Source organism: Kribbella kalugense (genome assembly GCF_004365875.1).
Lineage (GTDB): Bacteria > Actinomycetota > Actinomycetes > Propionibacteriales > Kribbellaceae > Kribbella > Kribbella kalugense.
Map to the genome: position 1 here is coordinate 1081438 of NZ_SODF01000001.1, position 55985 is coordinate 1137422.

Sequence of the window (55985 nt, forward strand, 5' to 3'; positions counted from 1 at the left end):
GGTCGAGCACAACCCGTTGGAGATCTGGGAGCGCACCAGCTCGGTGATCCGGACCGCGCTGAACGCGAACAACCTGCAGGCCAGCGACCTGGCGGCGCTCGGCATCACCAACCAGCGCGAGACCGCGGTGGTGTGGAACCGGAAGACCGGGCGCCCGTACTACAACGCGATCGTCTGGCAGGACACCCGGACCGACCGGATCGCTTCCGCGCTGGAGCGCGAGGGCAAGGGCGACGTGATCCGGCAGAAGGCCGGCCTGCCGCCGGCGACGTACTTCTCGGCCGGCAAGGTGCAGTGGATCCTGGAGAACGTCGACGGGGTCCGGGCGGCCGCGGAGGCCGGTGACGCCGTCTTCGGCAACACCGACACCTGGCTGCTGTGGAACCTGACCGGCGGTACGGAGGGCGGCGTACACATCACCGATGTCACGAACGCCAGCCGGACGATGCTGATGAACCTCGAGACGCTCGACTGGGACGACGAGCTGATCAGCTTCTTCAACATCCCGCGGCAGATGCTGCCGGAGATCCGTCCGTCGTCGGACCCGAACACGTACGGCGAGACGCTCGCGAACGGTCCGGTGGGTGGCGTGGTTCCGCTGACCGGTGACCTCGGTGACCAGCAGGCGGCGACCGTCGGCCAGGTCTGCTTCAAGCCGGGCGAGGCGAAGAACACTTACGGCACCGGTAACTTCATGCTGCTGAACACGGGCACCGAGCTGGTCCGGTCGAAGGCCGGTCTGCTCAGCACGATGTGCTACAAGTTCGGCGACGAGGCGCCGGTCTACGCGCTGGAGGGCTCGATCGCGGTGACCGGGTCCGCGGTCCAGTGGCTGCGCGACCAGCTCGGCATCATCTCCGGTGCGAGCGAGATCGAGACGCTGGCCCGGACGGTCGAGGACAACGGCGGTGTGTACTTCGTGCCGGCGTTCTCCGGACTGTTCGCGCCGTACTGGCGGTCCGACGCACGCGGGGCGATCGTCGGGCTGTCGCGGTTCAACACCAACGCTCACCTGGCCCGCGCAACACTGGAAGCGATCTGCTACCAGAGCAAGGACGTCGCCGACGCGATGGAGAAGGACTCCGGCGTGACGCTCGACGTACTGAAGGTGGACGGCGGTGTGACGGCGAACGAGTTGGCCATGCAGATGCAGGCGGACATCCTCGGCGTACCGGTGAGCAAGCCGGTCGTCGCGGAGACCACCGCACTCGGCGCGGCCTACGCGGCCGGTCTGGCCGTCGGGTTCTGGAAGACCAAGGAAGATCTGGTGCAGAACTGGAACGAGGACAAGCGGTGGTCGCCGCAGTGGACCGACGAACAGCGCGCCGAGGGGTACGCCGGCTGGCAGAAGGCCGTCCAGCGCACCCTTGACTGGGTCGACGTCGGCTGACCGGTAACAACGAATTCGGAAGGAACAGCACAGTGGGCGTAGTGGCTCTGTCACCGCAAGCGAGGGCTGACGCGATCGACGCGATGGCCGACGGACGGGAACTGGACGTCCTGGTGATCGGTGGCGGGGTGGTCGGCACCGGGTCGGCGCTCGACGCCGCGACCCGGGGCCTGACCACCGGACTGCTGGAGGCGCGCGACTTCGCGAGCGGCACCTCCAGCCGGTCCAGCAAACTGATCCACGGTGGCCTGCGCTACCTGGAGATGCTCGACTTCCGGCTCGTGCACGAGGCGTTGCAAGAGCGCGGTCTGCTCCTGCAACGCCTGGCACCGCATCTGGTGAAGCCGGTGCCGTTTCTGTACCCGCTCCAGCACCGCTGGTGGGAGCGGTTCTACGCCGGCGCCGGTGTCGCGCTGTACGACGGCATGGCGGTCAGCTCGGGCTACGGGGCCGGACTGCCGCTGCACCGGCACCTGACTCGGACCGGCGCCATGCGGCTGGTCCCGTCGCTCAAGAAGTCCGCTCTGATCGGCGCACTGCAGTACTACGACGCCCAGGTCGACGACGCCCGCCACACGATGGAGCTCGCCCGTACGGCGGCGTCGTACGGCGCGCATGTGGCCAACCGGGTCAAGGTCACCGGTTTCCTGCGTCAGGGTGAGCGAGTGACCGGCGTCCAGGCGAAGGACCTGGAGAGCGGTCGTGAGTTCGAGGTGCGAGCCAAGCAGGTCGTGAACGCGACCGGCGTCTGGACCGACGACACGCAGGCGATGGTGGGGGAGCGCGGGCAGTACCACGTCCGCGCGTCGAAGGGGATCCACCTCGTCGTACCGAAGGACCGGATCCAGTCCAGCACCGGGATGATCCTGCGGACCGAGAAGTCCGTGCTGTTCATCATCCCGTGGGGCCGGCACTGGCTGATCGGCACCACGGACACCGACTGGCACCTGGACAAGGCGCACCCGGCCGCGACCAGCAAGGACATCGAGTACCTGCTCGAGCACGTGAACGCCGTACTCACCACGCCACTCACCCGTGAGGACGTCGAGGGCGTGTACGCCGGTCTCCGGCCGCTGCTCGCCGGTGAGTCGGAGAGTACGTCGAAGCTGTCCCGCGAACACGTCGTCGCGCACGCCGCGCCCGGCCTGGTGGTCGTTGCCGGCGGCAAGTACACGACGTATCGGGTGATGGCCAAGGACGCGATCGACGCGGCCGCGGACGCGCTCGACGGCCGGGTGCCGAAGAGTGTCACGAAGAACATCCCGCTGGTCGGCGCGGACGGGTACCACGCGCTCTGGAACCAGCGGCAGCTGATCGCGCAACGCTCCGGCCTGCACGTCGCCCGGATCGAGCACCTGCTGAACCGGTACGGCGCTCTGGTCGACGAAGTACTCGCGCTGGTCGAGGAGGACCCGACACTCGGCGAGCAGCTGCCCGGCACGCAGGACTACCTGAAGGCCGAGATCGTGTACGGCGCCAAGGCCGAGGGCGCTCGTCACCTCGACGACATCCTCGCCCGCCGGACCCGGATCTCGATCGAGGCCTGGGACCGCGGCGTCGGCGCCGCCGAGGCAGCCGCCCGGTTGATCGCCCCGATCCTCGGCTGGAACGAGGCCACGATCGAACGCGAGGTCTCGTTCTACCTGCAACGCGTCCAGTCCGAACGCGACTCCCAGGACCAACCCGACGACGAGTCCGCCGACAAGGTCCGCCTAGAAGCACCGGACATCGTCTCGCCGGCGTGACGGACCGCCCCGAGGACTAGAGCTCCTGGTCTTCGGGGCGGATCCAGTTGAAGGTGCGTTGGACGGCGGACTGCCAGTTGGCGTACTCGGTTGTGCGGCGGGCCGGGTCCATGTGAGGCATCCATTGGCCGGCTCGGTGCCAGTTGCTGCGGAGGCCTTCCAGGTCGGGCCAGTAGCCGACGGCCAGGCCGGCGGCGTACGCGGCACCTAGGGACACGGTCTCGGTCACCATCGGGCGTACGACGGGGACGTCGAGCAGGTCGGCCAGGAACTGCATCAGCAGGTTGTTGGCAGTCATCCCGCCGTCGACCTTCAACGCGGTCAGCGCGATCCCGGAGTCCGCGTTCATCGCGTCGACCACCTCGAGGGTCTGGAACCCGGTCGCCTCGAGCACCGCACGGGCCAGGTGCCCCTTGGTGATGTACCCGGTCAGCCCTGCGATCACCCCGCGCGCCTCGCTGCGCCAATGGGGTGCGAACAGCCCGGAGAACGCCGGCACGATGTATGCGCCGCCGTTATCCTCGACCGTCCGCGCCAGTGTCTCGATCTCGGCCGCGGTGTGGATCATCCCGAGCCCGTCCCGGAACCACTGCACCAATGACCCGGTGACCGCCATCGACCCTTCCAGCGCGTACGACGCCGGGTGGTCGCCGATCTGGTACGCGACCGTCGTCAGCATCCCGTGCTTCGACCGGACGATCTCATGCCCGGTGTGCAGCAGCAGGAACGAACCCGTGCCGTACGTGCACTTCGCCTCGCCGGGGCTGAAACACGTCTGCCCGAACAGCGCGGCCTGCTGGTCACCGAGCGCCGCCCCGATCCGGACCCCGGGCAGCACCTCGGTCGCGGTCGCGAACACCCCCGACGACGGGCGGATCTCCGGCAGGATCGCCCGCGGTACGTCGAAGGCCTCGAGCAGTACGTCGTCCCACTCGAGCGTCTCGATGTTCATCAGCATCGTCCGGCTCGCGTTGGTCACGTCGGTGGCATGCAGACCGCCGCGCGCGCCGCCGGTGAAGTTCCAGATCAGCCAGCTCTCCATCGTGCCGAACAGGATCTCGCCGCGCTCGGCCCGCTGCCGCAGACCGGGCGTGTGGTCGAGCATCCACTTGATCCGAGGCGCCGAGAAGTACGTCGTCAACGGGAGACCGCACAGGTCCGCGAAGCGATCCGGACCTTCGGAGCCGGCCAGTTCAGTGACGAGCCGGTCCGTTCGGGTGTCCTGCCAGGTCACCGCATGGCCGATCGGCTGACCGGTCAGGCGGTCCCAGAGCAGGCTGGTCTCGCGCTGGTTCGCGATGCCGATGGCAACGATCTGGGACGGTACGGCGCCGATCTGCTTGATCGCGGCCGGTACCACCCGGGTGACGTTGTTCCAGATCTCGCCGGCGTCGTGCTCGACCCAGCCCGGTCGCGGGAACAGCTGGTGATGCTCGCGCTGCGCCACCGACACCAACCGCCCACGCCGGTCGAACAGAATGCACCGAGTCGAGTTCGTCCCCTGGTCAACCGCAGCCACATACTGCTCAGCCATCTCCCCACCCCCCATCCACTGGCTTGACTCTCACGCGTCCTCCCGGAGGTCGCGGGCGATGGCTTCGGCGGTGGCTCGGACCATCGTGACCAGGTCGGTGCGGTGGCGGAGGCGGCTGTCGCAGATGCGTTCGATCCGGCCGGCCAGGCCGACCGCTCCGACGACCAGGCCGCCGAGTCCGCGGATCGGCGCCGCGATACCGGCCAGCTCCACCGTGTGCTCCTCGAACTCGCCGGCCCAGCCGCGGGCGCGGACCGCCGCGAGTTCATCGGCCAGCCCGGCCGGGTCGATGATCGTCCGGGTCGTGTACGCCTCCAGCTTCCGCGGCCGGGAGGCCCCGCTGGTGTCGTACGCCAGCACGGCTTTGCCGAGCGCGGTCGCATGCGGCGGAAGCGTCGTACCGACGTCGAGGTCCTGGTCGCTGTCGTCGGGCCGGAATACGTGGTGCACGACCACGACCTTGCCCTCGACCAGGCGGCCGACGCGCACCACCTCGCCGCTGCGGGAGGCGAGCGAGTCGGCCCAGTTGATCGCGCGGCTGCGGAGCTCGTTCGGATCGAGGTAGCTCTCGCCGAGCCGGCCGAACGCGTCGCTCAGGTGGTAGTGAGCGCCGCTGTGGTCCTGCTCGACGAAGCCGACCTGATGCAACGTGCGGAGGATCCCGTGCACAGTCGTCTTGGCCAGCCCGAGCGCGTTGCCGAGATCGGCCACGCCGAGACCGTTGGGCGCGGCGGCGAGCAGTCGCAGCACAGCCGCGGCCCGCTCGATCGACTGCACAGTGCCCGGCACATCCGCAGGCTACCCGCGAAATCTGGGGCCGTCTGCTACTCGGACGCGATGGCGCGAAGGACATCCAGGCGGGCTGCACGGCGTGATGGCCAGACCGCAGCGAGTACGGCGAACAGGGCCGCGGCAGCGACCGCGATGACCAGTTGCAGCACCGGGATATCCCGTACGGCGAGCCCGTCGTCGACCATCGACGACTGGACCGAAGCCGCGAACACGACCCCGATCACGACGCCGAGCAGTGCACCCAGCAAGGTGATCGCGATCGACTCGACCCGGAGCATCCGGTTCAGCTGCGGCCGGTCCATCCCGATCGCCCGCAGCAGGCCGATCTCGCGGGTCCGCTCGACGACACCGAGCGCGAGCGTGTTCACGATGCCGAGCAGCGCGATCAGGATCGCCAGCGCGAGCAGGAACCCGAGTGCGGCCAGTACGCCGTTCACCGGTTCGCGGGCGGTCGCGGCGTACGCCTGCTGGTCGCGGACCTCGATCGACGGGTAGTCCTTCTTCAGCTGGTCGAGGATCCCGGTCCGGACCTCGGCAACCTGATTGCCCTGGGCAACCTCGACGTACAGCAGGTTGTCGGTGACCGGGCCGCCGATCTTCTGGTACGCCGGGAGGGAGAGGAGGACCGCGTTCAGCTGGCGGTTCGGGGCCAGGATGCCACCGACGGTGAGCCGGTGTTTGCCGGTCGTGGTTGCCAGGTCGAAGGTCTTGCCGACGGTCAGGCCGAGCGTGGTCGCCAGGTTCCGGGGGAGGACGGCCTGGCCGGAGCCGAGGACGGCCGCGGAGCCGGCGTCGAACGTCGTGGTGACCGGACCGTCCAGGGTGCCGTCGCTGACACCGCTGACCCGGACGCTGACCTTGCCGACCTGACCGGACTCCTGCCGGACCCGGTGCACGGACTGCACACCGGGGACCTGCGCTGTCCGGTCGCCGATCTGGGTGCTGAAGGTCGGCGTGCCGCCGGAGGTGATCAGGATCGAGGAGGTGCCGAGCGCGTCGGCGATGCTCTGGTTGATCGAGGCCTTGGCCGAGGCGGCGATCACCATCAGGCCGCAGATCAGCGAGACAGAGATCATCAGCGCCGACGCGGTGGCAGAGGTACGGCGCGGGTTGCGCTCGGCGTTCCGGCGGCCGAGGGTGACCGGGGCCTTGCGGCCGAACGGGTACATCAGCGCGCGGACGACGTACCGGCTGAGCAGCGGGCTGAGCATCACGATGGCGATCACGCCGGTCCCGGCGCCGAGCGTGATCAGGACCACGCCCGGGGTGCCACCGGCGTTGAGGCCGACGGCGTACAGGAGCACTGCCATCAGCAGCACGAAGCCGCCGATCGAGATCCGGGCGAGCAGCGAGCGTTCCGGGACGGTCACGTCGTCGCGCATCGCGGCGATCGGCGGGAGTTTGCCGGCCCGGCGGGCGGCGGGCGCCGCGGCGGCCACCGTGACACCGATCCCGATGACGTAGCAGACGATGATCGTGGCCGGGCTGACCTGCAGCGACGCGGTCGGGATGCGCAGGTCGAGGAGCTGGTAGGTGAACCGGATTCCGACCGCGACGCCGATGCCGATCAGCAGGCCGAGGGTGGAGCCGAGGATGCCGATGACGACGCTCTCGGCGACGACCGTGCCGGTGACCTGACCGCGGGACGCGCCGATCGCCCGGAGCATCGCGAGCTCGCGGGACCGTTGCGCGACCACCATCGCGAACGTGTTCACGATCAGGAACGTGCCGACGAAGAGGGCGAGACAGGCGAACACGACCAGGACAGTGCTGAAACCGCCGAACGTGCTGTCGAGAGAGTGCTCGCCGTCGGCCGTGACCTGCTGCGCAGTCCGGACCTTGACGCTGTCGCCGATGGTCGTGGCGATCGCCTTGCTGACCGCGTCCGCGTCGGAGCCCGGCTGGACCGCGACGCTGACCGACGTCCAGCCTGCTTGGCCGAGCAGCAGGTACTGCGCGGTGGCGCCGTCGAAACTGACCAGCGGCGCACCGGCGGCGGCGCCGGCCGCAACCGGGGTAGTGGTCGCGGTCAGCGTCGCGGTGACGGCCTGAGTCGGCGTGACGATCCTGACCTGGTCACCGATGGCGTAGCCCGCGCGACTGGCGGTCGAATCGTCGAGGGCGAGCTCGTTGCGCCCCGACGGCGGCGTGCCATCGACCAGCTTGAACGGCGCCACCCGGGCGTCGCGCGGCCACGAGGCCCCGAAGCTGGTGAGTCCGTAGTTCTCCAGCGGTTTGCCGTCCGGGGTGAGGATCTCGACGTCGCTGACCAGGAGCTGCGAGGCGGCGCTCGCGACCCCGGGGATGGCGGCGATGCGGTCGGCGAGGCCGGCCTGGAACGTCGGTGGACGGTCGGTGCCGGTCTCGATCGGGGACGACGGGGTGACAGTGATGTCCGCCGTACTCACGGCGTAGTTCTTCTTCAGGGCGTGGGAGAGGGTGTCGGTGAAGACCATCGCGCCACCGGCGAACGCGACGCCCAGCGTCACCGCAACCGTGCACAGTACGAACCGGAGCCGGTGCGCGAGGACCGACCGGAGGCCGAGCTTGAACATCAGTGTTGCTCAGCCGGCGCGGAGTCGAGCTTCTTCATCGTGTCGAGCACCGATTCGGCGGTCGGGTCGATCAGCTCGGACTGCAGCGTGCCGTCGGCGAGGAACAGGACTCGGTCGGAGTACGACGCGGCGCTCGGGTCGTGCGTGACCATCACGACGGTCTGGCCGAAGTCGCGGACGGAGCGGTGCAAGAAGTCGAGGACGTCCGCGGACGAGCGGGAGTCGAGGTTGCCGGTCGGCTCGTCGGCGAACACCACGTCCGGGCGGGACACCAGCGCACGTGCACAGGCGACACGCTGCTGCTGACCGCCGGACAGCTCGGACGGCTTGTGGCTCAGCCGGTCGGTCAGACCGATCGTGTCGATCACCGTGGTCAGCCAGTCCTGGTCGGGTTTGCGGCCGGCCAGGTCGAGCGGGAGCGTGATGTTCTCCAGCGCGGTCAGGGTCGGGACCAGGTTGAACGCCTGGAACACGAACCCGATCCGGTCCCGGCGCAGGTGGGTGAGCTGCTTCTCCGGCACCTTGGTCAGGTCGACGTCACCGAGGAAGACGCTCCCGTCCGACGGCTTGTCCAGCCCCGCGAGGCAATGCAGCAGGGTCGACTTCCCGGACCCGGACGGCCCCATGATCGCGGTGAACCGGCCCTTGCCGAAGTCCGCGCTCACGTCGGCCAGCGCATTCACCTGCGTCTGCCCGCCGCCGTACCGCTTCCACACTCCGACCGCCCGTACCGCCGCATCAGCCACGCCCATGCGACGAACCGTATCGACCGAGGGTTCCTCGGCAGGGTGGAGGTGGGGGATCAGCCGTCGACTGTGATCAGGTCTATGCCTGCCGACTCGGCGGCTACCTCTTCGACCGAGCGGGTCGGAAGGGGTGGCGGCGTGCCGCCCCAGGCGGGGCAGATGGCCTTGTGGTCGCACCAGTCGCAGAGCGGTCCGGGGCTGGGTCGCCAGTCGCCGGAGTCGAGGGCGCGGGTGATGGCGATCCAGAGTGCGGACACCTTGCGTTCGCAGGCGCGGAGGTCGGCCTCGTCGGGGATGTAGCGGACGATCTCGCCGTTGCCCAGATAGACCAGCTGCAGCATGGCCGGGACGACTCCGCGCAGCTTCCACAGCACGAGTGCGTAGAACTTCGTCTGGAAGAGTGCCTTGGCTTCGAAGAACTCCGACGGCGATCGACCGGTCTTGTAGTCGACCACCCGGATCTCCCCGGTCGGTGCGACATCGAGCCGGTCGACGTACCCCCGCAGTACCAGACCTGAGTCCAGGGCGGTCTCGACGTACAGCTCCCGCTCGGCGGGATCCAGCGCGTTCGGGTCCTCGAGGGTGAAGTACTTGCCGAGCAGGCCGTGCGCCTCGGCCAGCCACTTCGCCAGCTCCTCGCCGCTCGCGTCCTCCGCGAACAGCTCGGCGACCTCGGGCTCCTCCTCGAGCACGCGCTGCCACTGCGGCTCGAGCATCTCGGCGGCCTGCTCCAGCGTGCGTTGCCCGCGCGGCAGGTCGAACAGCCGCTCGAGCACTGCGTGCACCACGGTCCCGCGCACCGCCGCGGCCGACGGCTTCTCCGGCAGCCGGTCCACCACCCGGAACCGGTACTTCAGCGGGCAGCTCATGAAGTCCGCGGCCCGGGACGGCGACAACGCTCCCCGCGGATGTTCATGCCGATCGACTTCAGCTGCTGCGACGCTCATACCTTGAACCCTAGGCACAACCACCGACAGTTCGCGCGCACCCCACCCCGGCCTGTGGAAAACCGGCGCCAGGAATCTTGCGGTGGGTGTGTAGCACGGAGTTACCTCGGGCCAAGTAGGTTTGGGTTGATGCCAGACTCGCGTGATCCCCAGAACCCCGCCCAGCCGGCCGGCCAACCGCCGCCCGGGACCTGGGTGCTCGGTCGCATCCGCGGGATCCGGCTGACCATGCGGTTCACCTGGCTGCCGGTGGCGATGCTGCTGGCGTTCGGGTTCGCCGCGATCATCGGGCAGCAGTTCCCGGAGCTGGGCGGCTGGCGCTACGTCGCCGCGTTCGCTTTCGTGGTCGCGTTCACGCTGTCGATCCTGGTTCACGAGCTGGCCCATGCCTTGATGGCGATGCGGTTCGGCATCGGCGTCTCGGAGATCAACCTCGGCTTCTTCGCCGCAGGCACGCACATCGAGGGCGAGCGGAAGTCACCGCTCGAGGAGTTCGCGGTCTCGGTGGTCGGCCCGGTCGCCTCGCTGATCGTCGGCGCGGTCGCGTACCTCGGGTCCCGCGCGATCGACGACGGCGTCGGGTACGTCGCTCTGTGGGAGCTGGGCGTTGCAAACCTGATCGTCGGCGTCACCAACCTGCTGCCCGGCCTGCCGCTGGACGGCGGGTGGGTGCTGCGGGCAATCGTCTGGAAGTTCACCGGCAACATGCACACCGGCACGGTCGTCGCGGCGTGGGCCGGCCGGGTGCTCGCGATCTCGGTGCTGGCCTTGCCGATGCTGCTCGAACAGTTCTGGAACCGGCAGCCCTCGGTCATCGACTTCATCATCGCCCTGCTGGTCGGCTTCTTCCTCTGGTCCGGCTCGACCGCATCGCTGATGCAGGCCCGGCTCCGGCGCAAGCTGCCGGCACTCCAGGTCCGTACGCTGGCCCGCCGCGCCGTCGCCGTACATTCCGGTACGCCGATCTCCGAAGCGGTCCGGCTGGCCGGACAGTCGCAGGCCGGCGCGGTCGTGGTGATCGACGGCGAGGGCAAGCCGCACGCCCTGGTGTCGGAGACCGCGGTGGCCGCCGTCGCCCCGAACCAGCGCCCGTGGACCACGGTGAGCGAGGTCTCCACCGCCATCGGCGCGGGCCACATCATCGGCGTCAACGACACCGGCGAGGAGATCCTCGCCACACTCCGTGAGCACCCCGCCTCGGAGTACCTGGTCCTCGACGCGAACGGCGCGGTGTACGGCGTCCTCGCGACCGCCGACGTGGAACGCGCGTTCCGTTCCCGCTGATTACTCGGTTGTGATGACCGAAAGTTAAGGTGAGCGCCTTATGGCTGACTTGCGCGACTTTCCCGACCAGGCGTACTCCGGGGTGCACCACGGCCCGTTGCAGGAGGGCGAGTGGATCACCCTGCAGGACTCGAAGGGCCGCCGGCACTCGGTCAACCTGGAGCGCGGGAAGATCTTCCACACCACCAAGGGCGGGATCGAGCACGACCAGCTGATCGACGGCCCGGATGCGGTGGTGATCCGGTCCAAGGGCGGCGTCGAGTACCTGGCGCTGCGGCCGCTGATGGCCGACTACTCGGTGTCGATGCCGCGTGGTGCTGCGGTGATCTATCCGAAGGACACCGCGCAGATCGTCACGATGGCGGATATTTTTCCGGGCGCCAAAGTGGTCGAGGCGGGTGCCGGTTCCGGCGCGCTGACCACGGCCCTGTTGCGGGCGGTCGGGATCAACGGACAGGTCATCTCGTTCGAGCGCCGCGAGGACTTCGCGGAGGTCGCGCGGAAGAACGTGACCGGCTTCTTCGGCGCCGAACATCCGGCCTGGCGACTCGAGGTCGGCGACCTGGTGGAGAAGCTGAACGAGCAGGACGTGGACCGCGTCGTACTCGACATGCTGGCGCCGTGGGAGTGCGTTGACGTGGCCGCTGAGGCCCTTTCACCCGGCGGCGTGCTCTGTGCCTACGTGGCCACCACGACGCAGCTGAGCCGCTTTGTGGAGACGCTGAGGGCACACGGCGAGTTCACTGAGCCGCGCGCGTGGGAGTCGCTCGTGCGAGACTGGCATGTAGAGGGTCTGGCAGTTCGGCCGGGCCACCGGATGCAAGGACACACGGCGTTCCTGGTCACCGCGCGGCGCATGGCGCATGGTGTGCAGGCGCCCCGGAAGAAGCGCCGCCCGGCACCGGGCGCGTACGGCGACGACTACGCCGGCCCGCGTCGGGCCGAGCCATCTACCGAACGTTCGGTCGAACCATCTGCTGAACCATCCGTGCAATCATCCGGCGACATGCCGACGGCAACGGGGCCATCCGCAACCGACACGTGATGGGATTCAGCTTGCCCGTCGAGGTTTTCTGGGTAAGGTCCATAGGGTCGAGCCCCACATGGTGAGGTGATGATCGTGGCTGGAGACGAGAGTCCTACCGCGGCAGAACTGCGTAACCAGGTCCGGTACCTGGAGGCCGAAGTCGCGGCGTTGCGACGTCGGCTGCTCGAGCACCCGGCAGACAGCCGGTCGCTCGAGAGCAGACTGTCCGAAACCCAGGCCTCCTTGGCGAGTGTCACCGCTCAGAACGAGCGGCTGGCCGACACGCTGCGCGAGGCGCGAGAGAAGATCATCGCCCTGAAGGAGGAAGTCGACCGGCTGGCGCAACCGCCGTCCGGGTTCGGCACCTTCCTCGGACGGAACGAAGACGACACGCTGGACGTGTTCACCGGTGGCCGAAAGCTCCGGGTCGCGGCCAGTCCGTCGATCGACCTGGACGGGCTCCGGCTCGGCCAGGAACTGATGCTGAACGAAGCACTCAACGTGGTCGAGGCCTGCGACTTCGAGGTCGTCGGCGACGTGGTGATGCTGAAGGAGCTGCTCGCCGACGGCGAGCGGGCGCTGGTGATCGCGCAGGCGGACGAGGAGCGGGTGGTGCGACTCGCCTCCCCGCTGCTCGACATCGCGCTGCGCACCGGCGACTCGCTGCTGCTGGAGCCCCGCTCCGGCTATGTGTACGAGAAGATCCCGAAGTCCGAGGTCGAGGAGCTGGTCCTCGAAGAGGTGCCGGACATCGACTACACCCAGATCGGTGGCCTGGCCGGCCAGATCGAGGCGATCCGGGATGCGGTCGAGCTGCCGTACCTGCACAAGGACCTGTTCCTGGAGCACGAGCTCAAGCCGCCGAAGGGCGTGCTGCTCTACGGCCCGCCCGGCTGCGGCAAGACGCTGATCGCGAAAGCGGTGGCGAACTCGCTGGCCAAGAAGGTCGCCGAGCGGACCGGGGTGGCGGAGCAGAAGTCGTTCTTCCTGAACATCAAGGGTCCCGAGCTGCTGAACAAGTACGTCGGTGAGACCGAGCGGCACATCCGCCTGGTCTTCCAGCGGGCCCGGGAGAAGGCCTCCGAGGGCATGCCGGTGATCGTGTTCTTCGACGAGATGGACTCGCTGTTCCGCACCCGCGGATCCGGTGTCTCCTCCGACGTCGAGAACACCATCGTCCCGCAGCTGCTGAGTGAGATCGACGGTGTCGAGGGGCTGGAGAACGTCCTCGTCATCGGTGCCTCGAACCGTGAGGACATGATCGACCCGGCGATCCTGCGGCCTGGCCGGCTGGACGTGAAGATCAAGATCGAGCGCCCCGACGCCGAAGCGGCCCGGGACATCTTCTCGAAGTACCTGACACCCAACCTGCCGCTGCACACCGACGACCTCAGCGAGTTCGGCGGCGACCGGCGAGGCTGTGTGGACGGGATGATCCAGCGCACGGTCGAGCGGATGTACACCGAGGCCGACGAGAACCGCTTCCTCGAGGTCACCTACGCCAACGGTGACAAGGAGGTCTTGTACTTCAAGGACTTCAACTCGGGCGCGATGATCCAGAACATCGTCGACCGGGCGAAGAAGATGGCGATCAAGGCATTCCTGGACGAGAACCAGAAGGGCCTGCGAGTGCAGCACCTGCTGCAGGCCTGCGTGGACGAGTTCAAGGAGAACGAGGACCTGCCGAACACCACCAACCCGGACGACTGGGCCCGCATCTCCGGCAAGAAGGGCGAGCGGATCGTCTACATCCGCACCCTCATCTCCGGCAAACAAGGCACCGAGCCCGGCCGCTCCATCGACACGGCCACGAACACGGGTCAGTACCTGTAACACCGCAGTACCTGAGACCGCCCCTGGACAGTGTCCGGGGGCGGTCTGCTGTGTGGTGGCAGGAACGTGCAACTTGGCTCGGCTCGGTGTGGCCTCTGGCGAGGATGAGGCATCCGAGCAACCCGTACTTCGTGGTGAACGGCAACAGCGTGCAGTTCCGGGCGCCGGTGAACCGGCTCCGGTACGCACACATTGGTCGTGATCCACGAGAGCGACGACGACGTGACCGTGGTGCGACTCGTCTCCGTCGGTGATGTACAACGGCGTACTCCAGACCACCTTGTCGAAGTCGTTCGACGGCGCGTACTTCAAGGCCAACTGCGACAAGTCGTCGCCGTGCAGCAGCTCGAACTACGGCGAGGTCCGGATCTACGCCTTGAAGGTCCAGCACAGCTGACCAGGGGGTAGGTCTAACCCCCGGTGTAATCGGGGGGTTTCCCCGATTGGTACGGCGTCGTGGTGGTCGTAGCTTGCTGTTATGGCGACGGATGAAGTGCGGAAGGACCTGCGGGCCGCGGTGGCGGCCCGCCAGGAGCTGGGACCGGAGTACGAGGCCGAGATCATCGAAGGCTTCCTGGAGAAGCTCGACGCGCAGCGTCGGGCCACTGCTCTGCCCGAGCCGGCCCCGCCGCCGCACCCGAGCCGCGAACAGGACCCGGGCGGGCTGGCGCTGGCGATCATCTCGGTCGTCGTCGCCATCCCGATCACCGCGATCTCCGCCGCGATGATCGGGCCGTTCGGCGTCCTGCTCGGCTGGCTGGGCCTGGTCATGATCAACGTCGCCCGAGCCGCCGGCCGCCGCCGCTGACGCGCGCTACTTCGGCTCGATCGGGAGCAACCGACCCTGGGCGTCGTACGCCCGCACCTCCTGGCGCACGGTGCTGAGACTCACGGCCACATTCACCCGGTTGTCCGCGTAGGCGTAGCCGCTGTCGACGTAGCCCTGCTGCCAGGGACTCGTGGTGCCCTTCCAGACCAGGCGCGACTCGACCCGGGCGACCTCCGGACGGGCTCGGTAGAGCTTCCACATCCGGGACGCCGGCTTCGGCGCCGATAGCGAGGAACTGCCGGAGGTCAGGCCGGCGAGGCCTTCGTTCTGCGTCGGGAGCGTGACCCACCGGGGCGACGGATATTTCTCCCACCCGCCGGCTCCGGAGGGGGCGAGACAGGTGGCGAGGCCAGAGGCTCCGGACCCCTTGAGGATCATCAGGACATCGGTATTCCTGGGATTCGCGCCCGGCACCCGCCGCGCCCAGATAATCGTCAGCGGCCGGTCGAGCCTCGTGTGCCCGCCGCGCTCGCAGGCCTTCGCGAAGGCGGCGGCCGCCTCGGCGTCGGGCACGACCTCGAGACCGGTTCGGGGAGCGGTTGGGGTTGCTGCCGTCGCAGGCCCGGCGCCATCGGGGGCGGTGGGTGGCCGGTTGGTGATGACGAGGCTGCCGGCCACAACGGCGGCGACGGCGCCGACACCGATCGCCGGAGCGATCCAGCGCCGGGCCGGGGGATGACCCGCGGGACGCGACTTGTCCATCACTTGCTTGCGTAGCTGGGCGCGCCGTGCCGGATCCAACGGGGGGACGGGAGGCGGGTCGAGTCGGAGGTTCATGACAGCTCCTCGGTGAGGTCGACCCGGGTCAGCAGGTCGGGGAAGCGACGACGGGTGCGGTGCAGGCGGGCCTTGACGGTTCCGACCGGTACGCCGAGGGCGTCCGCGGCCTCGGTCGTGGTGAGGCCGGCCCAGACGACGAGCTCGAGAGTCTCGCGTTCGTGCCGGGGGAGTTTGGCGACAGCGCGGCGAATCGCCGACATCTGTCGCTCGTCGTCCAGCCGGCGGTCGATGTCGGGGGCGTGATCGCGGTCCGGCGCCGGGTCGGGCAGGCGGGCCACCAGGTTGCGCAGCCGGTTCGCCGTCCGGAACAGGGTCCGGCACTCGTTGGCGGCGACCATCAGCAGCCAGCCGCGAGCACTCGGCCCGGTCAGCGGACCCGGTGGGTTCCGCTGGAATCGCCGCCAGGTGTTGAGAAATGTCGCTTGGACGACGTCGTCGGCGGTACTCCAGGACGCGGTACGCCGGAATGCGAAAGCCCGCACCTCGTCCGCGTAGCGGTCGAACAACTCGCCCAATGCGAAGTGGTCGCCGATCCGCAACCGCTCCCAGAGGTCCGGGTCGGAGCCCGGTTCGAGATCGCTCGGTGATCCCGCAGATCCCGTAGCCATGGCCGGCTCCGTATCGTCAGTCAGGATGATGTTCACATCGGGTAATGACCGGCCAGTCACCCGATGGTTGCATCAGAGCGCTGTCAGAATCTCGGGCAGCCCGGTCCGGACATCAGCAGGCCGGTCCAGCAGCAGACCACGATGTACGCCGTACCAGGGGGAGAGCCGCGCCCAGTCGTGGGAGCGTGCGACCAGGTCAGGGGTGGGCTCGTACGCCGCGATGACTCCGGCTCGCACCGCATCGGGTGCGCCGTTCAGGGGCCAGCAGAGGTCCAGGGCGGGGTCGCCGATCACCGCGTCGGTCCAGTCGATGATCCCGGTGATCCGGCCGTCGGTCATGAGGATGTGGTCCGGACCTAGGTCGCAATGGACCAGCGTGGTCCGGATGTTGGCGACGCGGTCGAGTAGCTCATGTGCGGCGGTCTGAACGTCGCTGGGCAGCAGGGGCACGATTTGCGTCCGGAATTCGGCCAGTTCCACGGTCTTGGCCGCAGTCGCAGTCTCCGCGTCCAGAGCGCCATGTGCGACCGCGTCCACCGGATCTACGGCGTGCAGTGCTTTGAGGAAGGCGCCCAGCTCGCGGCCAGTCGCCGCACCGCCGTCTTCCAGGGGTGTGCCGGGCAGCAGCAGGTGACGTACGCCGTCATCCGTCAGCTCGGGTACCGGCACCGGTAGCGGCAGCTGTGGGGCCAGCCAGGGGAGGAGAGTGGCTTCGGCGAGCAGCCGCGGACGGACCTCGGGACGGCGGGGAGAGCGGTGGATCCACGGGCCGTCGATCCACGCGTGGCTGTCCCAGCCCTCGACGAGGATCACACCAGGCTCCGGACGTACGGACCGAGCAACCCCACCGTGTCCGGCATGAACGACCACTCGTCGAACTTGGCCACGAGGTCGGCGGGGGACATCCACGCGCCCCACTCGACCTCTTCCGGCTGGTGCCGCACAGGGCCGTCCCAGACGCAGCTGTACAGGTAGGCGTGGTACCGCGTGTGGTCGTCGGCGTAGTCGCCCTCCGGCAGCCGGGTCAGCTCGACCCCGGAGATCCCGAGCTCCTCGTCCAGCTCCCGTACGACGGCGTGGAACGGCTCCTCGCCGGCCGCGACGACCCCACCCGCGGCGAAGTCGTACCGGCCCGGGTAGACGTCCTTTGTCGGCGTACGGCGGTGCACGTAGATGTCGCCGATCGGATTCCGGACGAGTACGCCGGTGGCGGAGTGTCGCAGGTTGTCGCGGCGCATGACCGATCGTGGCGCGGATCCGGTGACATGGTTGTCTTCGTCCAGGATCGCCACCATTTCGTCCATCCGCGCAGTCTCACATGTAACCCTGTGGACACAGCAACACCTTTAGTCGGCCTTACCGCGTAGGCTCTTTCGCATGAGTGTTCGGCGGATCATGGGTACCGAGACCGAGTTCGGGATCTCGGTGCCGGGCCAGCCCGGGGCCAACCCGATGCTGACCTCGAGCCAGGTGGTGAACGGCTACGCGCAGACGCAGCCGCTCGCGCGCAAGACCCGATGGGACTTCGACGAGGAGCACCCGCTGCGGGACGCGCGAGGATTCGACCTGAGCCGGGAAGTGGCGGACTCCAGCCAGCTGACCGACGAGGAGACCGGCCTGGCGAACGTGATCCTCACCAACGGCGCCCGGCTGTACGTCGACCATGCGCATCCGGAGTACTCGGCGCCCGAGACCACGAATCCGCGGGACGCGGTGGTGTGGGACAAGGCCGGCGAGCTGGTGATCATGGAGGGCGCGCGCCAGGCCCGGCTGATCCCGGGTGCCCCCCAGCTGAACCTGTACAAGAACAACACCGACAACAAGGGCGCGTCCTACGGCTCGCATGAGAACTATCTGATGCGACGGTCGACGCCGTTCGCGTCGATCGTGCGGCACCTGACGCCGTTCTTCGTGAGCCGTCAGGTGGTCACCGGCGCAGGCAGGGTCGGCATCGGCCAGGACGGCGCGGCGCACGGGTTCCAGGTCAGTCAGCGGGCCGACTACTTCGAGGTCGAGGTCGGCCTGGAGACCACGCTGAAGCGGCCGATCATCAACACCCGTGACGAGCCCCATGCGAACCCGGACCGCTACCGCCGGCTGCACGTCATCATCGGCGACGCGAACCTGTCCGAGATCTCGACGTACCTGAAGGTCGGGACGGCGTCGCTGGTGCTGGCGATGATCGAGGACGGCTGGCTCACCGACGACCTCAGCGTCGACCGCCCGGTGACCGCGCTGCACGAGGTCAGCCACGACCCGTCCTGCACGCATCTGATCACGCTGAAGGACGGCCGGAAGATCACCGCCGTCCAGCTGCAGACGGAGTACCTGGAGCAGGCCCGCAAGTACGTCGAGGACAAGTACGGCGACGACGCGGACCGGCAGACCAAGGACGTGCTGCACCGGTGGGAGCAGATCCTCGATCAGCTCGCGATCGACCCGATGAAACTCTCCGACCAGCTGGACTGGGTCGCGAAGTACAAGCTGCTCCAGCAGTACCGCGACCGCGACGGCCTCGAGTGGGACGACCCGAAGCTGCACCTGATCGACCTGCAGTACGCCGACCTCCGTCCGGACAAGGGTTTGTATTACAGGTTGGTGAAGTCCGGCCGGATGCAGCGGGTGGTCAGCGACGAGGAGATCCGGATGGCGGTCTCGCATCCGCCGGTCGACACCCGGGCCTACTTCCGCGGCCGCTGCATGCAGCAGTACGCCCCGCAGGTCGCGGCCGCCTCCTGGGACTCGGTGATCTTCGATCTGCCCGGGAAAGAATCGCTTCAGCGGATCCCGACTTTGGACCCGTTGCGGGGCACAAAGGCCCATGTCGGGGCACTTCTTGACCAGTGCGACACCGCGAGTGACCTGGTTCGCACCATTACTGGGGGCGCCGCCGGGTAGGGTCGCTAGTACAGCAACGAGAGAGTCGGTTGGGCGTCTCTTTCACTGCGGTTCTAGGAGGTGTGTGGCCATGGCGAAAGACGGCGGTCAGCAGCACAAGCAGCCGAAGCGTTCGTCGACCGAGGAAGAGGTCGAGCAGGTCGAGGCGTCGGAGGATGTCCAGGAGCGTAAGGAACGGCTCGACGAGGACGTCGACTCGATCCTGGACGAGATCGACGAGGTTCTCGAGGAGAACGCCGAGGAGTTCGTCCGCGGATTCGTGCAAAAGGGTGGGGAGTGAACCGCTCGATGACTTTCGATGCCTCCGGCCGGTTGCCGGAAGCCTTCATGACCCCAGGCGGCTCGTCGTTCATGGACTTCCTGGCCGGGTACGCGCCTGACCTGTTGCCGGGACGACGCAGCCTGGGGTCGGCCGACTTCTCCGACCAGGTCCCGCACGGTACGACGATCGTCGCCGCCACCTTCCCCGGTGGCGTGGTGATGGCCGGCGACCGGCGGGCCACGATGGGCAACATCATCGCCCAGCGTGACATCGAGAAGGTGTTCCCGGCCGACGAGTACTCCGCGGTCGCGTTCGCCGGCACGGCCGGTTTCGGGATCGAGATGGTCCGGCTGTTCCAGGTCGAGCTGGAGCACTACGAGAAGCTCGAGGGCGCGACCCTCAGCCTGGACGGCAAGGCCAACCGGCTGAGTGCGCTGATCCGGGGCAACCTCTCGATGGCGCTGCAGGGCCTGACCGTGGTGCCGCTGTTCGCGGGCTACGACCCCGACATCAAGGGTGGCCGGATCTTCTCCTACGACCCGACCGGCGGGCGCTACGAGGAGCACCACTTCCACAGCGTCGGCTCGGGTTCGGTGTTCGCCCGGGGCGCGCTGAAGAAGCTCTACCGCGAGGACAGTTCGGTGACGGACTGCATCACGGCGGTGATCCAGTCCCTGATCGACGCCGCCGACGACGACTCGGCGACCGGCGGTCCGGACATGCTGCGACGGATCTTCCCGGTGGTCGGTGTGGTCACCGCGGACGGTTACCGGCGGCTGCCGGAGGACGAGGTCGCAGCCATCGTCGACGCGGCCTGGGCCGAGCGGCACAACCGTCCCGACGGCCCGGCCGCGGCGTCCCTCACCTGACCACCCGCCCGATCGACTGATTAGAGGACGACACCTTCGATGAGCGTTCCGTTCTACGTCTCGCCCGAGCAGCTGATGCGGGACCGGGCCGACTTCGCCCGGAAGGGCATCGCCAAGGGCCGCAGCGCGATCGCGCTGCAATATGCCGACGGCATCCTGTTCGTCGCGGAGAACCGCTCGCCCGCGCTGCACAAGGTGGCCGAGATCTACGACCGGATGGCGTTCGCCGCCGTCGGCCGGTACAACGAGTTCGAGAACCTGCGGATCGCCGGCGTGCGGCTGGCCGACATGCGCGGGTACTCCTACGACCGGCGTGACGTGACGGGCCGCGCGCTGGCCAACGCGTACGCGCAGACCCTCGGCGCGATCTTCTCCTCCGGCGGCGAGAAGCCGCTCGAGGTCGAGATCCTCGTCGCCGAGGTCGGTCTGAGCACGGCCGAGGACCAGATCTACCGGCTCACCTACGACGGCTCGATCGCGGACGTCCGCGGGTACGCCGTGATGGGCGGGCCGGCCGACCAGGTCGCGGAGTACGTCGGTGAGCACTTCCAGGAGGGCATCTCACTGGCCGGTGCGCTCCGGCTCGCGGTGGATGCGCTCGCGCATGACGGTTCCGAGGTACGGCAGTTGACCCCGGACCAGCTCGAGGTCGCGGTCCTGGACCGGACCCGGTCGCAGGTGCGCAAGTTCAAGCGGATCTCCGAGGAGACGCTGGCGCGCATCCTGTCCGAGTCCCGCCCGGACACGACCGAATCCACCGACGGGGATGCGAAGTCGGAGGCCGCGGAGTCCACGGGGTCTGCTGACGACACTGCCGGTGCCTCGACGAAGGACGACGTACCGATCGCGCCGCCGGAGGATCCCGACGACAACAGTCCGCTGTGACGGACCAGCACGAGACCTCAGCCGCCACCGAGAACGTGGCGGCTGAGTCGTCTCGGCCCGCAGATCCGGCGCCGTGGGAGCTGCTCGAGGAGGAGCCGGGGTTCAAGCGGTTCCTGACCGTGCGGCTGCGCCGGTACCGGATGCCCGACGGCCGTGAGGTCGACTGGGACGTGTACGGGCCCGAGGCCGGCATCACCTCCGGCATCACGGTGCTGCCGTTGACGCCGGAGGGGCGGATCGTGACGATCCGGATGTTCCGCGCCGGCCCCGACACCGTGGTCACGAACCTTCCCGGTGGGCTGATCGAGCCGGGGGAGGAGGTCTCGCTCGCCGGTGCACGTGAGCTCGAAGAGGAGACCGGCTACACCTGCGAGACGCTCGACGTCGTCGGTTGGCAGTGGTCCGGTGCCTCCTCGACCTTCCGCAAGTACGTCGGGATCGCCCGCGGCTGCCGCCCGGACGGGAAGCAGCAGCTGGACGAGGCCGAGGACTGCGTCCCGGTCGAGCTGTCCGTGGACGCGTTCCGTGCCGAGCTGCGCACGCCGGGTGCGATGACCGGAATTGATGCCGCCTATCTCGCGTTGGACCACGCAGGCTTGCTCTAGTAAATCTGCGGAGGAATCGATATGAGCGACTGGAACGCGAACGTCATCACCCAGTTCCGGGAGAACGAAGGCAGGGTCGGCGGCAACTTCGAGGGCGCGCCGATGGTGCTGCTGCACCACGTCGGCCGTCGGAGCGGGCAGGAGTTCATCGCCCCGACTATGTACCTGGCCGACGAGACGGACCCGTCCGTCATCTACGTGTTCGCCAGCAAGGGCGGCGCTCCCACCAACCCGGATTGGTACCGCAACCTGACCGCCGCCGGTGAAGGCGTCGTCGAGGTCGGCACTGAGACGTACAAGGTGACTGTGGAGGACGTGACCGGCGTCGAGCGCGACCGCATCTACGCCGAGCAGGCGAAGCGGTACCCGGGCTTCGCCGAGTACGAGGTCCGCACCGCCGGCATTCGCACGATCCCGGTCCTCAAGCTCACCCGGGTGTCTTGACGAGCAGGTCTGCGCACTGAGTGGATGGGTCTCGTGACCCCAGAGCCTCAGCAGAGCAGCAGCCGTCCGGACGGATTCGACCTCGGTGACACGGTCGGCCTGGTCCACGGCCCGACCACCGATCCCGACGCCGGCCGGATCGTCCGCGACACCCTGACCCGGGCCGGCGTCAGCACGATCGTGGACGGCGAGGCGGACGTGACCGTCCACCTCGGCGGCACCGGTCTCGACGTCGAGTCGGCGGCGGGTCTGCCGGCGGAGGGGTACGTCGTTGCCGTCGGCGCCGGTCAGATCGTGCTGGACGGTGTCGATGCCCGCGGCACGTATTACGCCGCGCTGACCTTGTCACAGCTTGTCCAGGGCAACCACGTGGACGGTGTCGAGATCCGCGACTGGCCGACGCTGCGGTACCGAGGCTCGATTGAGGGCTTCTACGGCACCCCGTGGTCGCACGCGGACCGGCTCGACCACCTGGACTACCTCGGCGCGCACAAGCTGAACACGTACCAGTACGCGCCGAAGGACGACGTCTACCACCGTGAGCGGTGGCGCGACCCGTACCCGGCCGACAAGCTGGCCGAGCTCGGCGAGCTGATCGAGCGGGCCCAGCGCAACAAGGTCGACTTCACCTTCGCGCTCTCACCCGGCCTGTCGATCAGCTACACCTCGGACGACGACTACCAGGCGCTGATCGCCAAGTTCGAGGCGTTGTACGCGCTCGGCGTACGGGTGTTCAACGTGCCGCTCGACGACATCGAGTACGAGAAGTGGCACTCCGACGAGGACGCTGCGAAGTACGGCTCAGGTGGTGGCGCGGCCGGCGCGGCGCAGGCCGACCTGTGCAACCGGATCCAGCGGGAGTGGATCGCGAGCAAGCCGGACCTCGCGCCGCTGCAGATGGTCCCGACCGAGTACTACGACGTGCACGAGACGCCGTACAAGCAGGCGCTGCGTGAGCAGCTCGATCCGGCCGTGATCGTGCACTGGACCGGTACTGCGGTCGTTCCGGAGAAGATCACGAGCGCACAAGCGGCCGAGGCCAAGGCGGTCTTCGGGCACGACATCCTGATCTGGGACAACTATCCGGTCAACGACTACGCGCACGGGCGGATCCTGCTCGCGGCGTACACCGGTCGCGAGCCCGGGCTGGCCGAGCACGTGGTCGGCGTGATCTCGAACCCGATGAACCAGGCCGCGGCCAGCAAGCTCGCGCTGTATTCGTTCGCCGAGTTCGGCTGGAGGCCCGCGACGTACGACGCGGAGGCGTCCTGGCATCGTGCGATCGCCGAGCGGGCCGGGGGAGACGCGGACACGATCGCGGCGCTGGAGGTGTTCGCGGACCTCACGACGTACGACGGGAAGCTGCACCTGACCAATGCGCCGGTGTTGGCGTCGAAGCTGGCTGCCTTCCGGGCGACCTGGGACGGCGGCAACCTGGCCGGCGCGATCGCCGACCTCGAGCCGCACCTCGAGGCGATCGAGAACGCCTCCGCCCAGATCCGAAGCGGCGTGGTGGATCCTGCCTTCGAGGCCGAGACCGACGCCTGGCTGGACGCGTCGTTCTACTGGGGCGGCGCGCTGCGTCAGGCGCTACGCGTGTTCGAGGCGCAGGCGGAGGGCAACGCCTCGGACGTCGCGACCGCCCGCGACGAGATCCAGCACCTGATCACGCAGGCCGACGAGATCCGCGACGTCCGCCTCCCGCACAGCCAGGTCCCGCTCAAGATCGGCGACGGGGTGGTCGACACGTTCGTCGCCGAGGCGACCGGGTCGGTATCCTGACGGTGGACCGCAACTGGCGCTGAGGTGGACGACCACCGGGGAACGGTCTGCCATCCGGCTTCGCCGCGCGCCTGGGCACCTTCAACTGTTGAGGAGTGCGCAGATGACTGCTGACTTGATGATCGGGACCGACCTCGCGGCCGAGATGGTGGCCAAGGCGGCCGAACGGGCCAAGGCCCTGCAGGAGAAGTACGGCGTACAGCCGTGCCTGGCGACCGTGCTGGTCGGGGACGATCCCGCGTCGGCGACGTATGTGCGGATGAAGCAGAACCGGTCGAAGAAGGCCGGGATCGGCTCGCGCAGTGTGGTCATGCCGGCCGAGACCACGACCGACGAACTGGTCGCGGAGATCCGGAAGCTGTCCGAGGACCCGGAGGTGCACGGGATCCTGCTGCAGCACCCGGTGCCGGCCCAGATCGACGAGCGGGCCGCCTTCGAGGCGATCGACCCGGGCAAGGACGTCGACGGGGTCACGATGCTGTCGTTCGCGGCGATGGCCTTCGGCGACCCGGGGTTCCGGTCGGCGACTCCCGGCGGGATCATGCGGCTGCTCGAGGCGTACGACGTACCGCTCGAAGGAGCGCATGCGGTCGTCATCGGCCGCAGCCCGATCCTCGGCAAGCCGGCCGGGATGTTGCTACTGGCATCGAATGCGACCGTCACCTACGCCCACTCGCGAACGCGGGACCTGCCGGAGCTGGTGCGTACGGCGGATGTCGTGATCGCCGCGGTCGGCAAGGCGAACTTCGTCCGCGGCGACTGGCTGAAGCCGGGCGCGGTCGTGGTCGACGCCGGCTACAACGAGGGCAACGTCGGCGACGTGCACTTCGAGGAGGCGTCCCAGGTCGCCCGCCTGATCACGCCGGTCCCGGGCGGCGTCGGCCCGATGACGATCGCCCTCCTGCTCGAGCAGACCGTCGACGCAGCCGAGGCACAGCTGGGTTAGCGGTCGCACCCGCCGTCCTTGTCGGGCCGCGAGTGCGGCCGGGCCCGATCCTCGATGCCCTTGTAGGCGTAGGGATCGGTCCCGGCGACCATCACGATGTCGCGGTAGTCGTGCTTGCCGACGTGAACGCCGGCCGGCACGGACTGCCAGGGGAGCAGCGACTCCGCGCTCATGTAGTGGTTCGCGAGGGCGCGGCGTAGTCCGCGCCGACCCGTGTTCGGCAGTGACCGGTGCAGCAGGTACCCGTTGAAGATCACGGCCGAGCCCGCCGGTACTTCGACCGGTACGGCGTCGTCGTCGGAGTACGGGAAGTCGAACGCCTCGACCGTGCAGTCGAAGCGGAGGTCGTCCTGCTCCCGGTCCGGATAGAGCACACCGCGGCGGTGGGAGCCGGGTAAGACCCACAGGCAGCCGTTCTCCACGGTGGCGTCGTCGAGCGCGATCCAGACCGCGGTCAGCGAGCGATCCCTGGTCGGGATGAAGAACTCGTCCTGGTGCCACGCCTGGCCCGGCTTGCCCTCGGGCTTGATGAACAGCATCGACTGCATCGCCTTGACGTTCGGCCCGATCACCGCGGTCAGCGTCTCGACCACTCGCGGCGCATGCAGCGCAGCCAAGGCTGCTGCGGATGCCTTGTGCGGATGGTGAATGCACAGATGCTTGCGCAGTACATCCTCGGCGGGCTCGCTTGCCGGAGCCTGTCCGATGTCGCGGCACAGCTGCTCGGCCGCGGCGTGGAGCTCGCTGACCTCATCGGGCGACACGGCCTCGTCGAGGACGACGAAGCCGTTCTGGCGGTAGGACTCGACCAACTCGTCGGAATGCATGTCGTTTACCTTCCCAGAACGGGCAGGGTCGACCCCTGTCGGCTGACGCACGGGCACGATCCGAGACGGCTGTCCAGTCCTTGACTGCTTTGGCCTAGGGTTGGGGGAGACGAATCTAGGAGGCGAGCACGTGGCGGTACGGGCGATCCGGGGTGCCACCCAGCTGGACGTGGACGAGCGCGAGCATCTGCTCGAGCGGTCCGCGGAACTGGTGAAGGCGGTCCTGGAGGCGAACGATCTGGAGAACGAGGATCTGATCAGCATCCTGTTCACCGTCACGTCGGACCTGTGTTCGGAGTTCCCGGCCGTGGCCGGGCGTCAGATCGGGCTGACCGACGTACCGCTGATGTGCATGCAGGAGATCCCGGTCCCGCACGCGCTGCCGCGCGTTGTCCGCCTGATGGTGCACACCGAGACGCCGCGCTCCCGCGACAAGATCCAGCACGTCTACCTCCACGGCGCGGTCGCGCTCCGTCCGGACCTGACTGGCGCCCAGTGAGTGAGCTCCGCGGTCCGGTTCGCATCGTCGGTACTGGATTGATCGGTACGTCGATCGGGCTTGCGCTGGCGCGACTGGGCGTGGTGGTGGAGCTCGTCGACGGCAACCCGGACAACGCGCTGATGGCCGAGCGGATCGGCGCCGGCTCGCGGCTGGTCCAGATCGAGCCTCAGCTGGTCGTGGTCGCCGTACCGCCGGATCATGTCGGCGCTGTCGTCGCGGAGCAGCTCAAGCAGACCGATGCGATCGTCACCGACGCGGCCAGCGTGAAGTCGAAGCCGCTCGCCGACGCGCGGAGCCTGACCGACGACGTGAGCCGGTACGTCGGAAGTCACCCAATGGCAGGCTCCGAGCGGAATGGTCCGCTGGCTGCCCGAGCGGACCTGTTCGACGGCGCGACCTGGGCGATCACCCCGCACGAGACCAGCACTCCCGAGGCCATCGACCTGGTACGCCGGCTTGCCGAGGCGGCCGGTGCTCGCACTGTCGAGCTGTCTGTCGAGGACCACGACCTCGGGGTCGCCCGGGTATCGCACCTCCCGCACCTGATGTCGGCGCTCGCTGCCGGCACGCTGGCCGACGCACCGTCGTCACATCTCCAGCTGTCCGGTCAGGGCGTCCGTGACGTCACCCGGATCGCGGCCGGCGACCCGGCGCTGTGGACGCAGATCGTGTCCGCGAACTCGGGCGCGCTGACCGGCCTGCTGGAACAGATCCGCGGCGAGCTCGACCGGCTGCTCGTTGCCCTGAGCAAGGAGGAGGCGGCCGACGAACTGACCGCGATCCTCGGCCAAGGCGTCTCGGGCGCGGTCCGCGTCCCGGGCAAGCACGGTACGCCGCACATCGACCTGATCACCGTCCTCGTCACGATTCCGGACCGACCCGGTCAGCTGGCGAAACTGTTCGCCGACGCGGCCGAGTCCGGCGCCAACGTCGAGGACCTGCGGATCGACCACAGCCCCGGCCGCCCGGTCGGTGAGGTCGAACTCTCCGTCAAACCGGCCTCCGTCGACCAGTTGGTCGACGTACTGACCGAACGCGGCTGGGTAGTCCACCGGTAGTTCTGTCCCCGTCCGAAGGTAATCTTCGGGGCATGATCATCGCTGTGGACGGCCCGAGCGGCTCCGGTAAATCGAGCACCGCCCGCGGAGTCGCCACCCGGCTCGGACTACGGTTCCTCGACACCGGGGCGACGTACCGCGCGGTGACCTGGTCCGCGGTCGAGCACGGGCTGGATCTGGACGACACCGCGGCGGTCGCGCAGCGGGCCCGGGACCTTCGGCTGGAGGTCAGCACCGACCCGGCCCACCAGTTCGTGATCGCCGATGGGACCGACGTCACGGCCGCGATCCGGGAGCCGCGGATCAGCGAGGTGGTCTCGAAGATCGCCACCAACCTGGACGTCCGCAAAGAGCTGGTCCGGCGGCAGCGCGAGATCATCGACGACGCGCAGCCGACCGGCGGGATCGTGGTCGAGGGCCGCGACATCGCCACCGTGGTCGCGACCGACGCCGAGCTGAAGGTGCTGCTCACCGCCGACCAGGACGCCCGGATGGCGCGGCGCGGCGCCCAGGTCAGCTCGTTGACCGCGGAGCAGTTGCGGGACCAGATCGTCCGGCGCGATGCCGACGACTCGACGGTTTCGGAGTTCCAGGTCGCGTCGGACGGCGCGGTCACCATCGATTCCACGCATCTGACTCTGGAGGAGGTCATCGACGTCATCAGCAAGCTCGCCAAGGAGGCCGAGACGGTCCCCAGGGGCCGCGAGGCATGAGGACCGAGGTGACCTGGCGCAAGGATCTGCACCGGGAGCCGCCCCGCACCGACGACCTGCGGCCGTTGCCGTACCGGCTCGCGCTCCCCATGCGAGGCATCGCCAGGCCGTACTTCTACCGGAAGTACAACCTCACCGTGTACCACCAGGACCGGTTCCCGCTGACCGGCCCGCTGCTGATGGCGCCGAACCACCTGAGCCTGCTGGACGGTCCGCTGCTCGGGGCGATCGCGCCGCGGATGCTGCACCAGCTCGGCAAGATCGAGGTCTTCGGCGGTCTCCAGGGCGCGCTCCTGCGCCGGGTCGGCCAGATTCCGGTCGATCGGTCGACGTACGACGTCATGGCGGTCCGGCAGTCGATCCAGGTGCTGCGGGACGGCCGGGTGCTGAACATCTACCCCGAAGGGACCCGCGGCCCGGGTGATTTCGGCCTGATCCGGGGCGGTGTGGCGTATCTGGCGATGGTGACCGGTGCCCCGATCCTGCCGGTCGCGCTGATGGGGACCAGGCTGCCGGCCGGCGATGTGGAGGGATTCCCGCCGACCGGGAGCCGGATCGACGTGGTGTATGGCGAGCCGTTCTCGGTCGAGCGCGTACCCTTTCCTAGGAGACATTCCGACGTACAGGCGGTCGCCGACCAGATCGGCGACGTGTTGCGCGCCCATGTGAAGGCGGCCGTCGAAGAAACCGGCCACCCTCTTCCGGGCTGGCGAGACCAGAAGGACCTTGATGACTGACCTGCCCACCGATGTACCGACGCACGACCGTGCGGACACCGGGCCGCTGCCCGTCCTCGCGATCGTCGGACGGCCGAACGTGGGCAAGTCCACGCTGGTCAACCGCATCATCGGCCGCCGTGAGGCGGTCGTGGAGGACACCCCGGGTGTGACCCGGGACCGGGTGTCGTACGACGCCAACTGGGCCGGCCGCGAGTTCACCGTCGTGGACACCGGCGGCTGGGACCCGGACGCGGTCGGCATGGCCGCCCTGGTCGCGGCGCAGGCCGAGGTCGCGATCAACCTGGCCGACGCGGTGCTGTTCGTGGTCGACGCTGTGGTCGGCATCACCGACGCCGACGAGGCCGTCGTGCGGGTACTGCGGAAGTCCGGCAAGCCGGTCGTGCTCGCGGCGAACAAGGTCGACGACCAGCGGATCGAGTCCGAGGCGATGAACCTGTGGGGCCTCGGCATCGGCGAGCCGTTCCCGATCTCCGCGATGCACGGCCGCGGTACGGGCGACATGCTGGACGCCATCCTCGCGGCGCTTCCGGAGGCGCCGGCTGAGCGCGACGGCGAGATCGGCGGGCCGCGGCGGGTCGCGATCGTCGGCAAGCCGAACGTCGGCAAGTCCTCGTTGCTGAACAAGGTCGCCAAGGAGGACCGGGTCGTCGTCAGCGACGTCGCCGGCACCACGGTCGACCCGGTCGACGAGCTGATCACCTTGGCAGGCAAGGAGTGGCGGTTCATCGACACCGCCGGCATCCGGCGCAAGGTGAAGAACGTCCAGGGCCACGAGTACTACGCCTCGCTGCGGACCAACGCGGCCATCGATCGGGCCGAGGTCGTCGTGGTCGTGATCGACTCCTCGGAGTCGATGACCGAGCAGGACCTGCGGATCATGAACGCGGTCGAGGAGGCCGGCAAGGCGCTGGTGATCGCGTACAACAAGTGGGACCTGATGGACGACGAGCGGCGCTACTACCTGGAGCGCGAGATCGACCGCGACCTGGTGCAGTTCCGCTGGGCGCCACGGGTGAACATCAGCGCCCTGACCGGCTGGCACATGGACAAGCTGGTGCCCGCCATCGAGGCGGCTCTGGACGGTTGGCAGACCCGCGTCCCGACCGGCCAGCTGAACGCGTTCCTCGGCCGCCTGGTCGCCGCCCACCCGCACCCGGTCCGCTCCGGCAAACAGCCGAAGATCCTGTTCGGCACGCAGGCCACCACGATGCCGCCGACCTTCGCGATCTTCACCTCCGGCCAGATCGAGGCGTCGTACCAGCGCTTCATCGAACGCCGCCTGCGTGAGGACTTCGGCTTCGTCGGCAGCCCCATCCACGTCCAGATCCGGGCCCGTCAGAAGAACAAGAAACGCTGACCGGGTGCTGGTCGGAGCGCTCCCTGGGATGGGGTAAGGTTTACTCCGCTCGATCCTCTGGGAGCGAGTGGCGGGCTGTGGCGTAGATTGGTAACGCGTCCGGCTGGGGGCCGGAAGATCGCAGGTTCAAATCCTGTCAGCCCGACCGTAAAAGAGGGGCACCGACTCAGTCGGTGCCCCTCTTCAGGTTCTAGCGGACGCCGGCCAACTCCTTCTCTTCCGGCTCCTCGTCGACACGAAGAGACTCGCCTTCGATGTCGACGCGCGGGGTGAGGCGGTCCAGCCACTTGGGGAACCACCAGGCCCGGTCGCCCAGCAGGCTGAGGATGGCGGGCACCAGCGTCATCCGGACCACGAAGGCGTCGATCAGTACGCCGATGGTCAGGCCGAAGCCGATCGCCTTGATGACCGGGTCGTCGACCAGGATGAAGCCGGCGAAGACCGACGCCATGATGAGGGCGGCGGCGGTGACGACGCGGGCGCCGTGGCCGAGGCCCTGGACGGTGGCGTCGTTCGCGTGCCGCCCGCGGACGAACTCCTCCCGGACCCGGGACACGATGAAGACCTCGTAGTCCATCGCGAGCCCGAACAGGATGCCCATCATGATGATCGGCAGGAAGCTGACCAGCGGACCGGGGGAGTCGATCCCGACCAGCTTCGCCAGGTGACCCTGCTGGAACACCGCGACCGTGATCCCGAACGTCGCGCCGATCGTCAGTACGAACCCGAGCGTCGCCTTCAACGGCACCAGGATCGACCGGAACGCCAGCAGCAACAGCAGGAACGATAGCCCGATGACAAGGAACAGGTACGTCGGCAACGCGCTGGACAGCTTGTTCGACACGTCGATCCCGACCGCCGTGTTGCCGGTCACGGAGATGCTCGTGTCGCCCGTGGCCAGCGGCTTGACCGCGGTCCGCAGGTTCTTGACCAGATCAGAGGTCTGCTCGCTGGCCGGCCCGCTCTTCGGGATCACCTGCAGCAACCGCGTAGTACCGTCCTTGCTCGCCGCGGCCGGCTGTGCAGCGACCACATCGGGAAGGCCCTGCGCCTTGCCCAGCACCTGCTGTGCGAGTGCGGTCGAGGTCGCCGGGTCGTTGCTCTGCACAACAACCACCAGCGGTCCGCTCGCGCCCGGTCCGAAGGCGGCGGCCGTCAGGTCGTACGCGACGCGCTGGTTGGTACCGGCCGCGGCCGACGCGCCGTCCGGCAACGCCAGCTGCATGTCCTTCACCGGGATCGCCAGGAAGCCGAGCCCAAGGATGCCGACAGCAACGATCGGCACGCGGAACCGCGTCACCAACCGGCCCCAGCGGAAACCGAACCCCTCCTTGTGCACCGCCGCGGTCGGCGACTTCCGGATCTTCCGCGGCAGCACCCGATTCCCGACGAACCCGAGCATCGCCGGCAGCAGCGTCAACGCGACCAGTACTGCGGTCAGCACCGTCGCCGCAGCCGCAAGCCCCATCGCGGTCAGGAACGGAACTCCGACCACCGACAGCCCGGCCAGCGCGATCACGACGGTCGCGCCGGCGAACAGCACCGCCGACCCAGCCGTCGCGGTTGCCCGAGCCACGGACTCTTCCGGATCCATCCCCTCAGCCAGCTGCGTCCGGTGCCGCGAGCTGATGAACAACGAGTAGTCGATCCCCACTGCAAGGCCAAGCATCAACGCCAGGATCGGTGCCGTCGACGACACATCGGTGAAGGCCGTGACGATGAACAACCCGGCCATCCCGGCGAGTACGCCGAGCAGCGCCGTGACCAGCGTCATCCCGGCAGCGACCAAGGACCCGAACGTGACCACCAGTACGACGGCGGCCACCGCGACACCGAGGATCTCGGTCGCCCCGATCTCCGGTACGCCGGCCTTGATCTGCCCGCCCGGAACGACCTGGAGATCACCCGAGCTGAGTCCGCTCAAACCGTCGTACCCGTCGACGCTCTCGTGCGAGAGCTCGTCGGCCGGCTTGTCGAACTGGACGCTGATCAACCCCGTCCTACCGTCCGGGCTGATCGCCTTGCTGGTGAATGGGTCGACGGCCGCGATCACCTCAGGGACCTTGGCGACCTTGGCGACTGTCACGCCGACCGCGGCCTTCACCGTCGGGTCGGCGAGCGTCTTGCCGTCGGGCGCCTTCACCACGACAGTCGAGGACGCGCCGCTCGCGGCCGGCAGCTCCTGCTTGAGCGCGTCGAGCGCGCGCTGCGACTCGGTGCCCGGGATCGAGAACGTGTTCGCGGTCTTGCCGCCCAGGGTGAGCGCGCCGACGCCCAGCAGGACGAGGAACAGCGCCCACACGGCGGCCACGAGCCGCCTGCGCTGGTAGGAGAACCGGCCGAGCCGGTACAGCAGATTGGCCATCGCGAAGTGCATCCGTTCGGGTCGGTACGGCGTACGGGCAAGGTTGATCGTCCGCCGGCGGCGGAGGGCGGGTTGCAGGTCTCAGGGCTCAGCCGCGGCGGAGGAGTCTCCGGAGGGCGATGTCGCAGAGTCTTCGGAGTTCGTCGTCGGTGCGCTCGCCGGAGTGCCGGCACTCGCCGAGCAGACCGTTGATCGCGAACTTCGCCAGGTCGTGCTCGAGCGGGTCGTCGGACCCGGCCATGTACTGCGTCAGTTGCATACCGTCGGTGACGAGCTTCCCGACCTCGGGCATCTGCTCGATCACGGGGAGGATGTCCTGGAGCACGTCGACGACGCCGCGGTGCTCGACGGCGAGATCGATGAAGCTCTGGATGGCGAGCTCCTGTGCATCGGCCCGGGACAGCTCGGCGGCGGCTTTGACGAGCTCGGCCACGTCGGCGGCGGCGGGCTCGAGTACGGCTGCCAGCACGGCCGGCTTGCCGCTGAAGTGGTACAGCACCGTCGCCTTCGAGCAGCCGGCCGCGGTCGCGATGTCCTGGAGCGAGGTCGCGTTGTAGCCGCGGGCCTGGAACAGGTCCATCGCCTGCCGCACGATCTCGCGTCTGGTCCGCTCCCGGGCGGGGGTGGTGACTGGGCTGGTACCTGGCATGTCAGCATCTTGCCTGACCGATCGGCCAGTTTTCAACCGATCGGTCAGGATTGTGGTCCGCTTCACGCCGTGGCCGTGCCTTGATTGCGGTGTAATGATGTAATTCAGGAGGCGCGAGATGGCCGAAGAGATTGCTGGGGACGATGTCCTCGACGCCTACTCCCGAGTGGTCTCGGGAGTGGCGGAACACCTGATCCCGCGGGTCGCGAGCCTGCGGATCCACAGCCGGCGCGGCGACTCGTCCGGCTCGGCCGTGGTGCTGACCGGCGACGGGCACCTGCTCACGAACGCCCACGTGGTCGGCGACGGTTCGGAAGCCTCGGCGGAGTTCGCCGACGGTACGACGGCACAGGCCCGGGTGATCGGAGTCGACCGGCTGTCCGATCTCGCCGTACTGCGGGCCGACCGGGAGATCCCGGATCCGCCGGAGTACGGCGACGCCGACCTGTTGAAGGTCGGGAACCTGGTGGTTGCCGTGGGCAACCCACTGGGACTGGCCGGGAGCGTGACGGCCGGCGTGGTCAGCGCCCTCGGCCGTTCGTTGCCGGTCCGTAGTGGCTCGGCCCAACGAATCATCGAGGACGTCATCCAGACCGACGCCGCGCTGAACCCGGGCAACTCCGGGGGAGCGCTGGCCGACGGCAACGGCCGGGTGATCGGCATCAACACCGCGGTCGCCGGGGTCGGTCTCGGGCTGGCCGTCCCGATGAATCCGACGACCCGCCGGATCATTTACTCGCTACTACATGACGGCCGGGTGCGCCGTGCGTACCTGGGTCTCGTCACCACGCCCGCACCGCTGCATCCAGCGCTCGCCCAACGCTTCGATCAACGCACGGCTCTCCGGGTCGTCGAGGTGATCCCGGCCAGCCCGGCCGCCGCCGCGGGCCTTCGCCAGGGCGACCTGGTGCTCGCGGTGAACGGCGTACCGCTCCGCGACGCCCAGTCCCTGCAGCGTCAGCTCTTCGAGGACTCGATCGCCCGCCGGACCGAGGTGACGGCAATCCGCAACAACGCCCTCGTCGACGTGATCGCCTACCCGGCCGAGCTCACCGACCGCTGAGGTCTGCACGGAGGAGTGCGCAGGTGCCGGGCTTCAGCGGGGCGCCGGGGAAGGTGAAGTCGCGGGTGACTTCGGTGAAGTCGGACGACTGGTGGAGGTCGCGGATCGCGCCGTTCTCGAGGTTGGCGAAGTAGTAGATTTCGTCGGCGCGTTCGGCGGTCCAGCGCATCCGCTCACCGGTGAGGAGCTCGCCGATGCCGTGGCGGCGCCAGTCCTTCGAGACGATCAGGCCGATGAGGTAGTAGCCGGTCGGTGCCGTGTTGGGCGGGTCGGTGGGGGAGAGCTCGTGGTGGATCACGGCGGCGTACCCGATGACCTGATCGTCGACGCAGGCGACGACCGTGTAGCGGTCGGGATTCTGGAGATCGGCCACGAGCCGCTCCCGGCGCGCGGCCGCGGGTCCGCCGGTACGCGTGACGATCAGCTCTGCACAGGCGTCCAGATCCTCATCCCGCGCGGGCCGCACCTCCACCGTCGTACTGAGTTCCTGACGGGCGGCATCCGGCCGATAGTCGGCGAAGTTACTCATCCCCACACCCTAAGATCAACCGGGTGAACGACAGGGTGCAGGAGCTATACGAGCGAGCAGTCTTCAACGGCGAGTACGACGGTTTGGCGGAAGCCGACCGTACGCTGGACGCGATCGAAGCCGACCTCCTGCTGCAGCGCGGTCGCATCATGCACTGTCGCTTCCTCGACTCCCGAGTGGAGAACCCGGACGAGCTGCCGGCCTTCGAGCGAGCCGCCGAGCTGTACCGCACGGTGGGCAATGAGCGCGGCGAGGCCGAGGCGGAGTTCTGGATCGGCTGCTTCCACCAGGTCGTCCGCGACGACAACCCGGTGGCCGTCCCCTTCCTCACCGCGGCGGCCGACCTCGCCCGCAAGACCGACGACCAGCTCACGCTGTCTTATGCGCTCCGCCACCTCGGCATCGCGGCACACGTCGCGGGGGAGTACGACGACGCCCGCGCTCTCCTCGAGGAGTCCACCGCGCTCCGCCGTACGCTCGGCTTCACCGCGGGAGTCGCCGCGAACCTGGTCGGGCTGATCTACCTGGCGATCGCCCAGGGCCGGACTGCCGACGCCCGCGCCTTGGCCGACGAAGCATCCACCCTGGCAGCGTCAGCCGGAGCGTCCTCAATCATCGCCCAGATAGACGCCGCCCGCGCCCGCATCTAGATCGTCTTCCACGACGCCGACGTGGGGTGAGAGGTACGGGTCTGCCTCTGGAGCCACTGAGCCGCGCTTCATGACCCAGACGACCCAGCGGTTCTTGTTCTCGCCCTGGGCTTCGTCGTCGTAGACGTGGAGCATTCCATACGACCATGGCGCCGTACGGGCGATTCTTCGGAACGTCTCGATCACGCCGTCTTGGCGGTGGTTGCGTAGCCCGGCCATCCACAGGTGAGCCGACCCGTTGGCGATCCGCAGGTCGGCTGTCTGCAGGTCGTTCCGCACACCTGCGATCTCCTGGACCACCGCGTCGTACGCCGCCTGGCTCAGGTCGTCAGCCTTGCCGCCGAATGCGTCCTGGGAGTCCCGAAGCGTGGCCCAGCCGTGGTACTCGAACACGCGGAGTGCCTACCAGCCGCGGGCTCGCCATTCGGCCACGCTCGGGCGTTCGGTGCCGAGGGTGGTGTCGGAGCCGTGGCCCGGGTAGACCCAGGTTTCGTCGGGGAGCTCGTTGAAGAGCTTGGATTCGACGTCGTTGATGAGGGACGTGAACCGCTCGGCGTCGCCCTGGGTGTTGCCGATGCCGCCGGGGAAGAGCGAGTCGCCGGTGAACAGGTGCGGTGCGCCGTCGGGGTCGTCGTATACGAGGGCGATCGAGCCCGGTGTGTGGCCGACGAGGCGGATCACGCGAAGGCTGCAGTCGCCGACGGCGATGTGGTCGCCGTCGTCGACGAGCTGGTCGGTCGGGACCGGGATGCCCTCGGCGTCGTACCGCCCGGCGACAGTGGTCGCGCCGGTCCGGGCGACGACCTCGGCCAGCGCCTCCCAGTGATCCTGGTGGCGGTGCGTGGTGATGACTCGTGCGAGGCCGCCGTCGCCGATCAGCCGGAGCAGTGTGTCCGCCTCGTTCGCGGCGTCGATCAGGACCTGCTCGTCGGTCTGCCGGCAGCGCAGCAGGTAGGCGTTGTTGTCCATCGGCCCGACGGCGACCTTGGTGATCATCAGCCGCGCCAGCTCGTGTGTCTGCGCGGGTCCGCCGACCTTGACGTTTCCGTGGTACTCCGGCATGCGCCCTCTCCCTGGATGTCGGTGCTACCGCCGATCCTTGCACTGTTGGCAGCCGGTTGCGCGAACCACCCTCAGCGATCGAATATACTTTCGAAGGCGCCGTCCGGATCTGGCAGCGGAAGTTTTGTCGGTGGGCCTCGTTAGCATGACCGGGCATGGCAGAGAACCTGGCAGAGAACTACCCGAATACCCTCGAGAACGGCTGAGAGTGAGCTTGTGTCTGACCGTCTGATCGTGCGTGGAGCACGCGAGCACAACTTGAAAGACGTCTCGGTCGACCTGCCGCGGGACGCCATGATCGTCTTCACCGGACTCTCCGGGTCCGGCAAGTCCAGCCTGGCCTTCGACACGATCTTCGCCGAGGGCCAGCGGCGGTACGTCGAGTCGCTGTCGGCGTACGCCCGTCAGTTCCTCGGCCAGATGGACAAGCCTGACGTGGACTTCATCGAGGGGCTGTCGCCGGCCGTCTCGATCGACCAGAAGTCCACCTCGCGCAACCCGCGGTCGACCGTCGGCACGATCACCGAGGTGTACGACTACCTCCGGCTGCTGTTCGCCCGCGCCGGGCGGCCGCACTGCCCGGAGTGCGGCGAGCCGATCGCGCGGCAGACGCCGCAGCAGATCGTCGACCGTGTGCTCGAGCTGGAGGAGGGCACCCGGTTCCAGGTGCTCGCCCCGGTCGTCCGCGGCCGCAAGGGGGAGTATCTGGACCTGTTCCGCCAGCTCAGCGGCCAGGGACTGTCGCGGGCCCGGGTGGACGGCGAGACGATCCAGCTCACCGACCCGCCGAAGCTCGACAAGCAGAAGAAGCACAACATCGAGGTGGTCGTCGACCGGCTCGCGGTGAAGGAGTCCGCCAAGCGGCGGCTGACCGACTCGGTCGAGACCGCGCTCGGCCTGGCCAGCGGCCTGCTCGTGCTGGACTTCGTCGACCTGCCGGAGGACGACCCGCACCGCGAGCGTCGCTTCTCCGAGAAGCTCGCCTGCCCGAACGATCACCCGCTCGCCATCGACGAGCTCGAGCCGCGGTCGTTCTCGTTCAACTCGCCGTACGGCGCGTGCCCGGTGTGCACCGGTCTCGGCACCCGGATGGAGGTCGACCCGGAGCTGCTGGTCCCGGACCCGTCCAAGTCGCTGGACGAGGGCGCGATCCAACCGTGGTCGGGGCAGAACGTCTCGCAGTACTTCGAGCGGTTGCTGGACGCGCTGGCGAAGGACCTGAAGTTCAAGACCAGCACGCCGTTCGGTGAGCTGCCCGCGAAGGCGAAGAAGGCGCTGCTGACCGGACACGACAAGCAGGTCCACGTCTCGTACCAGAACCGCTACGGTCGCGAGCGGTCGTACTACACGAGCTTCGAGGGCGTGATCCCGTACGTCGAGCGCCGGCACGCGGAGGCGTCCAGCGACACCGGCCGGGAGCGCTTCGAGGAGTACATGCGCGAGGTCCCGTGCCTGGCCTGCAACGGCGCCCGGCTGAAGCCGATCTCGCTCGCGGTCACGCTCGGCGGGAAGAACATCGCCGAGATCAGCGCGATGTCGATCGACGAGGTGCACGACTTCCTGGTCGGGATGGAGCTGAGCCCGCGGGAGAAGCAGATCGCGGAGCGGGTGGTCAAGGAGATCGGCGAGCGGCTGCGGTTCCTGCTCGACGTCGGTCTGGACTACCTGGCGCTGAGCCGGCCGGCGGGTTCGCTGTCCGGCGGCGAGGCGCAGCGGATCCGGCTGGCGACCCAGATCGGCTCGGGTCTGGTCGGCGTGCTGTACGTGCTCGACGAGCCGTCGATCGGCCTGCACCAGCGGGACAACCGGCGGCTGATCGACACGCTGGTCCGGCTCAAGGAGCTGGGCAACACGCTGATCGTCGTCGAGCACGACGAGGACACGATCGACCACGCAGACTGGGTGGTCGACATCGGTCCGGGTGCTGGTGAGCACGGCGGTCAGGTGGTCGTCTCCGGCACGGTCGAGGATCTGCGCAACCACCCGGACTCGATCACCGGTCAGTACATCTCCGGCCGTCGGGAGATCCCGATCCCGCCGGTGCGGCGGCCGCTGACCGAGGGCCGCGAGCTGACGGTGTACGGCGCCCGGCAGAACAACCTGCAGGACATCGACGTGACCATCCCGCTCGGGGTGTTCGTCGCGGTCACCGGGGTGTCGGGGTCGGGCAAGTCGACGCTGGTCAACGACATCCTCTACACCTCGCTGGCGCGGCAGATCTACGGTGCGCGGGCGGTGCCCGGCCGGCACACGAAGATCTCCGGGATGGAGCTGGTCGACAAGGTCATCCACGTCGACCAGTCGCCGATCGGCCGTACGCCGCGGTCGAACCCGGCGACGTACACCGGGGTCTGGGACCACGTCCGCAAGCTGTTCGCGGAGACGCCGGAGGCGAAGGTCCGCGGGTACCTGCAGGGCCGGTTCTCGTTCAACGTCAAGGGCGGCCGGTGCGAGGCCTGCTCGGGTGACGGCACGCTGAAGATCGAGATGAACTTCCTGCCGGACGTCTACGTCCCGTGTGAGGTGTGCCACGGCGCTCGGTACAACCGCGAGACGCTCGAGGTGCACTACAAGAACAAGACGGTCGCGGACGTGCTGGACATGCCGATCGAGGAGGCGGCCGAGTTCTTCGCCGCGATCCCGGCGATCTCGCGGCACCTGACGACCCTGGTCGAGGTCGGCCTCGGGTACGTCCGACTCGGTCAGCCGGCGCCGACACTGTCCGGTGGCGAGGCCCAGCGGGTGAAGCTGGCGTCCGAGCTGCAGCGGCGGTCGACCGGCCGGACGGTCTATGTGCTGGACGAGCCGACCACCGGTCTGCACTTCGAGGACATTCGGAAGCTGCTGGGCGTGCTGAGCGGCTTGGTGGACAAGGGCAACTCGGTGCTGGTGATCGAGCACAACCTCGACGTCATCAAGACCGCGGACTGGCTGATCGACCTCGGCCCGGACGGCGGTCGTCGTGGCGGCACGCTGATCGCGGAGGGTACGCCGGAGGAGGTGGCGGCCAACCCGGCGTCGTACACCGGTCAGTTCCTGGCCGAGATCCTGAAGGGTCGTGCGGCCAAACCGAGCGCGCGGAAGCAGGCCGCGGCGGTGGAAGCGAAGCCGGCGAAGAAGGCAGCCGCCAAGAAGACCGTTGCGAAGAAGACGGTTGCTAAGAAGACCGCGAAGGCAGCGCCGGCGAAGAAGGCAGCGACCAGGAAACGCGTCGCCGGCTGATCAGCGACGGAACAGTTGCTGCACCAGGTGCCGGATCCACGTACGGCGCGGTGACGGTAGCAAGGCCGCCGGCAGCATGACTGTCGGCGGCTCGGCCAGCGTGACCGGGACCTGCACCATCCGGTCGCCCTGCAACCAGAAGAGATCCGGGCTGCACTGGTCTGGTGCGCCCCGATACGTGTCGGCGACGTACTTCGCCAACCGGTTCGAGGTCTCCTGACCGGCATCAGCAGGACAGAACGCGACTGTGCTCAACCTGGGTACGCCGATCAGCGCGCCCATCCCGATCGATGTCTGCGGCAACAAATGCTCCCGATCGACGACGGCCATCGAGACCAGCCGATCGTTCTCGCGGCTGAGCACCGAGAATCCGTCGTGCTCGACCGGCCGGAGGTCGGAGATCTGCTGCAGCGTGAGCTGAACGGGAGACGGCACGTTCGGATCCCCGAGCCCGAGCATCGACCGCCGTACGACGGTCAGCCGCCGAAGGTCCGTACCGGTACCGATGAACACCACGACCTCGAAGTGGTCGCCGAACGGGATCAGCGCGTCCGCGACCGGACCTGCCGTCCGAGCGGACCAGCCGCGCTGCACGAGCAGGGCGCGCTGGCGTTCGGCAACGTCGCCGTACCGGTGTTCCTCGGTGGCGAGCTCGCCCTCGGCGACGACCGCGCGCAGCCACGCCTCGATCTGTTCGGCCCAGCGGTGCTGGGGTACCTGGCCGCAGCGGTCGATGATCTCGCCGAGCCCGACGACCGCGGACATCTGCAGGGCGCCGCGACCCCAGCCGACCTCGACCGTCCGTTCGGCGGTATCGACGACGCACCCCGGCAGCCACATCGGCGCCAGGTCCGAAATCGCGTTGATGACGGTCGAGTCGTCGGTTGTGCCCGTCATCCCTTGACCTTCCTCACGACCAAAGTCTGTCAGGAGTGAGGTCGACGCTGGCCAGGTGCCTACCGTCCGCGGTCCAGATTGCCAGCCGATTCACAGCCAACCTTCAAACTGCGGTTCAATCTGGCGAGGGTTGAACCGTTCGGCTGATCCAGTCGTTTGACTCGGTGTATAGCGTTCAACTACTCGACCAGCAGGCTCTTGGAGGTCCAGATTCATGAGCGATGACACGATGGCACCACCCACCACTCCGCAGCAGGACGGTCCGGCGGCAAGCCCCGCGACCGACGGTCTGCGCGACCGGAGGGCAGTGCTCCGCTGCGCGGCCATGGTCGCGTTGGCGGGTGCCAGCGCGCCGATCCTCGCGGCCTGCGGCGGCAGCGACAACGCCGGCAGCTCGACCCCGTCGTCCACCGGGTCGGCGACCGGATCCGCTCCCGCGACCACCCCGACCTCGGGCGCGTCCTCGAGCGCGCCGTCGTCGAGCGCCCCGGCCGGTGGCGGCACGGTGCTCGGTCCGACGTCCGAGATCCCGGTCGGCGGCGGCAAGGTGTTCACCGACGCGAAGGTCGTCGTGACGCAGCCGACCGCCGGGCAGTTCAAGGGTTTCTCCGCGATCTGCACCCACCAGGGCAACCCGGTCGGCTCGGTCGAGGACGGTCAGATCGTCTGCCCGTTCCACGGCAGCCGGTTCAAGATCGCCGACGGCAGCGTCGCCAACGGCCCGGCCACCTCACCGCTCCCCGCGGTCAACGTCGCAGTCCAGGGCGCCAACATCGTCCAGTCCGCCTGACCCATTTGCTGGGCTAACCAGCCAAATTGGTAGGTCCACCAGGCAAGTCGGGGGTTCCCCAGCCTGAATCAGGGTGGGGAACCCCCAACTTCGTGGGTCAACCCATGAAATGGGTCAGGTCACTTCGCCGCTGGGTCGACCTTGCCGACGAACAGGAGCTTGTTCGGCGAGGCGTCGCCCGGGTCGCCGACCTTGTCCGACGTCGAGTTGGCGACGAGCGCGGTCGCGACATCGGCCGGCGTCGCGTCCGGGTGGTCGGCCAGGTACAGCGCGATCCCACCGGCCACGTGCGGGGTCGCCATCGACGTACCGCTCATCTTCGCGGTCGCGTCCGGGTCGGTGATGCCGACCGAGGTGATGTCGACACCCGGTGCGAACAGGTCGACGCACTTGCCGAAGTTCGAGAACGTCGCGCGCTGGTCCTGGTCGTCGGTCGCGCCGACGGTGATCGCCGAGGGCTCCCGGGCCGGCGAGCTCTGACAGGCGTCCGCGCTGTCGTTGCCGGCAGCAACGGCGTACGTGACGCCGGCGCCGACCGACGCCTTCACCGCGGCGTCGAGCGCGTCGTCAGCGCCGCCGCCCAGGCTCATGTTCGCCACCGCGGGCTTCTTCGCGTTCTTGGTCACCCAGTCGATACCGGCGACGACGGACTCGGTCGAGCCGGAGCCCTGGCAGTCGAGCACCCGGACCGCGATGATCTTGGCGCCCTTGGCCAGGCCGTACGTCGTACCCGCGATCGTGCCGGCCACGTGGCTGCCGTGACCCATGCAGTCAACGCCGTTCTGCCCGTCGCCAACGGTGTCGGTGCCGACCGAGGCCCGGTCGCCGAAGTCCTTGTGTGCGGCGTAGATGCCGGTGTCGATCACGTAGACGTTCACGTTGTCGGCAGTCGTCGACGCCTCGTACTTCTTGTCCAGCGGCAGATCCCGCTGGTCGGCGCGGTCCAGGCCCCACGGCGGGTCGTCCTGGCTGACCGTGATCTTCTGGTTCTGCTGGACGTACGCGACCCGCGAGTCGCCGGCCAGCTTCTTCGCCTGGTCCTCACTCATATTGGCGGAGAAGCCCTTGATCGAGGCGTCGTACTGGTCCTTGACCTTCACGTCGTAGCTCGTGGCCAGGCTCTGCGTCGCGACCCGGGTCTGCGCCTGGGACCGTTGGCCTGCCAGTACGACGATGTAGCTGCCGGGGATCGCGTTCGAACTGCCGGCGCCGCGGATCGACGCGGTACCGGTGGGCGCCTGCTGCGCCGCGTCGCTGCCGGCCGCGGTGGCGACGACGCCGGTGACGGCGAGCGCCGAAGCCGCGACCGCGCCGAATAGGGCGCGCCGTCTGCTCAGGGATGGGGACATGGGCGGAACTCCCTCGAGTCAGCGCAAGGCCTTGTTGCCTCACGCAAAGGTCCTGCACGTCTACCCTGAGTCACACGCTAGGCACCGCGCTCATCCCAGCCGGGGGTCAACCCAGCCTTATGAGCCAACCCGCAACACGACCGCAACGTTCAGCTGGTTTGGCGGGCCTGATGGTTGGCGTACTTGCGGGCGGCGAACTCGTACGACTCCTCGATCAGCGGGAGCAGCCGGTCCAGACCGCTCGGGTTCACGATCGCGACCCAGTACTGCGAGGCGTAGAACGGATGCGGCATCAAGGTGTCGCGGGCCGCGTAATCGTGGCCGGAGTCGAGCACCCAGTCGGCGTCCCGCTCGGTCGGCACCGGACCGAACAGCGAGGTGTACGTCGCTTTGGTGAGCGCGACGTTGAATCGCCAGGCCCCGGGCTCGTCGAGCCGGGAGACCTTCTCGTAGTGGTCGCCGGTGACAATGGTCGCGAACGGCTGCTGACGTTCCGGCGGAAGGTCGGCCGCCGGGTCGTAGAGGTAGAACAGGTCGTCGTGTCCCTCGAGCACCCGGACGCCGTCGTAGCCGCGGATCACCTGATCCATTTCGTCAATCATCATGCCTTCAAGTCTGTCATTGAACTTGCGATAGAGACTTTGGCGGAATTCCGGATTTGTCGGCGACCCGAACTAGGGTGGTTGGGTGGCTGATCCGTCCTCCTATCGTCCCGCGCCCGGGTCGATCCCCGACTCGCCTGGTGTCTACCGCTTCAGTGACTCCGCCGGGCGGGTGATCTATGTCGGCAAGGCGAAGAACCTGCGGTCCCGGTTGTCGTCGTATTTCCAGGACCTGGTGAACCTGCACCCGCGGACCCAGGCGATGGTCACGACCGCCGCGAAGGTCGAGTGGACCGTGGTCGGCAGCGAGGTCGAGTCGCTGCAGCTGGAGTACTCCTGGATCAAGGAGTACGACCCGCGCTTCAACGTGAAGTACCGCGACGACAAGTCGTACCCGTGGCTCGCCATCACCCTCAACGAGGACTACCCGCGGGTGATGGTTGGCCGCGGCCAGAAGAAGAAGGGCGTGCGGTACTTCGGTCCGTACAGCCACGCCTGGGCGATCCGCGAGACCGTCGACCTGCTGCTGCGGGTCTTCCCGATGCGCTCGTGCAGCAAGGGCGTGTTCAACCGGCACCGCCAGATGGGCCGGCCCTGCCTGCTCGGCTACATCGGCAAGTGCGCCGCTCCCTGCACCGGTCAGGTGAGCCTGGAGGAGCACCGCAAGATCGTCGAGGACTTCGCCGCGTTCCTGTCCGGCCAGACCGCGACGTACGTGCGCCGGCTGGAGAAGGAGATGAAGGCGGCCGCGGCCGAGCTGGAGTACGAGCGGGCCGCGAAGATCCGCGACGACCTCGCCGCCCTGGAGAAGGCGCTGGCCAAGAACGCGGTCGTCCTCGGCGACGGCACCGACACCGACGTGATCGCGCTGAGCGAGGACCCGCTCGAGGTCGCGGTGCAGATCTTCTACGTCCGCGGCGGCCGGATCCGCGGTGAGCGCGGCTGGATCGCCGACAAGGCCGACGGTACGGCGACCACCGCCGACCTGGTCTCGCAGTTCATCCAGCAGACGTACGCCGGGGACTCGGGCGACGCGATCCCGCGGGAGATCCTGGTCCCGACGATGCCCGAGGAAGCCGCCGCGCTGACCGAGTGGCTCGAGCGGACGCGCGGCGCGCGAGTGGAGATCCGGGTCCCGCAGCGTGGCGACAAGAAGGCGCTGATGGAGACCGTCGAGCGGAACGCGTTGCAGACGCTGACGATGCACAAGACCAAGCGAGCCAGCGATCTGACCACCCGCAACCAGGCGCTCGAGGAGATCCAGGCCGCGCTCGACCTGCCTGAAGCGCCGCTGCGGCTGGAGTGCTACGACGTCTCGAACCTGCAGGGCACCGAGGTGGTCGCGTCGATGGTCGTCTTCGAGGACGGCCTGCCGCGCAAGAGTGAATACCGGCGGTTCGTGATCAAGGGTGTCGACGGGCAGAACGACGTCGCCTCGATCGCTGAGGTGCTGACCCGGCGGTTCAAGCGGCTGCTCGACGAGCGGGCCACGATGCAGGAGGACGAAGATCCGTCCGCGGCGCTGATCGATCCGGAGACCGGACGGGCCCGCAAGTTCTCGTACGCGCCGGGTCTGGTGGTCGTCGACGGCGGTCCGCCGCAGGTCGCGTCCGCCCGGCAGGCGATGGACGAGCTGGGCCTGGGCGACATCCCGGTGGTCGGTCTGGCCAAGCGGCTGGAGGAGGTGTGGGTCCCGGACGAGGAGGACCCGGTCATCTTCTCCCGCACCTCCGAGGGGCTGTATCTGTTGCAGCGGTTGCGCGACGAGGCGCACCGGTTCGCGATCACCCACCACCGCAACCGGCGGTCGAAGTCGATGGTGGAGAGCGTCCTCGACGAGGTCCCCGGCCTTGGTGAAGTCCGCCGGAAGACGCTGCTCCGGCACTTCGGTTCGCTCAAGAAGTTGCGTACGGCGACCATCGACGAGGTGGCCGAGCTGCCCGGATTCGGCCGCCGTACGGCGGAGTCCGTCGTACTCGCGGTTAACGCTGCCGCAACGAAGGCGGAAACCGGCCGCGCGCCGTCGGTGAATACCGCTACGGGCGAGATACTGGGCGACGACGTCCCTGCGCCGGCAGGGACGCCTGACGGGGACCCCAGGGAGAACTGAGAACTGATGGATGACACGGGCGGCAACCTGATCATCGTGTCCGGGATGTCCGGCGCGGGACGGAGCTCCGTCGCCGACGTACTGGAGGACCTCGGCTGGTTCGTGGTCGACAACCTGCCGCCGATGTTCCTGACCACGCTGGTCGAGCAGGTCATCGGCACCGGCGCGGCGCCCCGGCTCGCGGTCGTGGTCGACGTCCGGACCGGCCTGTTCTTCGAGGAACTGAGTTCGGCCATCCACGACCTGCGGCTGAAGGGGTACCGCCCGCTGACGCTGTTCCTGGAGGCCTCCGACGACGTGATCGTGCGCCGCCAGGAGAGCGTCCGCCGGCCGCACCCGCTGCAGGGCGAAGGCCGGCTGCTGGACGGCATCCAGCGCGAGCGCGAACTGCTCGGCGACATCCGGGCCGGCGCCGATCTGGTCATCGACACCTCGAGCCTGAACATCCACCAGCTGGCCGCGAAGATCGTGAACGCGTTCGGCGACGAGGAGAACGCCGAGCTGCGGGCGACGGTGGTGTCGTTCGGGTTCAAGTACGGCATCCCGGTCGACGCCGACGTGGTCGCCGACATGCGCTTCATCCCGAACCCGTACTGGCAACCGGACCTGCGCCCGATGACCGGGCAGGACAAGCCTGTGTCAGACTTCGTGCTCGGCCATCCGCTGGCCCAGCAGTTCCTGCAGAACTACGTGGACGTGCTGGACACCCTGCGGACCGGCTACCTGAACGAGGGCAAGCGTTTCGTCACCGTCGCGATCGGCTGTACCGGGGGAAAGCACCGTAGTGTCGCGATGGCCGAGGAGATCGCCCGGCGGCTGCGCGAGAAGGGGTCACCGACGTTGGTCGTACACCGGGATCTGGGGCGGGAGTGAGTCGAGCCCCTCGGGTTGTCGCACTGGGTGGGGGACATGGCTTGGCGGCCTCCCTGTCCGCACTTCGTCACGTCACCGACCACCTGACCGCTGTGGTCACCGTCGCCGACAACGGCGGTTCGTCCGGGCGCCTGCGTCAGGAGCTCGGCGTACTACCGCCAGGCGATCTGCGGATGGCCCTCGCCGCTTTGTGTCGCGATGACGAGTGGGGTCGTACCTGGGCCGACGTACTGCAGCATCGCTTCCGCAGCAACGGTGAGCTGCACGACCACGCGGTCGGCAACCTGCTGATCGTCGCGTTGTGGGAGCTGCTCGGCGAGGCCGTCGACGGGCTCGATTGGGTCGGCCGACTCCTTGGTGCGCAGGGGCGAGTACTGCCGATGTCCTCGGTGCCGCTGGACATCACCGCGCGGGTGCTTGGGCTGGACCCGGCACGTCCCGAGGCGATCACCGAGATCCGTGGTCAGGCCGAGGTCGCGACGACCAACGGGCATGTGGTCGGCGTCGCGCTTGACCCGGCCGACCCGCCCGCTTGTCCCGAGGCGCTGGTCGCGATCGCGGAGGCCGACTGGGTCGTGGTCGGTCCGGGGTCGTGGTTCACGTCCGTCATACCGAATCTGCTGGTTCCCGAGCTGTCCCGCGGTCTCGAGCAGACGAGCGCCCGCCGGCTGGTGACGCTCAACCTGGGGGAGCAGAAGGGTGAGACCGACGGGTTCTCGCCCGAGACCCACCTGGAGGTGCTGGCCGCGCACGCGCCCGACCTCCGGATCGACGTCGTGCTCGCCGACACCGGCCACGTACCCGACCCCGAGTCACTCCGCCGTACGGCGCAATCCCTCGGGGCCGAGCTGGTCATCGCCGACATCGCCGACGACGACCGCGACCTCCACCACGCCCCGGACAAACTCGCCAAGGTCTACCGCGAGATCTTCAGCTGATCAGCGCTGGGGGACCGGCGGCATCCCGTGCACGATGAAGGGCAGCACCCGGTCGAGGACCTTCCGGCCGTCGGCGGCGTACCCGCGGATCCGGGGTTTCGTCTTCGGGGCGGGCGGACTGCCTGGCCCCCGGCTAGGAGTCACGCCGAGCGTGTAGAAGCCGTCGGCGCCCATCCGGGCCTGCCGGACCTGCGGTTCGCCGGGCACGTCGACCAGGACCTTGGTGACCTCGCTGGGGACCCTGACGCCCTGGATATAGCCGGCGCGGTAGACAGTTCCGCTCGCAGGCGGCTGGGTCAGGCGAGGTCTCTGGCCGCTCCAGCTCGGGGAACCCGGTGTGGAGTTGATATAGCAGACGTCCGCGACACCGCTGCCGGGCGCGACGAGAATCGCTTCGAGAACGTGCGCATCGCTCGATTTGACTGCGACAGTCCACTTGAAGGTGAGCGGGCCTCCGGCGACGCTCGCCGGGTCGCGGTGCATCGCCCGGTTGAACTCGGTCTCCTTCGCCATGCATCGCCCGATGACCTCGCGGTCGCTCACCGGACTCACCGGAGGCGGGGGCGCGATCGGTTTGCCGGTGTCGGGGTCGATCGCGACAGTGTTCGTCGGTCCGCCGGCCGGCTGGGCTGTGTTCGGAACGCCGCCGGACCAGACGGCGACGCCGCCGATGATCGTGGCTGTGGTGAGGACTGCGGTCGACGCTGCTGCGATCCGGGTTCGGCGGACCGAACGGCGGGCGCGGACCAGCAGGTCGTCGACGTCGGTCTTCAGCGGCCGGTCGGTATCGTCGGCGGCGGTCGCCAGCAGGTGTTCGATGTCGTTGTTCACAAGGCGCTCCTTTCGGTCTGGTCGAGAAGTTCGCGAAGACGGGCGAGAGCTCGCGACGTCTGGCTCTTCACCCCGCCGGTGCCGATGCCGAGTACGGCGGCGGTCTGTTCGAGGCTCAGATCGCTGTAATGGCGTAGTACGACGCAGGCGCGCTGGCTCGGCGGCAGCGCGGCGAGGGCCTCGACGACGAACATCCGGTCGTCGACGATGCCGGCCGGGTCGGGGAGCGCCCGGTCCAGGTCGTCGGTGTCGGCGAGCCGCTCGCGGCGCCACGGCTTGCGGTACTGGTCGAAGACCGACGTGACCAGGCACTGGTGGGCGTAGCTGTTGAGGCCCTGGGTGCGGTTGATCCGGTGCCAGCGGCGGTACACCTTCACCAGGGCGTCCTGGGCGGCGTCCTCGGCGCGATGCCAGTCGCCGCACATCAGGTACGCCGTTCTTCGCAGCCGACGGACCATGGCCGCGGCGAACTCGGTGAACTCGGCTTCGTCCGATGCCTTCATACGCCTCCTCTCGGATTGTCGCCGAGGTAACGCGACCGGACCCCCGGAAGGTTGCAAGACCCCGTAACCACGGCCGCTGGCGCCCGTTGGTGATCCAAGGGTCTTTGACATGGGTGGGAGGATGGCCTTCATGGCGATGACAGCACAGGTGAAGTCCGAGCTGACCAGTATTCAGGTGACGAAACCGTGTTGCCGCAAGGCCGAGGTGTCGTCGATCCTGCGGTTCGCGGGCGGGCTGCACCTGGTGTCGGGACGCATCGTCGTCGAGGCCGAGCTGGACAGCGGCGCCGCGGCACGACGGCTGCGCAAGGACATCGCCGAGATCTTCGGTCACCCGTCGGACGTGGTGGTGATCTCGCCGTCCGGCATCCGCAAGCAGACGAAGTACGTCGTTCGCGTGGTCCGCGACGGTGACGCGCTGGCCCGGCAGACCGGGCTGGTGGACAACCGCGGCCGGCCGGTCCGCGGTCTTCCGCCGGCGGTCGTGTCCGGGGCTTCCTGTGACGCGGTGGCTGCTTGGCGGGGCGCCTTCCTGGCGCACGGTTCGCTGACCGAGCCCGGCCGTTCGTCGTCGCTCGAGGTGACCTGCCCCGGCCCGGAGGCTGCTCTCGCGCTGGTCGGCGCGGCCCGGCGGCTCGGCATCGGGTCGAAGGCCCGCGAGGTCCGGAACGTGGACCGCGTGGTGATCCGCGACGGCGACGCGATCGGCGCCCTGCTGACCCGGCTCGGCGCGCACGAGTCAGTGCTGGCTTGGGAAGAGCGCCGGATGCGCCGCGAGGTTCGCGCGACCGCGAACCGGCTGGCGAACTTCGACGACGCGAACCTGCGCCGCTCCGCCCGCGCTGCGGTCGCGGCTGGTGCGCGGGTCGAGCGGGCGCTGGAGATTCTCGGCGACGACGTACCGGATCACCTGCAGGTGGCGGGCAAGCTGCGGCTGGAGCACAAGCAGGCCAGCCTCGAAGAGCTCGGCCAGCTCCACGAGCCGGCGCTGACCAAGGACGCGGTGGCCGGCCGGATCCGCCGTTTGCTCGCGATGGCGGACAAGCGCGCCAGCGACCTCGGCGTACCGAACACCGAAGCCAACCTCACCCCGGAGATGCTCGACCCGGCCTAACCAGATCGTTATCAACGGCCGCCTGCGCCTACCTTGCCGCGTTGGTTGGATTGCCCTACGGGGGTTTCCATCCGATGAACAGATGAGGACGCATGGGTACCACTGCAGAAGAACAAGCAGCGCTCGACCGGATCAACCAGGAGTCGATCGCGCGCGAGGCTGCCAGGCTGGCCGCCGAGGATGCTGCCCGAAAGGCAGCCGAGCAGAAGCAAGGCAACATGGTCGCCGGCGAGCCGGCGGTGGCGAACTGGCCGGACGACGGATTCCAGGCCGCGCCGCAGAGCGGGATGGACAAAGTTGCCGGTGCGTTGCGGGTCGGCCAGGCCGGGGATGTGGCGTTTGCGCGTGACCTGCTGAACAGTGGGCAGGCGCCTCTCGGTGGTGTCAGCAAGCCGGAGGGGACCGCGGCCGGCGCGCAGGAGAGTGGGGCTGGTTCTCGGGCCGCGAAGCCTGCTCTCGGGCTTGGCTGAGGCACCAGCTGGTTGACTGGTATACATCTGGCGGCCCCGGGAGGTTTCCGGGGCCGTTGTGCGTGCGGTGGTCTGTTCGGGGAGCTACTGATCAGTCAGGGTGGTCTGATGTGGACGCTACCAGTTGGCCAGGTGGGCTGTTGGGCTAATGTTCGGGCTGTAGCGGCAGTGCTCGAAAGCTAGTTTGAGGAGACGCAGTCCCGTGACCGTACGCGTAGGTATCAACGGCTTCGGCCGGATCGGCCGTAACTTCTTCCGCGCCGCGCAGGCGTCCGGTGCCGACATCGAGGTCGTCGCCGTCAACGACTTGACCGACAATCAGACCCTCGCTCACCTGCTGAAGTACGACTCGATTCTGGGCCGCTTCCCGGGCGAGGTCTCCGCGACCGACGACGAGATCACCGTCTCGGGCCACAGCTTCAAGGCGTTCGCCGAGCGCGACCCCGCGAACCTGAAGTGGTCCGACGTCGGCGCCGACGTGGTGATCGAGTCCACCGGCTTCTTCACCGATGCCACCAAGGCCAAGACCCACGCCGACAACGGCGCCAAGAAGGTCATCATCTCCGCCCCGGCGAAGAACGAGGACCTGACCGTGGTGATGGGCGTCAACCACCAGCTGTACGACGCCGACAAGCACACCGTGATCTCGAACGCGTCGTGCACCACCAACTGCATCGCCCCGCTGGCCAAGGTCCTGAACGACGCGTTCACGATCGAGCGTGGTCTGATGACCACGATCCACGCGTACACCCAGGACCAGAACCTGCAGGACGGTCCGCACAAGGACCTGCGCCGCGCCCGCGCCGCCGCGCTGAACATCGTGCCGACCTCGACCGGCGCCGCGAAGGCGATCGGCCTGGTGCTGCCGGAGCTCAAGGGCAAGCTGGACGGCTTCGCGCTGCGCGTACCGGTCCCGACCGGCTCGGCCACCGACCTGACCGTCACGGTCGGCCGCGACGTCACCGTGGACGAGGTCAAGGAGGCCTACAAGGCCGCCGCGGCCGAGGGCTCGCTGAAGGGCTACCTGACCTACACCGAGGACGAGATCGTCTCGACCGACATCGTCACCGACCCGGCCTCCTGCATCTTCGACTCGGGCCTGACCAAGGTGATCGGCAACCAGGTCAAGGTCGTCGGCTGGTACGACAACGAGTGGGGTTACTCGAACCGCCTCGTCGACCTGGTCAACTACGTCGGCGCCTCGCTCTGACGCTCCCACCGCTTGCGTCCGAAGAGAGCCTGGTGCTTCTTCGGGCGCAAGCTCGTTCATCTGAGGAAGCTGAACTGTGAAGACCATCGCTCTGTCAACTATTGGTGGCCTCGGCGACCTGGCCGGCCGGCGGGTGCTGGTCCGGTCCGATCTGAACGTGCCGATCAAGGACGGCGTGATCGGCGACGACGGGCGGATCCGGGCCTCGCTGCCGACGCTGATCAAGCTGGCCAAGGCCGGCGCCAAGGTGATCGTCACCGCGCACCTCGGCCGTCCCAAGGGCGAGCCGAACCCGGCGTACACGCTGGCCCCGGTGGCCACGCGGCTCGGTGAGCTGCTGCAGCCCGAGGGCATCACCGTGCGCTTCGCGACCGACGTCACCGGCGAGAGCGCGCAGGAGGCGGTGCAGGAGCTGGACGAGGGTGAGGTCCTGCTGCTGGAGAACGTGCGGTACGACCCGCGCGAGGAGAGCAAGGACAACACGCAGCGCGAGGCGCTCGCCGAAGAGCTGGCGGCCCTCGCCGACGTCTTCGTCAGCGACGGCTTCGGTGTCGTGCACCGCAAGCAAGCCAGTGTGTACGACGTCGCGCGCAAGCTGCCGCACGCCGCCGGTGGGCTGGTGCTCGCCGAGGTTGAGGTGCTCAAGAAGCTGACCGAGGACCCGGCCCGCCCGTACGTCGTCGTGCTCGGCGGCGCGAAGGTGTCGGACAAGCTTGCGGTGATCGACAACCTGCTGGCCAAGGCTGACAAGCTGCTGATCGGCGGCGGCATGGTCTTCACGTTCCTGAAGGCGCAGGGCCATGAGGTCGGCAAGAGCCTGCTCGAGGAAGACCAGCTGGACGTCGTCCGCGGTTATCTGAAGGAGGGCGCAGACAAGATCGTGCTGCCCACCGACATCGTGGTCGCGCCCGAGTTCAAGGCCGACTCCCCGGCGACCGTCGTCGCCGCGGACGCGATCCCGGCCGACCAGCTCGGCCTCGACATCGGTCCGGAGTCCGGCAAGGCCTTCGCGGCCGAGATCGCCGGCGCCAGGACCGTGTTCTGGAACGGTCCGATGGGTGTGTTCGAGATGGCCGCGTTCGCCGCTGGAACCAAGGCCGTCGCGCAGGCGTTGACAGAGGTGGACGGGCTGAGCGTCGTCGGTGGCGGTGACTCCGCGGCCGCCGTACGGCAGCTAGGCTTCGCCGACGACCAGTTCGGGCACATCTCCACCGGTGGTGGCGCGTCGCTCGAATACCTCGAGGGCAAAGAGCTCCCGGGTCTCGCAGTACTGGAAGAGGACTGACTCTGATGGCAGATGCTGCCCGTACGCCGTTGATGGCGGGCAACTGGAAGATGAACCTCAACCATGTCGAGGCCGTGCACCTGCTGCAGAAGCTGTCGTGGACGCTGCAGGACAAGAAGCACGACTTCGAGCGGGTCGAGGTCGCGGTGCTGCCGCCGTTCACCGACATCCGCAGCGTGCAGACGCTGGTCGACGGTGACCGGATGAAGATCAAGTACGGCGCGCAGGACGTCTCGACGCACGACGCCGGCGCGTACACCGGCGAGATCTCGGCCGCGATGCTGTCCAAGCTGGGCTGCACCTACGTGCTCACCGGTCACTCCGAGCGCCGGCAGTACCACAACGAGACCGACGAGCTCGTCAACGCCAAGACTGCCAAGGCGCTCGAGGCCGGGCTGATCCCGATCGTCTGTGTCGGCGAGGGCCTGGAGGTCCGGAAGGCCGAGGGCCACGTCGCGCACTGCCTGGCTCAGGTCGACGCCGCGCTGGCCGGTCTCAAGCCGGAGGACGTCCGCAAGCTGGTCATCGCGTACGAGCCGGTCTGGGCGATCGGCACCGGCGAGGTGGCCACCCCAGAGGACGCACAGGAGGTGATCTCCGCGATCCGGGGCCGGATCGAGGAGTCGATCTCACCCTCGGTCGCCGACTCGGTACGGATTCTTTACGGCGGATCGGTGAAGATGGCCAGTGCAGGTGGCATCATGGCCCAACCGGATGTCGACGGCTGCCTGGTCGGAGGCGCGAGCCTTCAGGTGGACGAGTTCGCCGGCATCTGCCGTTACCTGGACCTTCAGTTAGGCTACTCCTCGTGATTCTCGCTTTCTCGATCGTAGTGATCGTCTGCAGCCTGTTCCTGACGCTGCTGGTACTGCTGCACAAAGGCCGCGGTGGCGGCCTCTCGGACCTGTTCGGTGGCGGTGTGTCGTCCAGCCTGGGCGGCTCCTCGGTGGCCGAGCGCAACCTGGACCGGATCACGATCGGTGTCGGTCTGGTCTGGTTCGCGGCCATCGTCGCGGTCGGCCTGCTCTACAAGCTCGGCTGAGGGAGTAGGTTCCCGTGGCTGGTGGTGGCAGTGCGATTCGTGGCAGCCGGGTCGGTGCCGGGCCGATGGGCGAGGCGGAGCGCGGCGACACCGCGCCCCGGCAGCGCATCGTCTTCTTCTGTGCGAACGGGCATGAGACCGCGACCTGGTTCGCGGTCGAGGCGGCCATCCCGGAGGAGTGGGACTGTCCGCGGTGCGGTCTGCCGACCAGCACCGATGTGAACAACCCGCCCCCGCCGCCGAAGATCGAGCCTTACAAGACGCACCTGGCCTATGTGAAGGAGCGCCGCTCCGAGCAGGAGGCCCAGGAGATTCTCGAGGAAGCCCTCGCGAAGCTGCGTGCCCGCCGCGCCCGCGGCGAAGTGATCTTCTAGGTACGACGCGATCGGCCCGGACCCACCTGGTCCGGGCCGCTCCCGTTCCCCCCACGACCGGGGGTGTGCACGCTAAGGTCTGCGGCATGAAATCGTCGATCGCGCCCGTTCGCTGGACTCCGCCGCCCGCGCCGCCGGCGCGCCAACCGGACGCCGTCGACGTCGAGGTGATCGCGCTGCCGGGCGCTGGTCCCGAGGACACCCTGATCGACGCCGACGGCAGCGTCCTGACCGGGTTGTACGACGGCCGGATCCTGCGTGTCAGCGCGGACGGCAAGACGATCAGCACACTCGCGGACACCGGCGGCCGGCCGCTCGGGCTGGAGTGGCTGCCGGACGGCAAGGTGCTGATCTGCGACGCGAACCGCGGTCTGCTGACGCTCGATCAGGACAACCGGATCGCGACGCTGCTGTCCGAGATCAACGGCCGCCCGATGCGGTTCTGCAACAACGCGGACGTCACCGAGGACGGCACGATCTACTTCACCGACTCGTCGACCCGGTTCGGCATCGACGAGTGGATGGCCGACCTGCTCGAGCATTCCGCCACCGGCAGCGTGTACCGACGTACCCCGGACGGAGAGCTCACCCGGCTCGCGACCGGACGGGCCTTCCCGAACGGCGTGGCGCTCAGCAACGACCGTCGTACCCTCTTCTGGGCCGAGACGGCGACGTACGGCCTGTACAAGCTCGACCTGACGGCCGACGGCGCCGAGCCCGTGCAGATCGCCTCGATCCCTGGACTGCCGGACAACATCGCGCGCGGGTCCGACGGACTCATCTGGGTCGCGGTCGGCTCGCCGCGCAACGCCCTACTTGACCTCCTGCTGCCCAAGCCGCCGGTGTTCCGCAAGGTTGTCTGGTCGTTGCCGGACGCCCTGAAACCGAAGGCCGCGGACATCATCGAGATCCAGGCGTACGACGAGGACGGGAAGCTGGTCCACGACCTCCGGGCCAAGCACCCCGGGTTCCACATGCCGACCGGGGTTCGTGAGCGGGACGGGAAGGTGTGGCTGGGCAGTATCGGGACCAGTTCTTTGGCCACCTTCCCGACGCCGTAGGCTCGCGAGCATGCGTTTCGGGATTGCGATCCTGCCGGAGTACCGCTGGCGTGACGCCGCGCGGCGCTGGCGGCAGGCGGAGGAGCTCGGCTTCGACCATGCGTGGACCTACGACCACCTGACCTGGAGCGGCCTCCAGGACTCACCGTGGTACGGGACGACGCCCACCCTGACGGCGGCGGCACTGGTCACGTCGACGATCAAGCTCGGCACGTTCGTGACGTCGCCGAACTTCCGGCATCCGTTGGCGTTGACCCGCGACATCCTCGCGATCGACGACATCTCCGACGGCCGCTTCCTCTGCGGGATCGGCGCCGGCGGCAGCCTGGACGCGACCATCCAGGGCGGGCCGGAGCTGACGCCACGGCAGCGGCAGGACCGGTACGAGGAGTTCGTGAAGCTCCTGGACACGCTGCTGACGACCGACGGCGTCGACTTCAAGGGCGAGTACTTCGAGACGCGCAACGGCCGCACGCTGCCCGGCTGCATCCAGCAACCGCGAGTCCCGTTCATCCTGGCCGGCAACGGCCCGCGGTCGTTGCGGTTCGCGGCCGAGCACGGCGACGGCTGGATGACCACCGGCGTCGACAAGACGAACCTCGACACCTGGTTCGCGTCCCTCGCCGACCTCAGCAAGCGCCTCGACGACCTGCTCGAGGGCCGCCACCTCGACCGCTACCTGTCCATGGACAATGCCCAGTACGCCCTCGCCGGCCCGGCCGCCTTCGAGGAGATCGCCGGCCGTGCAGCCGCCCTGGGCTTCACCGACCTCATCACCCACTGGCCACGCGCCGAGGGCGTGTACGCCGGCTCCGAGGACGTCCTGCAGCAGATCGCGACCGAGGTCATTCCTCGTCTGCGTTAGTACGGCGGACCCACGCGGGGACGACGTACCAGAGGACGGCGAACACGAGCAGCACGATGGCGACGACGCTGATCGCGACCGGGCGGGGGAGTATGACGTCCGCGGCGAGCAGGACGCCGCCGGCGATGGCGACGACCAGGAAGAGCATGCCGCCGATGGTCATCCGGTTGGCG

General features: G+C 68.5%; 57 protein-coding genes, 1 tRNA gene and 1 riboswitch (2 of these 59 only partly in view). Of the genes, 37 read left to right on the forward strand and 21 right to left on the reverse strand.

Annotated features, from left to right (window positions below):
* Both glpK (EV650_RS04990) and EV650_RS04995 read left to right on the forward strand, forming a co-directional pair.
* Positions 1 to 1390, forward strand: partial view of a glycerol kinase GlpK gene (gene glpK, locus EV650_RS04990; protein ID WP_134115794.1) — the 3' portion only. Its footprint begins 128 nt before the window's first position; the window shows 1390 of its 1518 coding nt (coding positions 129-1518); its start codon lies off the left edge, out of view; the stop codon is at positions 1388 to 1390.
* A gap of 32 nt (positions 1391 to 1422) precedes the next feature.
* On the forward strand, positions 1423 to 3135 hold the full coding sequence (locus tag EV650_RS04995; RefSeq protein ID WP_238174020.1) for a glycerol-3-phosphate dehydrogenase/oxidase: 1713 nt from the start codon (positions 1423 to 1425) through the stop codon (positions 3133 to 3135).
* 16 nt (positions 3136 to 3151) lie between these two features.
* On the opposite strand, the gene glpK (EV650_RS05000) is transcribed toward EV650_RS04995, so the two are convergent.
* The 5 genes from glpK (EV650_RS05000) to EV650_RS05020 are packed head-to-tail and all read right to left on the reverse strand — an operon-like array spanning position 3152 to position 9709.
* Positions 3152 to 4669 (reverse strand): glycerol kinase GlpK, encoded by a 1518-nt coding sequence (gene glpK / locus EV650_RS05000; RefSeq protein WP_134115796.1) that lies wholly within the window; start codon positions 4667 to 4669, stop codon positions 3152 to 3154.
* Between the two features lie 30 nt (positions 4670 to 4699).
* The gene (locus tag EV650_RS05005; protein ID WP_134115798.1) at positions 4700 to 5458 is read right to left on the reverse strand and encodes an IclR family transcriptional regulator; all 759 of its coding nucleotides are present in this window, start codon (positions 5456 to 5458) and stop codon (positions 4700 to 4702) included.
* Between the two features lie 35 nt (positions 5459 to 5493).
* Positions 5494 to 8016 (reverse strand): ABC transporter permease, encoded by a 2523-nt coding sequence (locus EV650_RS05010; protein ID WP_134115800.1) that lies wholly within the window; start codon positions 8014 to 8016, stop codon positions 5494 to 5496.
* A complete protein-coding gene (locus EV650_RS05015; RefSeq protein WP_134115802.1) occupies positions 8016 to 8768 on the reverse strand; it encodes an ABC transporter ATP-binding protein in 753 nt (250 codons plus the stop codon). Before EV650_RS05015 ends, EV650_RS05010 begins: the two co-directional genes overlap by 1 nt.
* A 50-nt stretch (positions 8769 to 8818) precedes the next feature.
* Positions 8819 to 9709, reverse strand: a complete 891-nt coding sequence (locus tag EV650_RS05020; RefSeq protein ID WP_134115804.1) for a RecB family exonuclease — start codon at positions 9707 to 9709, stop codon at positions 8819 to 8821.
* A gap of 129 nt (positions 9710 to 9838) precedes the next feature.
* Here EV650_RS05020 and EV650_RS05025 point away from each other — a divergent pair, with 129 nt between their 5' ends.
* From EV650_RS05025 to EV650_RS05045, 5 genes are all read left to right on the forward strand, one after another.
* Positions 9839 to 10993, forward strand: a complete 1155-nt coding sequence (locus EV650_RS05025) for a M50 family metallopeptidase (protein WP_238174021.1) — start codon at positions 9839 to 9841, stop codon at positions 10991 to 10993.
* 40 nt (positions 10994 to 11033) lie between these two features.
* On the forward strand, positions 11034 to 12038 hold the full coding sequence (locus EV650_RS05030) for a tRNA (adenine-N1)-methyltransferase (protein WP_134115806.1): 1005 nt from the start codon (positions 11034 to 11036) through the stop codon (positions 12036 to 12038).
* A gap of 69 nt (positions 12039 to 12107) precedes the next feature.
* Positions 12108 to 13853, forward strand: a complete 1746-nt coding sequence (gene arc, locus EV650_RS05035; RefSeq protein WP_134115808.1) for a proteasome ATPase — start codon at positions 12108 to 12110, stop codon at positions 13851 to 13853.
* 250 nt (positions 13854 to 14103) lie between these two features.
* On the forward strand, positions 14104 to 14250 hold the full coding sequence (locus EV650_RS05040) for a polysaccharide lyase family protein (RefSeq protein ID WP_202874401.1): 147 nt from the start codon (positions 14104 to 14106) through the stop codon (positions 14248 to 14250).
* Between the two features lie 81 nt (positions 14251 to 14331).
* A complete protein-coding gene (locus EV650_RS05045) occupies positions 14332 to 14661 on the forward strand; it encodes a hypothetical protein (RefSeq protein ID WP_134115810.1) in 330 nt (109 codons plus the stop codon).
* 6 nt (positions 14662 to 14667) lie between these two features.
* Here the strand turns inward: EV650_RS05045 and EV650_RS05050 are convergent, their stop codons facing one another.
* From EV650_RS05050 to EV650_RS05065, 4 genes are all read right to left on the reverse strand, one after another.
* The gene (locus EV650_RS05050; RefSeq protein ID WP_134115812.1) at positions 14668 to 15459 is read right to left on the reverse strand and encodes a hypothetical protein; all 792 of its coding nucleotides are present in this window, start codon (positions 15457 to 15459) and stop codon (positions 14668 to 14670) included.
* Entirely contained in the window at positions 15456 to 16070 is a 615-nt protein-coding gene (locus EV650_RS05055) for an RNA polymerase sigma factor (RefSeq protein ID WP_238174022.1), read from the reverse strand. Before EV650_RS05055 ends, EV650_RS05050 begins: the two co-directional genes overlap by 4 nt.
* A gap of 72 nt (positions 16071 to 16142) precedes the next feature.
* Positions 16143 to 16883, reverse strand: coding sequence for a phosphotransferase (locus EV650_RS05060; RefSeq protein WP_166678033.1), 741 nt, complete (start codon positions 16881 to 16883; stop codon positions 16143 to 16145).
* A complete protein-coding gene (locus tag EV650_RS05065; protein WP_134115818.1) occupies positions 16880 to 17374 on the reverse strand; it encodes an NUDIX hydrolase in 495 nt (164 codons plus the stop codon). Before EV650_RS05065 ends, EV650_RS05060 begins: the two co-directional genes overlap by 4 nt.
* Before the next feature lie 73 nt (positions 17375 to 17447).
* On the opposite strand from EV650_RS05065, the gene dop reads away from it, so the two are divergent.
* The 8 genes from dop to EV650_RS05105 all read left to right on the forward strand — a co-directional run bounded on the left by dop (position 17448) and on the right by EV650_RS05105 (position 24761).
* Complete coding sequence (dop, locus tag EV650_RS05070; protein WP_134115820.1) at positions 17448 to 18968, forward strand: depupylase/deamidase Dop; 1521 nt, start codon at positions 17448 to 17450, stop codon at positions 18966 to 18968.
* 70 nt (positions 18969 to 19038) lie between these two features.
* Positions 19039 to 19248 carry a ubiquitin-like protein Pup gene (locus EV650_RS05075; protein WP_130448384.1) on the forward strand — a complete coding sequence of 70 codons (210 nt, stop codon included), beginning with the start codon at positions 19039 to 19041 and terminating at the stop codon, positions 19246 to 19248.
* An 8-nt stretch (positions 19249 to 19256) separates the two neighbouring features.
* Positions 19257 to 20099 carry a proteasome subunit beta gene (gene prcB, locus EV650_RS05080; protein WP_134115822.1) on the forward strand — a complete coding sequence of 281 codons (843 nt, stop codon included), beginning with the start codon at positions 19257 to 19259 and terminating at the stop codon, positions 20097 to 20099.
* Between the two features lie 39 nt (positions 20100 to 20138).
* Positions 20139 to 20984 (forward strand): proteasome subunit alpha, encoded by an 846-nt coding sequence (gene prcA, locus EV650_RS05085; RefSeq protein WP_134115824.1) that lies wholly within the window; start codon positions 20139 to 20141, stop codon positions 20982 to 20984.
* Positions 20981 to 21589 (forward strand): NUDIX hydrolase, encoded by a 609-nt coding sequence (locus EV650_RS05090; protein WP_134115826.1) that lies wholly within the window; start codon positions 20981 to 20983, stop codon positions 21587 to 21589. Before prcA ends, EV650_RS05090 begins: the two co-directional genes overlap by 4 nt.
* A gap of 21 nt (positions 21590 to 21610) precedes the next feature.
* Entirely contained in the window at positions 21611 to 22033 is a 423-nt protein-coding gene (locus EV650_RS05095) for a nitroreductase family deazaflavin-dependent oxidoreductase (RefSeq protein ID WP_134115828.1), read from the forward strand.
* Between the two features lie 33 nt (positions 22034 to 22066).
* Entirely contained in the window at positions 22067 to 23815 is a 1749-nt protein-coding gene (locus tag EV650_RS05100) for a glycoside hydrolase family 84 protein (RefSeq protein ID WP_238174023.1), read from the forward strand.
* Positions 23815 to 23899, forward strand: a riboswitch (ZMP/ZTP riboswitch). Its footprint overlaps the gene before it by 1 nt.
* Before the next feature lie 19 nt (positions 23900 to 23918).
* Positions 23919 to 24761, forward strand: a complete 843-nt coding sequence (locus tag EV650_RS05105; protein WP_134115832.1) for a bifunctional 5,10-methylenetetrahydrofolate dehydrogenase/5,10-methenyltetrahydrofolate cyclohydrolase — start codon at positions 23919 to 23921, stop codon at positions 24759 to 24761.
* Here EV650_RS05105 and EV650_RS05110 read toward each other — a convergent pair.
* Entirely contained in the window at positions 24758 to 25588 is an 831-nt protein-coding gene (locus tag EV650_RS05110) for a phytanoyl-CoA dioxygenase family protein (RefSeq protein ID WP_134115834.1), read from the reverse strand. The two genes, EV650_RS05105 and EV650_RS05110, sit on opposite strands and share 4 nt — an antisense overlap.
* A 130-nt stretch (positions 25589 to 25718) precedes the next feature.
* On the opposite strand from EV650_RS05110, the gene aroH reads away from it, so the two are divergent.
* The 6 genes from aroH to EV650_RS05140 all read left to right on the forward strand — a co-directional run bounded on the left by aroH (position 25719) and on the right by EV650_RS05140 (position 30103).
* Positions 25719 to 26087: a chorismate mutase gene (gene aroH / locus EV650_RS05115; protein ID WP_134115836.1), complete on the forward strand. Its 369-nt coding sequence runs from the start codon at positions 25719 to 25721 to the stop codon at positions 26085 to 26087.
* The gene (locus tag EV650_RS05120; protein WP_134115838.1) at positions 26084 to 27148 is read left to right on the forward strand and encodes a prephenate dehydrogenase; all 1065 of its coding nucleotides are present in this window, start codon (positions 26084 to 26086) and stop codon (positions 27146 to 27148) included. The genes aroH and EV650_RS05120 overlap by 4 nt, the downstream gene beginning before the upstream one ends.
* A 32-nt stretch (positions 27149 to 27180) precedes the next feature.
* The gene (gene cmk, locus EV650_RS05125; RefSeq protein WP_134115840.1) at positions 27181 to 27861 is read left to right on the forward strand and encodes a (d)CMP kinase; all 681 of its coding nucleotides are present in this window, start codon (positions 27181 to 27183) and stop codon (positions 27859 to 27861) included.
* Positions 27858 to 28598 (forward strand): lysophospholipid acyltransferase family protein, encoded by a 741-nt coding sequence (locus EV650_RS05130; RefSeq protein WP_134115842.1) that lies wholly within the window; start codon positions 27858 to 27860, stop codon positions 28596 to 28598. Before cmk ends, EV650_RS05130 begins: the two co-directional genes overlap by 4 nt.
* Complete coding sequence (gene der, locus EV650_RS05135) at positions 28591 to 29958, forward strand: ribosome biogenesis GTPase Der (RefSeq protein WP_134115844.1); 1368 nt, start codon at positions 28591 to 28593, stop codon at positions 29956 to 29958. Before EV650_RS05130 ends, der begins: the two co-directional genes overlap by 8 nt.
* 71 nt (positions 29959 to 30029) lie before the next feature.
* Positions 30030 to 30103, forward strand: a tRNA-Pro gene (locus EV650_RS05140).
* 45 nt (positions 30104 to 30148) lie between these two features.
* Here the strand turns inward: EV650_RS05140 and EV650_RS05145 are convergent.
* Positions 30149 to 32323 (reverse strand): MMPL family transporter, encoded by a 2175-nt coding sequence (locus EV650_RS05145; RefSeq protein ID WP_134115846.1) that lies wholly within the window; start codon positions 32321 to 32323, stop codon positions 30149 to 30151.
* An 88-nt stretch (positions 32324 to 32411) separates the two neighbouring features.
* Positions 32412 to 32972, reverse strand: coding sequence for a TetR/AcrR family transcriptional regulator (locus EV650_RS05150; RefSeq protein WP_134115848.1), 561 nt, complete (start codon positions 32970 to 32972; stop codon positions 32412 to 32414).
* Positions 32973 to 33090: 118 nt separating this feature from the next.
* On the opposite strand from EV650_RS05150, the gene EV650_RS05155 reads away from it, so the two are divergent.
* Positions 33091 to 34035, forward strand: a complete 945-nt coding sequence (locus EV650_RS05155) for a S1C family serine protease (RefSeq protein WP_134115850.1) — start codon at positions 33091 to 33093, stop codon at positions 34033 to 34035.
* On the opposite strand, the gene EV650_RS05160 is transcribed toward EV650_RS05155, so the two are convergent.
* Positions 34022 to 34564, reverse strand: coding sequence for a GNAT family N-acetyltransferase (locus EV650_RS05160; protein WP_134115852.1), 543 nt, complete (start codon positions 34562 to 34564; stop codon positions 34022 to 34024). The two genes, EV650_RS05155 and EV650_RS05160, sit on opposite strands and share 14 nt — an antisense overlap.
* 23 nt (positions 34565 to 34587) lie before the next feature.
* Between EV650_RS05160 and EV650_RS05165 the strand changes: the two genes are divergently transcribed.
* Entirely contained in the window at positions 34588 to 35214 is a 627-nt protein-coding gene (locus EV650_RS05165) for a tetratricopeptide repeat protein (protein ID WP_238174024.1), read from the forward strand.
* Here the strand turns inward: EV650_RS05165 and EV650_RS05170 are convergent.
* On the reverse strand, positions 35173 to 35607 hold the full coding sequence (locus tag EV650_RS05170; RefSeq protein WP_134115856.1) for an Imm7 family immunity protein: 435 nt from the start codon (positions 35605 to 35607) through the stop codon (positions 35173 to 35175). The two genes, EV650_RS05165 and EV650_RS05170, sit on opposite strands and share 42 nt — an antisense overlap.
* Before the next feature lie 9 nt (positions 35608 to 35616).
* The gene (locus EV650_RS05175; RefSeq protein ID WP_134115858.1) at positions 35617 to 36276 is read right to left on the reverse strand and encodes an MBL fold metallo-hydrolase; all 660 of its coding nucleotides are present in this window, start codon (positions 36274 to 36276) and stop codon (positions 35617 to 35619) included.
* 216 nt (positions 36277 to 36492) lie between these two features.
* Between EV650_RS05175 and uvrA the strand changes: the two genes are divergently transcribed.
* Entirely contained in the window at positions 36493 to 39498 is a 3006-nt protein-coding gene (uvrA, locus tag EV650_RS05180) for an excinuclease ABC subunit UvrA (RefSeq protein WP_134115860.1), read from the forward strand.
* Here uvrA and EV650_RS05185 read toward each other — a convergent pair whose 3' ends face one another.
* The gene (locus EV650_RS05185) at positions 39499 to 40395 is read right to left on the reverse strand and encodes a hypothetical protein (protein ID WP_134115862.1); all 897 of its coding nucleotides are present in this window, start codon (positions 40393 to 40395) and stop codon (positions 39499 to 39501) included.
* A 214-nt stretch (positions 40396 to 40609) separates the two neighbouring features.
* Between EV650_RS05185 and EV650_RS05190 the strand changes: the two genes are divergently transcribed.
* Positions 40610 to 41185, forward strand: coding sequence for a Rieske (2Fe-2S) protein (locus EV650_RS05190; protein WP_238174025.1), 576 nt, complete (start codon positions 40610 to 40612; stop codon positions 41183 to 41185).
* Positions 41186 to 41304: 119 nt separating this feature from the next.
* Here EV650_RS05190 and EV650_RS05195 read toward each other — a convergent pair whose 3' ends face one another.
* Both EV650_RS05195 and EV650_RS05200 read right to left on the reverse strand, forming a co-directional pair.
* Positions 41305 to 42534: a S8 family peptidase gene (locus EV650_RS05195; RefSeq protein ID WP_134115864.1), complete on the reverse strand. Its 1230-nt coding sequence runs from the start codon at positions 42532 to 42534 to the stop codon at positions 41305 to 41307.
* Positions 42535 to 42683: 149 nt separating this feature from the next.
* Entirely contained in the window at positions 42684 to 43139 is a 456-nt protein-coding gene (locus EV650_RS05200) for a DUF6194 family protein (protein ID WP_134115866.1), read from the reverse strand.
* An 82-nt stretch (positions 43140 to 43221) separates the two neighbouring features.
* Here EV650_RS05200 and uvrC point away from each other — a divergent pair, with 82 nt between their 5' ends.
* From uvrC to EV650_RS05215, 3 genes are read left to right on the forward strand one after another with little or no spacing between them, the layout of a single operon-like run.
* Positions 43222 to 45246 carry an excinuclease ABC subunit UvrC gene (uvrC, locus tag EV650_RS05205; protein WP_134115868.1) on the forward strand — a complete coding sequence of 675 codons (2025 nt, stop codon included), beginning with the start codon at positions 43222 to 43224 and terminating at the stop codon, positions 45244 to 45246.
* Between the two features lie 6 nt (positions 45247 to 45252).
* Positions 45253 to 46119: an RNase adapter RapZ gene (rapZ, locus tag EV650_RS05210; protein ID WP_134115870.1), complete on the forward strand. Its 867-nt coding sequence runs from the start codon at positions 45253 to 45255 to the stop codon at positions 46117 to 46119.
* A complete protein-coding gene (locus EV650_RS05215; protein WP_134115872.1) occupies positions 46116 to 47057 on the forward strand; it encodes a gluconeogenesis factor YvcK family protein in 942 nt (313 codons plus the stop codon). Before rapZ ends, EV650_RS05215 begins: the two co-directional genes overlap by 4 nt.
* Here EV650_RS05215 and EV650_RS05220 read toward each other — a convergent pair whose 3' ends face one another.
* Positions 47058 to 47888 (reverse strand): hypothetical protein, encoded by an 831-nt coding sequence (locus EV650_RS05220; RefSeq protein WP_134115874.1) that lies wholly within the window; start codon positions 47886 to 47888, stop codon positions 47058 to 47060. It lies immediately after the preceding gene.
* Positions 47885 to 48391, reverse strand: coding sequence for a SigE family RNA polymerase sigma factor (locus EV650_RS05225; protein ID WP_134115875.1), 507 nt, complete (start codon positions 48389 to 48391; stop codon positions 47885 to 47887). Before EV650_RS05225 ends, EV650_RS05220 begins: the two co-directional genes overlap by 4 nt.
* Before the next feature lie 130 nt (positions 48392 to 48521).
* Here EV650_RS05225 and whiA point away from each other — a divergent pair, with 130 nt between their 5' ends.
* The 9 genes from whiA (at position 48522) to EV650_RS05270 (ending at position 55812) form a co-directional block, all read left to right on the forward strand.
* A complete protein-coding gene (gene whiA, locus EV650_RS05230) occupies positions 48522 to 49505 on the forward strand; it encodes a DNA-binding protein WhiA (RefSeq protein WP_130448357.1) in 984 nt (327 codons plus the stop codon).
* Between the two features lie 92 nt (positions 49506 to 49597).
* A complete protein-coding gene (locus tag EV650_RS05235; protein WP_134115877.1) occupies positions 49598 to 49975 on the forward strand; it encodes a hypothetical protein in 378 nt (125 codons plus the stop codon).
* A 202-nt stretch (positions 49976 to 50177) separates the two neighbouring features.
* Positions 50178 to 51185 carry a type I glyceraldehyde-3-phosphate dehydrogenase gene (gene gap, locus EV650_RS05240; RefSeq protein WP_134115879.1) on the forward strand — a complete coding sequence of 336 codons (1008 nt, stop codon included), beginning with the start codon at positions 50178 to 50180 and terminating at the stop codon, positions 51183 to 51185.
* Between the two features lie 91 nt (positions 51186 to 51276).
* The gene (locus tag EV650_RS05245; protein ID WP_134119901.1) at positions 51277 to 52470 is read left to right on the forward strand and encodes a phosphoglycerate kinase; all 1194 of its coding nucleotides are present in this window, start codon (positions 51277 to 51279) and stop codon (positions 52468 to 52470) included.
* 5 nt (positions 52471 to 52475) lie between these two features.
* On the forward strand, positions 52476 to 53282 hold the full coding sequence (gene tpiA / locus EV650_RS05250; RefSeq protein WP_134115881.1) for a triose-phosphate isomerase: 807 nt from the start codon (positions 52476 to 52478) through the stop codon (positions 53280 to 53282).
* On the forward strand, positions 53279 to 53512 hold the full coding sequence (gene secG / locus EV650_RS05255) for a preprotein translocase subunit SecG (protein WP_134115883.1): 234 nt from the start codon (positions 53279 to 53281) through the stop codon (positions 53510 to 53512). Before tpiA ends, secG begins: the two co-directional genes overlap by 4 nt.
* Before the next feature lie 14 nt (positions 53513 to 53526).
* On the forward strand, positions 53527 to 53886 hold the full coding sequence (locus EV650_RS05260; RefSeq protein ID WP_134115885.1) for an RNA polymerase-binding protein RbpA: 360 nt from the start codon (positions 53527 to 53529) through the stop codon (positions 53884 to 53886).
* Between the two features lie 86 nt (positions 53887 to 53972).
* Positions 53973 to 54947, forward strand: coding sequence for an SMP-30/gluconolactonase/LRE family protein (locus EV650_RS05265; protein WP_134115887.1), 975 nt, complete (start codon positions 53973 to 53975; stop codon positions 54945 to 54947).
* A gap of 10 nt (positions 54948 to 54957) precedes the next feature.
* Positions 54958 to 55812 carry an LLM class flavin-dependent oxidoreductase gene (locus tag EV650_RS05270; protein ID WP_134115889.1) on the forward strand — a complete coding sequence of 285 codons (855 nt, stop codon included), beginning with the start codon at positions 54958 to 54960 and terminating at the stop codon, positions 55810 to 55812.
* Here EV650_RS05270 and EV650_RS05275 read toward each other — a convergent pair.
* Positions 55793 to 55985, reverse strand: the 3' portion of a protein-coding gene (locus EV650_RS05275; protein ID WP_238174027.1) for a DUF6328 family protein. Its footprint extends 296 nt past the window's final position; 193 of the gene's 489 nt are visible here — the last part of the coding sequence; the start codon falls outside the window, past its right edge — the gene reads right to left on this strand; its stop codon occupies positions 55793 to 55795. The genes EV650_RS05270 and EV650_RS05275 overlap by 20 nt on opposite strands.

What these genes read in the sequence shown, in the direction of transcription:
- glpK (WP_134115796.1), bottom strand. Translation starts at nt 4,669, where the DNA reads ATGGCTGAGCAGTATGTGGCTGCGGTTGACCAGGGGACGAACTCGACT.
- EV650_RS05010 (WP_134115800.1), bottom strand. Translation starts at nt 8,016, where the DNA reads ATGTTCAAGCTCGGCCTCCGGTCGGTCCTCGCGCACCGGCTCCGGTTC.
- EV650_RS05015 (WP_134115802.1), bottom strand. Translation starts at nt 8,768, where the DNA reads ATGGGCGTGGCTGATGCGGCGGTACGGGCGGTCGGAGTGTGGAAGCGG.
- EV650_RS05020 (WP_134115804.1), bottom strand. Translation starts at nt 9,709, where the DNA reads ATGAGCGTCGCAGCAGCTGAAGTCGATCGGCATGAACATCCGCGGGGA.
- EV650_RS05025 (WP_238174021.1), top strand. Translation starts at nt 9,839, where the DNA reads ATGCCAGACTCGCGTGATCCCCAGAACCCCGCCCAGCCGGCCGGCCAA.
- EV650_RS05030 (WP_134115806.1), top strand. Translation starts at nt 11,034, where the DNA reads ATGGCTGACTTGCGCGACTTTCCCGACCAGGCGTACTCCGGGGTGCAC.
- arc (WP_134115808.1), top strand. Translation starts at nt 12,108, where the DNA reads ATGATCGTGGCTGGAGACGAGAGTCCTACCGCGGCAGAACTGCGTAAC.
- EV650_RS05045 (WP_134115810.1), top strand. Translation starts at nt 14,332, where the DNA reads ATGGCGACGGATGAAGTGCGGAAGGACCTGCGGGCCGCGGTGGCGGCC.
- EV650_RS05050 (WP_134115812.1), bottom strand. Translation starts at nt 15,459, where the DNA reads ATGAACCTCCGACTCGACCCGCCTCCCGTCCCCCCGTTGGATCCGGCA.
- EV650_RS05055 (WP_238174022.1), bottom strand. Translation starts at nt 16,070, where the DNA reads ATGGCTACGGGATCTGCGGGATCACCGAGCGATCTCGAACCGGGCTCC.
- EV650_RS05065 (WP_134115818.1), bottom strand. Translation starts at nt 17,374, where the DNA reads ATGGACGAAATGGTGGCGATCCTGGACGAAGACAACCATGTCACCGGA.
- dop (WP_134115820.1), top strand. Translation starts at nt 17,448, where the DNA reads ATGAGTGTTCGGCGGATCATGGGTACCGAGACCGAGTTCGGGATCTCG.
- EV650_RS05075 (WP_130448384.1), top strand. Translation starts at nt 19,039, where the DNA reads ATGGCGAAAGACGGCGGTCAGCAGCACAAGCAGCCGAAGCGTTCGTCG.
- prcB (WP_134115822.1), top strand. Translation starts at nt 19,257, where the DNA reads ATGACTTTCGATGCCTCCGGCCGGTTGCCGGAAGCCTTCATGACCCCA.
- prcA (WP_134115824.1), top strand. Translation starts at nt 20,139, where the DNA reads ATGAGCGTTCCGTTCTACGTCTCGCCCGAGCAGCTGATGCGGGACCGG.
- EV650_RS05095 (WP_134115828.1), top strand. Translation starts at nt 21,611, where the DNA reads ATGAGCGACTGGAACGCGAACGTCATCACCCAGTTCCGGGAGAACGAA.
- EV650_RS05105 (WP_134115832.1), top strand. Translation starts at nt 23,919, where the DNA reads ATGACTGCTGACTTGATGATCGGGACCGACCTCGCGGCCGAGATGGTG.
- EV650_RS05110 (WP_134115834.1), bottom strand. Translation starts at nt 25,588, where the DNA reads ATGCATTCCGACGAGTTGGTCGAGTCCTACCGCCAGAACGGCTTCGTC.
- cmk (WP_134115840.1), top strand. Translation starts at nt 27,181, where the DNA reads ATGATCATCGCTGTGGACGGCCCGAGCGGCTCCGGTAAATCGAGCACC.
- EV650_RS05130 (WP_134115842.1), top strand. Translation starts at nt 27,858, where the DNA reads ATGAGGACCGAGGTGACCTGGCGCAAGGATCTGCACCGGGAGCCGCCC.
- der (WP_134115844.1), top strand. Translation starts at nt 28,591, where the DNA reads ATGACTGACCTGCCCACCGATGTACCGACGCACGACCGTGCGGACACC.
- EV650_RS05145 (WP_134115846.1), bottom strand. Translation starts at nt 32,323, where the DNA reads ATGGCCAATCTGCTGTACCGGCTCGGCCGGTTCTCCTACCAGCGCAGG.
- EV650_RS05150 (WP_134115848.1), bottom strand. Translation starts at nt 32,972, where the DNA reads ATGCCAGGTACCAGCCCAGTCACCACCCCCGCCCGGGAGCGGACCAGA.
- EV650_RS05155 (WP_134115850.1), top strand. Translation starts at nt 33,091, where the DNA reads ATGGCCGAAGAGATTGCTGGGGACGATGTCCTCGACGCCTACTCCCGA.
- EV650_RS05160 (WP_134115852.1), bottom strand. Translation starts at nt 34,564, where the DNA reads ATGAGTAACTTCGCCGACTATCGGCCGGATGCCGCCCGTCAGGAACTC.
- EV650_RS05175 (WP_134115858.1), bottom strand. Translation starts at nt 36,276, where the DNA reads ATGCCGGAGTACCACGGAAACGTCAAGGTCGGCGGACCCGCGCAGACA.
- EV650_RS05185 (WP_134115862.1), bottom strand. Translation starts at nt 40,395, where the DNA reads ATGACGGGCACAACCGACGACTCGACCGTCATCAACGCGATTTCGGAC.
- EV650_RS05190 (WP_238174025.1), top strand. Translation starts at nt 40,610, where the DNA reads ATGAGCGATGACACGATGGCACCACCCACCACTCCGCAGCAGGACGGT.
- EV650_RS05195 (WP_134115864.1), bottom strand. Translation starts at nt 42,534, where the DNA reads ATGTCCCCATCCCTGAGCAGACGGCGCGCCCTATTCGGCGCGGTCGCG.
- EV650_RS05200 (WP_134115866.1), bottom strand. Translation starts at nt 43,139, where the DNA reads ATGATGATTGACGAAATGGATCAGGTGATCCGCGGCTACGACGGCGTC.
- rapZ (WP_134115870.1), top strand. Translation starts at nt 45,253, where the DNA reads ATGGATGACACGGGCGGCAACCTGATCATCGTGTCCGGGATGTCCGGC.
- EV650_RS05225 (WP_134115875.1), bottom strand. Translation starts at nt 48,391, where the DNA reads ATGAAGGCATCGGACGAAGCCGAGTTCACCGAGTTCGCCGCGGCCATG.
- whiA (WP_130448357.1), top strand. Translation starts at nt 48,522, where the DNA reads ATGGCGATGACAGCACAGGTGAAGTCCGAGCTGACCAGTATTCAGGTG.
- EV650_RS05235 (WP_134115877.1), top strand. Translation starts at nt 49,598, where the DNA reads ATGGGTACCACTGCAGAAGAACAAGCAGCGCTCGACCGGATCAACCAG.
- tpiA (WP_134115881.1), top strand. Translation starts at nt 52,476, where the DNA reads ATGGCAGATGCTGCCCGTACGCCGTTGATGGCGGGCAACTGGAAGATG.
- EV650_RS05265 (WP_134115887.1), top strand. Translation starts at nt 53,973, where the DNA reads ATGAAATCGTCGATCGCGCCCGTTCGCTGGACTCCGCCGCCCGCGCCG.
- EV650_RS05270 (WP_134115889.1), top strand. Translation starts at nt 54,958, where the DNA reads ATGCGTTTCGGGATTGCGATCCTGCCGGAGTACCGCTGGCGTGACGCC.